Here is a 57671-nt window from a genome sequence, read left to right as displayed (position 1 = left end):
ATTCTGCAATTACGGAAAACCTGGCACGAAGTTTGAACAATTGGCGGATCATCGCTTGATGAATCACGACCTTTATCCTGAAAAAATCGATAACCGATAAAAAAGAGCTGCGACAAGGATCGCAGCTCTTTTTCTTCTTATTTTTTATCATCTTTATACTGCATATAAACGACTTGAGTGACAAGGAAATCTTCCATTCCGTGTTTTCCGTCCGCTCCACCAAGTCCTGACTTCCTCATTCCCGCATGGTAGCCTTGGACAGCTTCGAAGTTTTCACGATTGACGAATGTTTCACCGAACTTCAGTTCATTCACGACACGCATGGCTTCATTCATGTCTTCGGTATAAACAGAAGAAGATAATCCGTATTCTGTATCATTTCCCTTTTCAATCGCCTCATCCAATGTCTTGAATGTCGCCACAGGGATGACAGGACCGAAGATCTCTTCCTGTATAATCTGCATTTCATGGTTTACATTGGTAAGAATTGTCGGCTTATAAAAATAGCCTTTGTCTATGTCTCCACGCTCTCCTCCAATTTCAACCTTCGCCCCTGCATTGACCGCTTCTTTTACCATGTTTTCCACTTCTTCAAGACGATCTTTACTTACAAGAGGACCGACATCCGCTTCCTTATTTTCACGAGGATCGCCCATGGTCACTGATTCAAATTTATGACGTAACTTAGCGATAAGCTCCTCCGCGACACTTTCATGGACGTAGACACGCTCAGCGTTTGTGCACGCCTGTCCATTATTAGCGAGACGGGATGTCGTAATGCTCTCAGCTGCAACATCCAGGTCCGCATTAGCCGTGACAATGGCAGGTGCTTTCCCTCCAAGCTCCAGATTCACTTTCGTAATATTTTGTGCCGCTGCTTCCATTACTTTCGTTCCTGCTGTCACACTCCCGGTCATGGATATCATGTGTACATTCGGATGAGAGGCAAGGGTGTTCCCGATTTCTGAACCAGTACCTGTCACCACGTTATAAACCCCTTCTGGAATTTCGTCCATCGAGTCAACGATTTTTGTGAATTCCATCGCGGTGTTTGGTGTCTGCTGACTTGGTTTTAATACTATTGTGTTTCCTGTTACAAGTGACGTTGCTACTTTACGAGCCAAAATGAACATAGGGAAATTCCAAGGGACGATTCCAGCTACTACTCCGATCGGCTTTTTATAAATGAAGATGTTCTCATTCTTACGATCACTTGGTACGATTTCTCCTTCAATTCTACGTGCCCACTCGGACATGTAACGGAAATAATCAATGGCAAGGTCTACTTCTCCACTGGCAAGCTCATAATCTTTCCCTTGCTCTTCTTGTAGTAAATCAATAAAAGTCGCACGGTTTTCTTCAATACGATCTCCGAGTTTCCTGACGATTTTTCCGCGTTCAATATTCGGTGTTAGTTCCCACCCTTTTTGGGCTTCAAACGCTGCTTTCACCGCTCGATTGACATCGCCTTCGGTTCCTTTAGGTATTTGAGAGATGACCTCTTCAGTCGCCGGATTTAGGATATCAATCCATTCTGATCCGTTTGATTCTGTATATTCTCCGTTAATGTATAGTTTATGTTGCTGCATGAAAATGACCTCCTGTTGGGATTTACCATCTTCATTCCCCTTGTGGTTCAGAATAAACAAACCAGTGTTCAACAATATGGCAGGATTGTGTAAGACTCTGTTTCAAAATGTTTCGGGGTTTGTTTGTCATGTTGAGTGTCAGGGGTGGCTGGGAAATGAGAAACGAACTCCCGTACCAATTTGGAAAGCCTTCCACTTTCCAAGCGTTAGAGGTTTAAAGCACTCTGGATCAAGCGTTTACGTACTGAATCCTATATTCTATTTCCCTAATCATCCGATCTGACCTTTTAGTAGTGGTTTCGTGAATCTTCCATGACAAAGGGGCGGGGGAAAACGGTGATACTCCTATGGGAAGTGTGGGACAGGTCAGATCCCGGAAGGCGTAGTATGAGGACTCACTGCCCGCCCCATGGAAAGCGAACCTTTTCCCGCAGCCCTTAAACTCACAAAAACGTCTCGAAACTGAGTCTTCCACAATCGGGAGCATATCTGCAAATGCTGAGTGTTATGTTAGGCATAAAAAAAAGCCCTGTAGGAACAGGACTTACCATTCGAGGATGAAACCTTTAATTTTCTTACCATCATCGGACTCTGATTGCTGCTCAGCCTCGAAATAAGGATTCTCTTCCTTAAAATGGTAAGAGATCGTTTCCGGCTTGAGATAAAGCTTGTACTCTAAATCCGTGACCTTTGGCAGGGAAATGTCGGCAACTGTCGTTTGGTCACCCTCCTCATCAATAAGAAGAATATCAATGTGGTCATATCCATGTGCAACTAAGTGTTCTTTTAAATCCATAAACGACGCCTCCGTCCAATTATTCTAGTCCCCTGATACCCTTTTCCAAACTTCGAGAAACGTTTGATTTTATGTAACAGCGGGAAAAGTTTCCCGCTTTGTTTATTTATTAGTATCCATAACCGTATCCACGGCCACCCATATAAGATGCACCGATGATGATCAAAAGGATGAACAAAACAACCAATAGCGCGAAACCGCCACCGTATCCTCCGCTCATTCCATTCCCCCCTCTCTTCTTACTTTACTACCTTATTCAGAAGGGAATAAGAAGGCAGGGCATGAGCGGAATTTAATCTTTTTTCTTCTTTTCATTCACAACGTCAGAAAGGGAAGACACGCTTTATAGAAAGCAGGGCAAAGTATAAGGCCTGGACAAAAAAAGCCACTCCCCAAAAAGGGGCGGGGATAAATTTTGTCGCTCTTGCCAAGTTTGCGGCATCACCGGCTTGGTTTGGTGACACAAAGCTGATCCACATCACCTCAAAGGCACTGGTCACTGACTCGACAAGGACGAGTGAAGATAGAAACAATAAGACATACTGGACCACCTGTTCATGACCGGTTCTCAACAGCCATATAAACCCAGCTCCAAATGTAAGGATCCAGAAGAGGCCATATACATTCCTCACCCAGAAAAGGAGATTGATAGCTAGGAACGCTATTAATAGATAAACCATCCACCTATACTGCCCACGACTAATGAGGAAAAAGAAGACGAAAGCGAAGAAAGAGGCAAATACATAGCCGGCTAAGCTTGTTAATACTTGCCCGACCCATGATGTATGTCCGGTCAGAGCAAATCCGGACGTATTGGGAAGCAGAGAAATTCTCCTCACTTCTCCACCTGTAATCAACGCCATAAGGGAATGCCCACTCTCGTGGATCATTGTATTCAAGATAGCGAAATATTTCCCTATGACTGGGAGTTGTGTGAGCAATAAAGCGAGGATAAGAGTTGAAAGCACTTGTAATTTCATAAACCGCACTCCTTTCTTTATGACCTTTTAATCGCTTTCTACTTACATATAACGTATCTTAAGAATAGAACCAATGGTAACAAAGGGGAATAGACATGCGAACGTTAATATGGATATGGAGTATGATGATTTTACTAATCTTATGCAGTTGCGCTTCTCCATCAGATTCTAATGAAACGAACATAAGAATAGCAGCTGCTGCAAGTCTAAAAGACGTAATGGAAGAGCTAACTCCTCGTTTTGAGGAACAATATCATATAGAAATAGAAACCATATATGGAGGATCAGGTAAACTGGCTAGACAGATTGAACAAGGAGCTCCTGTAGACGTGTTCTTGTCTGCCGATCTTCGTTGGATTGAACTGCTAAAGGAGCAGGATCTTGTCGACAAGGATACATACATAGAATTTGCCACAAACCAGATTGTGCTTATTGGTGATGAATCTAAGAATCGTTTAGACACGATTCAGGAACTGGAACTTACAGAAAGTGAACAGCTGGCCGTCGGTAATCCGGAGAGTGTGCCTGCTGGTACTTATACGAAACAGACGCTCGAAAGGATTCAACTTTGGGGAAAGCTAGAGGATCAGATGGTATTCGGAAGTGATGTAAGACAAGTTCTTGCCTATGTCGAATCCGGTCAGGTGGACTATGGTTTTGTTTATGCCAGTGATGCCATGATTTCCGATCAGGTGGCCACTCTTACACAAGTAGATCCTACCCTCCACGATTCGATCATATATCCGGGAATCGTTCTTTCAAAAAGCCGGACTAAGGATCAAGGGAAGAAATTTCTTACCTTTTTAACCAGTGACCATGCAACAGAAATTTACAAAGCTTATGGATTCAATCCTATGAGAGGTGGAAAGATAGAAAAATGAATGTCGAGCCTCTTCTATTGTCCCTGAAAGTGGCAGGAATTGCTACTTTCATGGTATTTATAATTGGAGTGATCAGCGCACGAATCATTTCCAGAAAATTATTTCCCGGGAAAAGTATATTAGAATCCATACTTTTGCTGCCTCTTGTTCTTCCCCCAACAGTAATTGGATTTGGTTTGCTTTACTTGTTTGGCAAAAACGGGTGGATTGGACAATGGCTCATGGACTGGTTTGGTTTTCAGGTGATTTTTTCGTGGACCGGGGCAGTTATTGCGTCTGCTGTCGTTTCATTTCCTCTTATGTATCAGAGTGCATCAGCAGCTTTTCAAAATTATGATCAAAACCTGGAGAATGCAGCTTTGACGATGGGGGCTTCGAAATTAAAGGTATTCTTCACCATATCGCTTCCGTTAGCTTGGCCTGGATTACTTGCCGGGTTAGTCATGGCTTTCGCTCGATCCCTTGGTGAGTTCGGGGCTACATTAATGATCGCCGGCTACATCCCTGGTGAAACAGACACCATTCCACTCGCCATCTATTTCGCTGTCGAATCAGGTCGAATGGAAGAAGCCCTCCTGTGGGTGGTTGTCATTCTTTGTCTTGGGTTTAGTGCAGTATTATGGCTCAACACGTGGAGTCGGAGGAAGATTAATTTTGTAAGGAATCATAAAAAAAGCTGAAGCTTCGATAAGCTTCAGCCAGCGCCCCCGGCAGGATTCGAACCTGCGGCACACGGTTTAGGAAACCGATGCTCTATCCCCTGAGCTACGGGGGCGTATGAACGTACGAGTAATATTATACAAAACAAACCAAAGATTGAAAAGCAAATACACCTTAAAATTATCGCTCAAATGTTACTTCCAACGTATGTATGTGATAAAATGTTATTTGTCTGTCTAAAAGTATCGTATTTTGTATGTGAGTGAGGAACACTCACGTTTTTTTGAAATGAGTTTGAAGGAGGAAAAGAGATGGGAGATTTACCTTTCATATCCGTTGAAGGGCCCATTGGGGTTGGGAAAACGTCTCTGTCTAAAAAGCTCGCCTCCCAGTTTGATTTTCATTTGCTGAAGGAAATCGTTGAGGAGAACCCGTTTTTAGGCAAGTTTTACGACAATATTGAAGAATGGAGCTTCCAAACGGAGATGTTCTTCTTGTGCAATCGTTTCAAGCAGCTCGAAGACATCGATCGCAAATATTTGCAGTCGGGGAAGCCGGTGGTTGCCGACTACCATATATCCAAGAATATGATTTTCGCACGGCGCACGTTGAGAGAAGATCAATTTGACAAGTATGCGCAGATTTTTGATATATTAACACACGATATGCCTAAACCGAATATGGTCGTCTATTTACATGCGAGTTTAGATACACTGCTCGAACGCATCCGCATGCGTAACCGTGATGTAGAGGCAAATATTCAACCTTCTTATCTTGAACAACTCTCTCAAGACTACGAAGACTTCATGAGACATTTCGAAGCCACTCACCCAGAGATTCCTGTAATCCGTTTGAACGGGGATCATTTAGACTTCGTAAAACATCAAGACGATTTAAATTATATTGTTGATCAAGTAGAGCAGCATTTAAATAAAGGAGAAGTTATCAAATGAATGCACGTGAACGCTATGGAATTCCACATGACAGCGTCATAACGATTGCAGGTACGGTCGGGGTCGGCAAGTCAACGATGACCAATGCTCTCGCTGATGCCCTCAACTTTCGTACCTCTTTTGAAAAAGTCGACACCAATCCTTATCTCGACAAATTCTATCAGGATTTTGAACGCTGGAGCTTCCATTTACAGATTTACTTCTTAGCGGAACGCTTCAAAGAACAAAAGAAAATCTTTGAATATGGCGGCGGGTTCATCCAGGACCGTTCCATTTATGAAGATACCGGAATTTTTGCACGGATGCACTATGAAAAAGGGACAATGTCCGCAACCGATTATGAAACCTATCGGAACCTTTTTGATGCGATGGTGATGACACCATATTTCCCTCACCCCGATCTTCTGATTTATTTGGAAGGTTCGTTTGATGATATTCTTTCCCGCATCAAAGAACGTGGACGTCCGATGGAACAAGAAACGCCGATTGAATATTGGGAAGAAATGTTCACGCGTTATGACAATTGGATTGATAATTTCAATTCCTGCCCTGTCCTGCGTCTCAATATTGCCGACTACGACGTATTGAATGACAAAACAAGCATTGAACCCGTCCTTGAAAAAATCGGTCACTTCATCCAACAATCACGTAAATGGCGCTCCAGTCATTTATTGACGTAACTATAAAGAAGAAACTCCTGATCGTTCATCCAAGATCAGGAGTTTTTTTGTTTATAATCTTCAATCATCATCCGGTGGCTGCCAATCATCTTCTCAGGTAAATCATGAGTCTCAAAGAACCTCACCTGTACGGTTTCTTCCGGATCGAAAGCATAGTCTCCACTAAAATGGTGAGTGAAATAAGCCGTTGTCACAACATAAAACTCATCTCCATTAGGTGCCCGACTGAACTGATCCTCCCCAGAGTACACATTCAATAATTGCAGGCCATCGACTTTTAACCCCGTCTCTTCGAAAGCTTCACGTTTCGCGACTTGTTCGGTGCTTTCTCCAAGCTCCATCAAACCCCCCGGCAGACCCCATACACCCTGTGGGGACGTTCGTTCCTGCAACAATATCCGCCCCTTTTCATCGATGATGATCACAACAGATCCAACTAATATTATGGGCCGGTGACCAATAATGGCACGTAAATCCTCAACATAACCCATACCATCCCTCCTCTCTCCACTATTAGTATAACAAGAGAAAAGGACCCCTTTGAATAAAGGGGTCCTTTTCATAGATTATCGTTCCATCGTATTCAGAATCTTTGTCAAGATGACAGCGCCAGCCACCATCACTGCACCAATCCATGGTGTATGAACAAGACCAATCGTATCAACGATGACACCACCAACCGAGGAGCCAATAGCGATTCCTACATTGAACGCGGCAATATTTAAAGCGGAAGCTACATTGACCGCAGATGGAACATATTTCTCCGCTAATTGAACGACCAAGATCTGCAAAGCAGGCACGTTCATGAAAGCAAACAATCCCATGAAAAACAATACGACCAAACTGAACACTTTAAATGGAATGACGAAGGCCATAAGGAGCAATACGATCGCCTGCAACACAAACATCCAAAACAATGCTTTGATTGGTCTCTTATTCGAAACTTTACCACCAATCGTATTACCGATCGCCACCGCAACTCCATAAATGAGCAGGATCACACTGACAAATTTCGGATCAAAACCTGTCACTTCTTCTAGTAAAGGAGCAAGATAGGTGAACGCCACAAACGTGCCGCCATACCCTAATCCTGTAATAGCGAAGGATAGCAAGATTCTTTTTTCTGTTAATATTTTTAATTGGTCACGAAAACTTGCTGGAGGTGCTTCTTCCAGGTTTTTCGGGACAAGCAAAGCACTTGCGATAATGCCGATCACGCCGAGCAAGGCTACACCGGCAAATGTTGCCCTCCAACCAAAGGTTTGTCCAATAAATGTTCCTAGAGGCACACCGGTCACTGTCGCGACAGTTAATCCAGTAAACATAAAGGCGATGGCACTTGCCCTTTTATGCTCAGGAACTAAACTTGCAGCAATGGTCGAACCGATAGAAAAGAATATTCCGTGAGAAAAAGCAGTGATGATCCTCGCCATTAACAGCAAGGTAAAACTTGTCGAAATCGAAGCTACTAAATTACCAAAAATGAAAACAACCATGAGAGCAAGCAATAAACTTTTCCGGCTCATTTTATTTGTAAGAGCTGTTAAAACAGGAGCTCCTACAGCAACACCGACAGCATATCCAGATATCAATAGACCTGCAAGTGTGATCGATATAGAAAGATCATCAGCCATCGTTGATAACAAACCTACGGGTACGAATTCTGTTGTTCCTATCCCAAACGCACTAATGGCTAGAGCTAATAAAGCAAATGGAAAACGTTTCGATTTATGATCGAGAGAATTTTCTTGAATACTCTCTGCGTGTGAACTCATCATGTTCCTCCTTGCAAATATATATAAGAATTAAAACAGAATGGAATGCATCCAGGGCGCCTCTGGATGACAAATCTTATTATGAGGGCTGATCGAACACTTGAGAAGTACGTACTTCTATGTGCTATAGGCACCTGGAAGTAACAATTGTACAAAATAAGGGATCGTGAGATGGTTCATGCAAAATCTTTTTAACTTGTGTTCCTATCGTGTATAGTGAATCAACGGATATACATGCTAAAAAGAAACATAGGGTCTCTAAAGGAGGTAAATCTTATGCCTAAATATAATATACCGGTCGAAGCTGCTCTTGAAGTGATCGGAGGAAAGTGGAAAGTTGTCATTCTGTGTCACTTGATCGAAAATAAACGGCGGACAAGTGAACTGAAACGCTTAATGCCTGGGATTACACAGAAAATGTTGACCCAGCAGCTAAGAGAATTAGAAAGAGATGGGGTCATTAAGCGCATCGTTTATAACCAGGTACCGCCAAAAGTGGAGTATGAACTGACGGAATACGGATGGACATTAAAAGGGGCATTAGACATGCTCTGTGCCTGGGGAGAGCAGCATATTGAAAAGACCTATCCCAATAAAGAAGAGGTTTTATTAGATTCCTGAAAAATATAAAAAAAGCCCTCACCGATCCGTCCCCGGTGAGGGCTTTTCTCTTTTTCCATTCACATTTTTAATCAAATGAAACAAAATAAAAAATCGTTACTCGAAGTAACGATTTCTGTTCTATAAATCTCCAATATTTATGCGCTATTGTTGATAATAATATGGCGGAGGAGGAGGGATTCGAACCCCCGCGGGGCGTAAACCCCCTGGCGGTTTTCAAGACCGCTCCCTTCAGCCGGACTTGGGTACTCCTCCGTGTGACCGACAATAATTATAATATCATGGTTGTCCGAATCCGTCAACAAAATCCTTTAATTTTTTTAAACAAGTTGTTGTCGAACAATCACGAAAAAAATGTCACCTCGTTATTATACAAATTCCCTTCCACAGAATCAAGGACGATTAGCAATGACTGTATCCAAAAACAAAACCAAAAAAAGCGCCTGAAACCATTCATAGGATTCAGGCGCTTTTCCTTTTTTATGTGTTACTTGATGATATCTTTTCCACCCATGTATGGACGTAGGACTTCTGGTACGATGACCGTTCCATCTTCCTGCTGGTAGTTTTCAAGGATGGCTGCAACGGTACGTCCGATAGCTAGACCAGACCCATTCAACGTGTGAACGAATTCAGGCTTACCTTTTTCTTCTCTTCGGAAGCGAATGCCTGCGCGCCGTGCCTGAAAATCTTCGAAGTTAGAGCAAGAGCTGATCTCACGATAAGTCTCCTGGCTCGGGATCCATACTTCAATGTCGTATTTCTTGGCTGCTGTGAACCCTAGATCTCCCGTGCACATGCTCATCACCCGGTAAGGGAGTTTTAACAACTGAAGGACTTTTTCTGCATGACCTGTGAGTTCCTCTAAAACATCATAGGACTCTTCAGGCTTTGCCAGTTGCACAAGCTCCACTTTATTGAATTGATGCTGACGGATCAACCCTCTTGTATCTCGGCCGGCAGATCCTGCTTCAGAACGGAAATTCGTGCTGAAGGCTACGAACTTCTGCGGAAGGTCTTCCACAGATAGTATTTCTTCTCTATGGAAGTTCGTTACCGGTACCTCAGCTGTTGGGACAAGGAAGTAATCCCAGTCTTCAATTTTAAAGGCATCTTCTTCAAATTTCGGCAACTGACCTGTACCTGTCATCGCTGTACGGTTGACCATTTGTGGTGGAAGCATTTCCTGATAGCCGTGTTCATCCGCATGCAGGTCCATCATGAAGTTGAGCAACGCACGCTCTAACCGGGCTCCCATGCCTTTGTAGAATACAAAACGGCTTCCTGTGACTTTTGATGCTCTTTCAAAGTCAAGAATACCTAAATCTGTAGCCACATCCCAGTGCGGTTTTGCTTCGTAACCGAAAGCTGGAATCTCCCCTACTTTTCTCGCTTCAATATTGTCTTCCTCATCTCCTCCAACAGGTACACTTTCGTGAGGAATATTCGGGATAGATAAGAGAAGCGTCTCAAGTTTCTCTTCCACTTCTTTCAGCTCTGTATCAAGGGTCTTGATGCGGTCACCGACTTCGCGCATTTCTTTGATCTTATCGTCGGCGTCTTCCTTCGCTTTTTTCAACTGGGAAATTTCCTTGGATACTTCATTGCGCTTTGCTTTCAATTCTTCGGTTTCCTGGATCAACTCACGGCGCTTGCTATCCAAATCACCGAAGGCATCCAAGTCAGAGAGGTCTTCTCCACGGTTTTGCAGTTTTCCTTTAACTTCTTCAAAGTTCTGGCGTAAGTATTTCATGTCCAACATGTTTACTTCCTCCTTTATATGATCAGTTCAAATGGATTGGAAGCTAAACAAAAAGCTCCCGTCCCTAATAAGGGACGAGAGCTTTGGTTTATGCTTCCCGCGATACCACCCAAGTTGAAGGTCTATGTGACCTTCCGGCTTCACTCATAACGGTGAGTACCGGTCTGACCTACTTCTTTCAGTCAGACACTCAAGGATGGATTCACATGGCTTCTCCGTCAGTTCACACCAGCCACTGACTCTCTTTGAGAAGAAGGGACATGTTACTATTTCCTGTCATCGCGTTCATTTATGGTTTGTGTTACATAAGATTAGCGGATTCAGAATTATAATGCAAGTGTTTTTTTAGCTTCTTCTACCATTTCAACAAAATGTTCCGTTAAACGATGGTCGTCCGTCAATTCCGGATGGAAAGAACAAGCTAAATAGTGACCTTCCTGTGCGGCAACAATATGACCGTCGTAACGGGCTAACACTTTCGTATTTTCTCCAACCCCTTCAATGTAAGGAGCACGGATGAATACGGCATTGAATCCTTCTGCTACACCTTCAATATCGAGATCTGCTTCAAAACTTTCACGCTGTCGTCCGAAAGCGTTACGACGGACTTTGATATCCATGACTCCTAGATGCACGTCATAAGAACCATCAATTTCTGAAGCGAGTAGGATGAGTCCTGCGCATGTACCGAAAATCGGGTTACCGCTTTTTCCGAAGTCACGGATCGGCTCCAGGAACTCGTACTTGTCGATCAGTCTACGGATGGTCGTACTTTCACCACCAGGGATAATCAAGCCATCGATCTCTTTCAGCTGTTCTATTCTTTTGACAACAAGAGCCTTGGCTCCTGTCGCTTCAACAGAACGTACATGCTCACGAAAAGCGCCTTGAAGGCCTAATACACCGATTGTAGTCATGCTGCATTCTCCTTTACTTACTGGCTGCGATCTTGCATACGCTGTTCAGGAGTAAGGGTGGACATTTCCATCCCTTTCATGGCTGTTCCAAGACCTTTGGACAATTCACCAATCAACTTGTAATCGTCATAATGAGTCGTTGCTTCAACGATTGCACGGGCAAATTTTTCAGGATTGTTGGATTTGAAGATTCCGGAACCAACGAATACGCCGTCTGCTCCAAGCTGCATCATCAAGGATGCATCCGCAGGAGTTGCAATACCACCAGCAGCGAAGTTGACGACAGGTAGACGTCCTTCTTCACGGATTTCCATCAGTAGATCGAATGGAGCACCGTTTTCTTTTGCATAGACCATCACTTCATCTTCAGAAAGGCCACGCAAATGACGGATCTGAGACTGAACCTGACGCATATGGCTGACAGCTTCTACAATGTTTCCTGTTCCTGGCTCACCCTTCGTGCGAAGCATGGATGCACCCTCACGGATTCGGCGGGTCGCTTCGCCAAGGTTACGGCAGCCACATACGAATGGGACCGTGTAATCATCCTTTTTGATGTGATAAATTTCATCAGCCGGAGTAAGAACTTCACTCTCATCGATGTAATCTACGCCCATGGCTTCAAGGACGCGTGCTTCTGTAATATGTCCAATACGAGCTTTTGCCATAACTGGAATGGATACAGCATTCATCACTTCTTCAACGATCGTAGGGTCGGCCATACGAGCGACTCCACCTGCTGCGCGGATGTCTGCTGGAACTCGTTCAAGAGCCATTACGGCTACTGCGCCTGCTTCTTCTGCGATTTTTGCTTGTTCTGCGTTTACGACGTCCATGATGACGCCACCTTTTTGCATTTCTGCCATGCCGCGTTTTACGCGATCCGTACCTGTTTGTGCCATGTTGATTCCTCCCTAACAGCTCTATAGTTTAAGCATTTTATTTTGAATCATAGATTCTTATCCTCTATTGTAACGCAATCCTATATTAAATCCTACTGGTTATATAGGGATTTTTTCACCTAAAACCAGCCTTTGACCATATCGACGGCACCTGTGAAGACATCACTGAAAAATTCACCGATTGCACCTAGGGTAAGCATGAACCAGTTGGCTTTTTCCACACTGGACGAAGCGACGATTTCGACGGTTTGTCCACCTTCAGAAAGAATATTTCCGTAGTCCTCTTCTCCATTGTAAACAAGCTTCGCTGTACCTACTTTTTGTCCTTTTTCTACAGGAGCAACAAGATTGCCTTCGTCATCCAACTGATCTTCAGAAATGTTGAATTGAATTTCATATTGTTCTTCTTCTCCACTTTTAACAAGTGTGCTCAAGGCTGCACTCGTTTCAATCGCTACTCCATCTTCTTTTCCTTTGGCGACAGGAAACGTAGAATTTTCTTCAGGAGTTGCTCCTGCTGCAAAGAGTTCCTGACGGGAAAATTGGTTGAACCCATAGTCCAACAGCTGTTTCGTTTGATTGAAACGGGAGGCTCTGGATTCAGATTTCATAACGACGGAGATATAACGTTGGCCGTCTCGCTCTGCCGTTCCTGTAAACGTGTTCTGAGCTAGTTCTGTGTAACCTGTTTTTAATCCGTCCATACCTTCGTACTCGAACTGCTTCAAGTTCTGTCCAGGCATACCTGGAAGCATCCAGTTCCAGTTCGTCACGGTTTGTCCGGCAAAATCAAGCGTCGGTTTGCTTGAGATTTCAAGCGCTTCCGGATAATCATTCGTTAAGTGGTAAGCAAGCAGCGCTGCAGACTTGGCTGACAGCATGTTCGTCGCTTCAGGGTCTGTCCCTTCAGGATAATTGTCTCCCAAGTGAGAGTTATTCAGTCCTGTTGCGTTAACGAAATCATAATCAGGCAGTCCCATTTCTGCTGCTTTCTCATTCATCATCTGAACAAATTCACCTTCACTGCCAGCAATCAATTCAGTAAGAGCGATGGTTGTCGCATTATCAGAGTTGATCGCCATGGCTTCGTAAAGTTCACGTACGGTGTATTGTTCGTCCAGCTTCAGACCAACACCTGAAAATTCAGGGTTCGCCGATATATCAAAAGCGTATTGACTAATTTGTGTTGTCGTATCCCAGCTGATCTGACCTTCCTCGATCGCTTCCATGACAAGATATTCGGTCATCATCTTCGTCATGCTGGCAGGAGGTAATGTCAAATCTGCCTCTTTTTCAAATAAAATCTTCCCTGTTTCCGCGTCCACGAGTATTGCCGATTCTGCGCCAACATCTACGCTTGCGTATGTATGTCCAGGATTTATGGACACAGCAAAGAACCCCATAAGCAATGCCAACATCAAGGCCATAGATGTTTTTATTCTTTGTGTCAACTTTCTCAACCTCCACCCTTAAAATATGCATCTTTGTTATTTTATCACATGAGTATATAAAAGAATAGACAGGGAAAAGTCCCTGTCTATCACTTTTTATACGGGTCAAACGGAGTAGTTTGGCGCTTCTTTTGTAATTTGTACATCATGAGGGTGACTTTCTCTTAAACCAGCCCCTGTAATTCTTGTGAATTGCGCGTCTGTCCGCAAAGCACTGATGGTTGGTGTTCCACAATACCCCATACCTGAGCGGATCCCGCCGAGGAGTTGGTGAATAGAGTCTGCCAATGGTCCTTTATACGGCATGCGCCCTTCGATCCCTTCCGGCACAAGTTTCTTCGCTTCCTGATCATTTTGGAAGTAACGATCTTTAGACCCGGATTCCATGGCACCGACAGATCCCATCCCCCGGTACACTTTAAAACGGCGGCCCTGGAAGATTTCCGTTTCGCCAGGGCTTTCAGAAACACCGGCAAGCAAGCTTCCGAGCATGACAGCATGTCCACCTGCGGCAATGGCCTTCACGATATCGCCTGAGTATTTGATTCCTCCATCGGCAATGACCGGCTTGTTGTATTTTTCTGCTTCTTTCGCACAGTCATAGACGGCAGTGATTTGAGGAACACCGACACCAGCAACGACACGGGTCGTACAAATCGAACCAGGTCCGATTCCGACTTTAACAACGTCTGCTCCTGCTTCAATCAATTCACGCGTTGCTTCTGCTGTCCCTACATTACCTGCGATGATATTCACTCTTGGATGACGCTCACGGATCCGCTTCACCTGATTGATTACACCTTCAGAATGACCGTGGGCTGTATCAACGACAAGTGCATCCACACCTGCTTCTACTAATTTATCAATACGCGTCATCGCATCGGCTGTCACACCGACAGCTGCAGCACAGAGCAGACGGCCTTGGTCATCTTTCGCTGATAAAGGAAATTCGATCACTTTCTCTATATCTTTAATGGTAATTAATCCTTTTAGAATCCCATTGTTGTCTACCATCGGAAGCTTTTCAATCTTATATTGCTGCAAGATTTTTTCTGCTTCATCCAGTGTCGTTCCTACAGGCGCTGTGACAAGGTTCTCACGCGTCATAACGTCACTGATTTGTATCGAATAGTCTTCAATGAAACGGAGGTCGCGGTTGGTGATGATTCCGACAAGTTTCTGTTCTTCTACACTATTGACAATCGGCACACCGGAAATACGGAATTTCCCCATTAAATGTTCAGCATCAAAAACCTGGTGCTCCGGAGTCAAAAAGAACGGGTTCGTAATGACGCCGCTTTCGGACCGTTTCACTCGATCGACGTGCTCCGCTTGCTCTTCAATCGACATATTCTTATGAATGACACCAAGTCCTCCCTGACGCGCCATACCGATCGCCATTTTGGCTTCCGTCACCGTATCCATTCCGGCACTGATAATCGGCATATTCAAACGTAACGTCGGGGACAATTCTGTTGCCAGCGAAACATCACGTGGCAAAACATCGGACTTAGCAGGCAAAAGTAGTACATCGTCGAACGTTAAACCTTCTTTTGTAAACTTGTCTTCACGCATGCTTGACCTCTCCTTTTCTTCTTAAAATATTTTGGGTGGAAGTGGGTAAAATAAGTGGTATATTCTCATGACACCAATTCTTATTGTTATTTACAATACGACAATGGTCGGGCTTTTTCAACCATAAAAAAATGGGGGAGAATTCCTTTTATGTTAGAAAGGAGGAACTTTCTTTGCACTTCACGGATCCTATTCTTACTTACCTTCAGGTGACCGCACATACAAGACCCTTCTTGTTTTCCTGTTATGAAAAGATCAACCACTCAAGAGCCGAGCATCATGCGTACAACAATGCCGAACGGTTTATTCACGGTCTGAGCCTCGGACAAGATTATTGGACGACCGCTTTACATACACCCCTGAGTGTAAAGCCGCTTCTTTTTTATTATGGAATGAATCATTTCATCAAAAGCTGCCTGCTGACGGTTGATCCTGGCTACCCAGCAACAGCAAAAGTACTGGCTCATGGACTATCGACACGCAAAAGAAAAAAGCAGCATTACCGATTTTTAGAGGACGATATCCGGATCCAGCCGCATGGGTTATTTCCACATGCCGCTGCTCATTTGTTTCAATTTTCCTCAGAAAAAACAAAGATCTCCATGGATGAACTGCTTCGGCCACTTCCGGGGATGGAAGAGATCTTTCGACTGAAGAATCCAGGTCCGATCACCATTGAAGAAGAGTGGCCTGAACTGTTGGCCTATTTTGCTGTCCTATATAACTTAAGTATGCTCGTCCGTTATGAGGGGGAATGGTGGGGAGAGATGGAACAGATGAAAGATCGGGAGGATTATGTATTCATCGTCCATTTTTTACATTCAGCCTCAGATCGCATTCCGCAGATATTCGCTTCTTGGTTAAAAGACCAGTTTGCATCCATCTCATGACGCAAACTGGTCTTTTGTTATTTATAGACTTCTTCAATATGAAGGTCCAGTTGTTCTTTTAAAGGGAGGAACTGTCCGTCTTCAATGATTTGCACAAGTGGTCTTGTCGGGTTGGTCTTTTCAACGAAAATGACTTCTGCTTCCCGATGATCAGACAACCGGATCCTGGTCCCCGTAGAATAACTGGTCATTTCTTTAACTAAAGCGCTGATCACTTTATGATCATAGCGGCCGAATTGCTCCTGCAGGATTTCTTCGAGCACTTTATAAGGAGACTGTTTCCTTCGGTACATCCTCTCAGAAGTCATGGCGTGGTACATATCACAAACAGCGATAATCTGGCTGAACGGATGAATTTTATCCTGACTGACTCCTAAAGGGTATCCAGTCCCATCCAATCGTTCATGGTGCTGCAAAATAGCCACCTTGGCGTGGTTGCTCAAGGAAGAGATCTTTTCTACGTTACGATAACTGTAAGTCGGATGGCTTTTCACCATTTCATACTCTGTTTCTGTTAAAGGGGCCTCTTTCCACGTAATTCGTTCACTGATTTTAGCCATTCCACTATCTGCAAGGAGCCCGGCTAAGCCGACTTGAATCCATTCACCGTAATTGTATCCCATTTTTGATGCCACATAACTAGATAATAGCCCCATCGCTACACTGTGATGATAGATGTAATCTTTACTGGAGGTATAATGATGGAGCGAGAAAACTTCGTGTCCTGCAGAATCGACGGCTCTCTCAAGGAGGGGGACCATCATTTTTCGAATCGTGCTGATATTTAAAGGTGATCCCCCCTGCCAGGAAGTGAACCACTTTTTGTACTCCTGCACAGCAGCTAAGTAGGATTCGAAAAAAGGAAGAGCCTGTTCCTCTGAACGCAGATCCTGATCCGGTTCTTCTCTGTCTGTTTTTTCGGAAACAATGAAAAGCGAACCGTCCGAACGACGATTGGAGACTTCCACGGTATCAATGCAAAACTTTTTCAGTACATCAATATGGAGGGGTTGAAGGGTCGTATTTTTAGAAACGATCGGTCGGTTTGTCTGGCCCATGACATCTTTCGTCAAGAGACAACCTGGTTCCAATTGTGATGTAGCTACCCTCATGGCAACTTACCACCTTTCACTAGTTTCTTTATGTAAAAGCATGTTGAACCTCAACGATAAATCTAGTTCTATATTACCACGTAAAATTCATTAAAATAGCAAATATTTAAAAAATAGTGGGTAGTTATGAATCTGGTCCTCCCCCATATATAAAAAATCGCCTGTCGAAATAGATCGACAGGCGACGGTCAAGGAAGTTTGTTTTACTTATGATTCATCTGATTCTTCTTCTGTTGGTTCGTCTGATGTTTCAGCATTTTCTTCAGAAACCTCACCTTGAGATTCCGCTTCTTTTTCTAATGCTTCTTCCACCAGTTCATCCTCTTCTTTTTCTGACTCGACACGAGCGACGGTCGCAACTTCTTCCCCTTCTCCAAGACGAATCAAGCGAACTCCCTGTGTGTTCCGTCCGGTTTCAGATATGCTTTCCATCGGCATACGGATCAAGACACCACTCGCGGTGATGATCATAATATCCTCTTCGCCATTGACGGCTTTCGTAGCGACGACCTGACCATTTTTATCTGTCAGATTACACGTAATGATTCCTTTACCACCACGGTTGGTAATCCGGTACTCGTCAGCTGGCGTGCGCTTTCCATAGCCTTTGCTTGTGACGGTGAGCACTTGCAGGGAATCATCAAGGATTTCCATGGATACGACTTTGTCGTCTTCACGGAGGGAGATCCCTTTGACACCTGCCGCTGTACGGCCCATCGCACGGATTTGATCTTCATTGAAACGAATCAAGTATCCGTTCTGCGTGCCAATCATGATGTCTTTCGTGCCATCCGTCAGTCGGACAGAAATCAGCTCATCATCTTCACGCAGTCCAAGGGCGATCAGCCCACCTTTTCGGATATTCGCAAATTGGGAGAGCGTCGTCCGCTTCGTGATTCCGTTCTTCGTTGTAAAGACGAGGTACCAGTCATCAACAAAGTCTTCAACGGATATGACAGCATTGATCCACTCATCACGTTCCACGTTCAACATGTTGATGATCGGAATCCCTTTAGCCGTTCGGCTGAATTCCGGTACTTCATAACCTTTCGCTTTATATACTTTCCCTTTGTTTGAGAAGAAAAGCAGGGTATTGTGTGTCGAAGTAGACAATAGGTGTTCGACAAAGTCTTCTTCATGCGTACCCATGCCCTGGACGCCTCGTCCGCCTCTTCGCTGTGAACGGTACGTGGATGCAGGAAGACGTTTGACATAGCCCTGGTGAGTGACCGTGACGATGACCGTCTCTTCAGGGATCAAATCCTCATCCTCGATGAAGTCTGTTCCGCCAAGGACGATTTCTGTACGGCGCTCATCATTGTAGCGCTCCTTCACGTCAAGCAGTTCTTCACGAATGATTTCAAGAACCTTCTCATCGTCAGCAAGGATCGCTTTCAATTCTTGAATCAATTTCATGACTTCTTGATATTCATCTTCGATTTTTTCACGCTCTAAACCTGTGAGGCGTTGCAGACGCATATCAAGAATCGCCTGGGCCTGCTTTTCAGAAAGACCAAAACGCTCCATCAAGCCGGTCCGTGCGATTTCAGTGGTTTGCGATTCGCGAATCAGTGAAATCACTTCATCCAAGTGGTCAAGGGCAATACGCAGACCAGCGAGGATGTGAGCGCGCGCTTCTGCTTTTCTAAGTTCGTATTCCGTACGGCGACGAATGACGACTTTCTGGTGTTCCAAATAATGCTCCAGGCACTGTTTCAAGTTAAGCACTTTCGGGTGCCCGTTAACAAGTGCAAGCATATTGATGCCGAACGTTGATTGTAAGGCCGTCATTTTGTAAAGGTTATTGAGAAGGACGTTCGGGTTCACATCCCGGCGCAATTCAATAACAATACGCATACCGTTACGGTCCGACTCATCGCGAAGATCTGTAATGCCGTCGATTTTCTTATCACGGGCAAGGTCGGCAATTTTTTCAACGAGACGGGCTTTGTTCACCTGATAAGGAAGCTCTGTCACAATTAAACGCGCTTTCCCGTTGGCTTGTTCTTCAATTTCCACATCCGCACGGACCGTGATGGATCCTTTCCCTGTTTCATAGGCTTTGCGAATGCCACTTAAGCCGAGAATTTTACCAGCCGTCGGGAAATCCGGACCATAGATATGGTTTTCCATCAGTTCCTGGATGGTAATCTCCGGGTCCTTACTAAGAGCGAGCACTGCATCAATCACCTCACCAAGCTGATGCGGAGGGATGTTTGTCGCCATTCCTACCGCAATTCCTGAACCGCCATTGACGAGCAAGTTCGGAAATTTGGCTGGAAGCACTGCAGGCTCCCGTTCTGTTCCATCGTAGTTATCGTTATAATCGATGGTATCTTTGTTGATGTCGCGCAGAATCTCCATGGAAATTTTGGACATGCGTGCTTCCGTATAACGCATGGCAGCTGCGGCATCTCCGTCCACCGACCCAAAGTTTCCGTGTCCATCAACCAGCATGTATCGATAGTTGAAATCCTGGGCCATACGCACCATCGTGTCATAGACAGCTGAGTCACCGTGAGGGTGGTACTTACCGATCACTTCCCCTACGATACGTGCAGATTTTTTGTAAGCTTTATCTGCATGCATACCGAGGTCATGCATCGCATATAATATCCTTCTGTGTACAGGTTTCAGACCGTCTCTGACATCAGGAAGGGCACGAGCCACGATGACACTCATCGCATAATCCAGGAATGAGGTGCGCATTTCGTGACTGATGTTTACTTCCTGTACGCGCGGCCGTTCGGGTTGATCCACCATTCTTTTACCTCCTAGTTACCTAAAAGGGGAAAGGATATGTTTGCCTCCCTTTCCCACTCTTTCAAGACATTCGTTTTATATTAAACATCAAGGTTTTGTACATATTGGGCGTTCTCTTGAATGAAGTTACGACGCGGTTCGACTTTATCTCCCATAAGAATATCGAAGGTTTCATCCGCCCCCATCGCATCCTCTAAGCTGACCTGAAGCATCGTTCTCGTTTCAGGGTCCATTGTCGTTTCCCAAAGCTGTTCCGGGTTCATCTCTCCAAGACCCTTGTAGCGCTGAACACCTGGCTTCGGTGAGTTGGACAGCTCGGCAAGCTTTGCATCCAGCTGCTTATCACTGTACGTGTAGTAGATCGCTTTTCCTTGCTGGATCTTATAAAGCGGCGGCTGAGCGATATAGATATAGCCATGTTCGATCAATGGACGCATATAACGATAGAAGAACGTCAATAGTAAAGTACGGATGTGTGCACCATCGACGTCGGCATCGGTCATGATGACAATCTTATGATATCGTGCCTTTGAAATATCGAATTCTTCACCGATTCCTGTACCAAGAGCGGTAATAATGGCACGTACTTCATTGTTGGAAAGGATTTTATCCAGGCGTGCTTTTTCAACATTGATGATTTTACCGCGCAATGGCAGAATCGCTTGAAAATGACGATCTCGTCCCTGCTTGGCAGATCCACCGGCAGAATCACCCTCAACGATGTAAAGTTCAGAGATATTCGCATCTTTGGACGAACAGTCCGCCAATTTACCTGGCAGGTTGGATACCTCAAGCGCATTTTTACGGCGCGTCAATTCACGAGCTTTCTTCGCGGCCATTCTTGCTCTTGAAGCCATCAATCCTTTTTCAACAATCGTTTTCGCCATATTTGGATTTTCGAAAAGGAACTTTGTGAAGCTTTCTGAGAACAGAGAGTCCGTAACGGTACGGGCTTCACTATTGCCGAGCTTCGTCTTTGTTTGACCTTCGAACTGCGGGTCCGGATGTTTGATCGAGATGATCGCTGTCAAACCTTCCCTGACATCGTCGCCGGTCAAATTCGGATCCGTCTCCTTGAACATATTGTTTTTACGTGCATAGTCGTTGATCACACGTGTCAAACCGGTCTTGAACCCGGATTCGTGTGTCCCGCCTTCATACGTATGAATGTTGTTGGCATAGGAATAAATGTTGCTTGCGAATCCATCGTTGTACTGCATGGCGATTTCTATGGAAATCTCGTCCTGCTCATCCTCGATGAAGAAGGCTTCATGCAGGGTTTCACGCGTACGGTTCATGTGTTCGACATAGGAAAGGATTCCGCCTTCGAAATAGTAATTGACAGGGTCTTCATCCGTACGTTTATCTTCAATCGAAATGGTAAGACCTTTATTAAGAAAAGCTAGCTCCCGCAAACGATTGGCAAGAATCTCAAACTTGTACTCTTGGGTCTCTGAGAAAATTTCAGGGTCCGGTTTGAATTGGATGCGTGTTCCTGTCTGATCAGTCTCTCCGATCACCTTCAAGTCTTCTTCTGGGACACCACGGTGATAAGCCTGGTAATGGATGTTTCCATCACGGTGGACGAACACTTCCAGTTTCGTAGATAAGGCGTTTACGACGGACGCCCCTACCCCATGGAGTCCTCCGGATACTTTATAACCGCCCCCGCCGAACTTACCTCCGGCGTGAAGCACGGTCAAAATGACTTCAACAGCTGGACGTCCCGTTTTCTCCTGAATCCCGACAGGAATACCACGGCCGTTATCGGTAACGGTAATGCTGTTGTCTTTTTCAATCGCGACTTGAATATGATCGCAAAAACCGGCCATCGCTTCATCAATACTGTTATCGACAATTTCCCATACGAGGTGGTGCAAGCCTTTTTCGTTCGTAGAACCAATATACATTCCCGGACGCTTTCTTACCGCTTCTAACCCTTCCAGTACCTGTATTTGACTCTCATCATATGCCTGCTGCTCTTCGATAATATCTTCCTTCATGGTACTCACCTACATTTCTCAAGTGGTTTATCTCTAATCCCTTACGTCTCGTCTATCGGTATATTAAAAATCGGACTCTTCCGAGAAGTCTTCCAGTTTGTTCAGTGTGGTCATCATGTTCGCCCGCTTCTTCAAGGTATAGACAGATAGTGGGCTGAAATAGATGACATCATTCGTGATTACAATCGATTTCGCCTGGTAATCTTCCGTTTCGATGACCTGCTTTTCCTTACGTTGGTTATGAATCATTTCTTCAATGATGGAAGAAGATGAAATCAAGCTATTATCAATAATTGCCACGACATCCTTCGACTGGATGACGTGATCATCCCCAATATGAATGAACAATTCGCCACCTCATTTCTCTACGTCTATCGTTCCTTCTTTGACCCGGAAAATCTCCGCTTGTTTCAGTGCTTCATGTTCAATTCCATCAATACTCGTTGTAGAAACGAACGTCTGCACTTTCCCTTGAATCGTATGAAGCAGATGCGATTGTCTGAAGTCATCCAGTTCACTAAGTACGTCATCAAGAAGCAAAATCGGATATTCCCCTACTTCACTATGAATCAGTTCAATTTCAGCGAGTTTCAAAGACAAAGCCGTCGTCCGCTGCTGACCCTGCGATCCATACGTTTGGACATCTTTTCCGTTCACATAAAAAACCAGATCATCCCTGTGTGGTCCTGCCAACGTGGTCCCGCGTTCCACTTCTTTTGATTCAATTTCTGCAAACTTTTCAGAGAATGTATCTTTTATTGTTTCCAAATTCATATCCTCTGATACTCGTACACTTGCATCATAAGCAATTTCCAGCTTCTCCAGCTGGCGACTGATTCCTTCGTGGATCGGTGTCGCCCATGACCTTAGAAGCTGCAGGAATTTGAACCGTCGTTCGACAATCGTCGTAGCATGCTCGATCAGCTGCTCTGTCAAAACACCAAGCATTGTCCGGTCCGCTCCCGGCTTCCGCTGCAAATCTTTCAACAGATGGTTTCGTTGCCTGAGAATCTTCTGATATTGACCTAAGTGATAAATATATGTGGGTTGTATTTGGCCGATTTCCATGTCAATAAACCGACGACGCACCTGAGGACTCCCTTTTACAAGATTGAGATCCTCAGGTGCAAACATCACCACGTTCAAAGCGCCGATGTAGTCGCTCAGACGCTTTTGCTCAATATGATTCAACTTCGCTTTTTTCCCCTTTTTAGAGACAATGATCTCCAGGGGAAAGCGACGATTCCGTTTAAAGATACTCCCTTTTATTTTACCATACTCTTCATCCCACTGTATGAGTTCTTTATCTCTAGGTGTACGATGGGATCTTGTAAAAGCGAGGACATAGATCGCTTCCATCAAATTGGTTTTTCCCTGGGCATTTTCACCAATGATGACATTGATCTTATGGTCGAACGTCAATGAGAGCTCATCATAGTTCCTGAACGAACGTAATGATAACTCATGGATATACATTAAAAGCCGCCTGACCTAAACTTCTTTGACGACAGTGAAGCTGCCGAATTCTTCAACTTCTACTGTATCGCCCACATACAGTTTGCGGCCACGACGATTGTCAGGTTCTCCATTTACGAGAACTTCAAATTCCGACAAGAAAATTTTCACCATTCCACCAGATTCGACAATATTGGCTAATTTTAAAAACTTGCCTAATGGAATGTATTCTGTGTTGATACCGATCTCTTCGTTCATATCATTTCACCCTATTTCATGAATTCACCTATCTTTCATTTTACTAAAGATAGATGTGTAAAGAAAGTGTGAGGCAACGAAACAGGTCTGTGTGCCTTATCCAACTTTTGTTCGTTGACATCTTAACCTTTCCCTTCCCTCATTCTCCCATCATGCGCTCCCTTTCGAGTTTCCCCTTTTCACATTAAAAACTTAGGTACCTAAATATGCAATGCTGCGAAAACGAACAGTTATTAACATACTCAAACGTTCCTTCGAGTCTCTACCAGCTAGGAAATACACCTCTGACCAATAAGAAAAGGTGCTCTATGAAGAACATAAAGCACCTTTTTACCTTTGCCTGTTTCTGAAATTTAATAAGTTCTGACTGGAAGAATCAACTGTAAAATTTGGTCGTCATCGACAGGGCGAATTAAGAATGGACGCATCGCTCCCGTAAACTCGACTTTCACTTGATCATAATCGACCGCTTTTAGTGCATCCATCATGTATTTTGCACTGAAAGAAATCTTTAAATCTTCTCCATCGACATCATTCGCCATCACTTCTTCGACAACATTCCCTACTTCCGGGGAATTCCCTGTAATTTCAAGATGATTGTCTTCTTTTGTAATTAAACGCACGACATTGTTGCGATTCTCTTTCGCTAGAAGAGACGCGCGGTCCACCGACTGCAGAAGTTCCTTCGTATCAATCTTCACAATGGTTTTGCTTTGTTCAGGAATTAAACGGGAAGTTTCCGGATAATTTCCATCAAGTAAGCGGGAAAGGAAGTACAGGTGTTTCGTGCGGAATAAGACCTGATTTTCTGTCACACTCACTTCAATCGTGTCTTCAGAATCATCAAGAATTTTGTTTAATTCCGTCAAACTCTTACCAGGAATGACCACGGCAGGTAAAGACTTTCCTTCCGGTTGTTCCAAAGGGATTTTACGTGAAGCCAATCGATGGCTGTCGGTCGCGATAAATTCAAGGTTTCCGTCCTCAAGTTTCACATGAACACCTGTAAGAATTGGTCTTGTTTCAGAAGTTGATACTGCAAAAACGGTCTGGCGAATTAAATTTTTCAAAAGATCGATAGGCAGTTCAAAGCTGTCTTCTGTGTGAAGCTGCGGAAGTTGAGGGTACTCTTCTGGATCTTGTCCGTTTAAGTGGAATTCTGCATTCCCAGAACGGATGGTGACATTCCGAGTATGGTCACTTTCTATTTCAACTGTATTTTGAGGAAGTTTACGCACAATATCAGGGAAATATTTAGCTTGAAGAACAATGCTCCCAGGTTCGATATTTTCTACATAAACAATTCCATCTTCTTCACTAGGAATAAAAGATTCAATTGAGATATCTGAATCACTACCTGTTAATTTAATTCCTTCTTCACTTGCTTCGAGTTTCATTCCTGTAAGAATTGGAATTGTCGTTCTGGAAGAGATGGCTTTCATTACGTTTTGAACACTATTGATCAGTTGATCCCTTTGGATAACGAATTTCATTTTGAATACACTCCTCCTACTTGAGCATATATTAATTATTTTTATATAAAATGTAGTAATAGTACTAGTATGGGCTGTGGAAATGTGGATAACAAGGGTAAACGTTTATCTCGCAAGGTTATCCACATGTGGATAGGGTGTTGATGAACATGCATCCCTATTCACACTATCCACTAGTGAGATTTTAACTGTTCTCGGATTTCATCCAATTCTTTTTGCAGCTGTTGATCATCGGCAACCATTTTTGAGATCTTTTCGTGAGCATGAATGACGGTTGTATGATCGCGCCCTCCAAACTCTTCTCCGATTTTCGGTAATGAGAAATCTGTAAGCTCTCTCGATAGATACATGGCAATTTGCCTCGGAAAGGCTACCGATTTTGTCCGTTTCTTCGCTGGGAAATCTTCCAGTCTCACATTATATTTTTCACCGACCATTTCCTGAATGGCTTCAATCGTAATGACCTTAGGTTTCGAGCTAGGAATGATGTCTTTCAAAGCTTCTGCCGCAAGTGATGCGTTAATATCACTATTGATTAATGAAGAATAGGCAACGACACGGATCAGTGCACCTTCAAGTTCGCGGATGTTTGTATCGATTTGATTGGCGATGTAAAGCATCACTTCGTTCGGGATATCCAAACCTTCCGCTTTTGCTTTTTTACGAAGAATCGCAATCCTCGTTTCTAAATCAGGCGGAGTGATGTCTGTGATCAGTCCCCATTCAAAGCGTGATCGCAAGCGGTCTTCCAGTGTAGGGATTTCTTTTGGCGGACGGTCACTGGAAATGACAATCTGCTTGCTCTCTTCATGAAGTGTATTGAACGTATGGAAGAACTCTTCCTGTGTTTGTTCTTTTCCTGCAAGGAACTGTATATCATCTATTAAAAGCACGTCGACACTTCGATATTTATTTCGGAAGTTGACGGCCTTGTTATCTCTGATCGAATTAATGAATTCGTTCGTGAACTTTTCAGATGATAGATAAACCACTTTGGCATTTGGATTATGATCGAGCACATAGTGTCCGATCGCATGCATCAAGTGCGTTTTACCAAGACCTACACCACCATAAATAAATAATGGGTTATAAGCTTTTGCTGGTGCCTCTGCAACAGCCAGGGACGCAGCATGAGCGAATCGGTTGCCTGAACCGATGACAAACGTGTCGAATGTATATTTGGAATTCAGCATGCTTTGTGGTGATTCTTCGTTTCCGTTGTTTTTTACATTTGGTACTTTTTTGGATGATAGTTTTACATCTTCCAGTGAGTCGTCCTTAGATTCCGGAATAATGAACTTTGTATCAAGTTCCGCCCCTGTCACTTCATATAAAGTTTCCGTAATCAAACGTTCATATTGATTTTCAAGCCAATCTCTGGCGAATTCATTCGGAGCAACAATCGTCAGCGTATTTTCATTTAAAGAATCAGCTTTGGTTGCTTTCAACCATGTTTCGAAGCTCGGTTTGCTGATTTTTTCTTTAATCTGCTCGAGCGTATTGTTCCATAATTCGTTGATGTTCTCCAAATTGTTTCACCCCTCTCTGTTTCAGTGGAAAACAAAAAAACCTTTCGTTCTCTTTTTCGAACGTAGCAAAAGGATCGAAAGGTATTCGTATAAGGTTTGTATAATAGATTTCGTTAAAAAACCTCTGATCGGATGTGGATGTCCGAAAGTTGATTTTACTAGAGTTCTAGAAAGTTATTTTCAATATCCACATTCTTGTGCATAACTACATAAACAGGCGTGTTAATAACTGTCCACACGTTATCCACAATCTGTGGAAAAGATTTTAAGTCTTCAGAAGTCATTCACGGTTAAACACAAATATAATACCAGATAAAAACGGCAGTTGCAATGGTTCACGGTAACTTATCCACAATTTCAATGCCTTGTAGACAAAACTCATCCACAACACTATATTTTGTGATTTTCTTGTCGATATTTGTTGTGGACAGTAGAAAACGCAGGTTTAAATTATACACAGATCCTGTGAATGTTCGCCAGGGGGAGATTTTGTTCGCTTATTTTAGAAGGGTGACCCGCTTGTTATAGTACAGGCCTGTTATATAACGGAGAAGATCTTTAAGAGGACACTCTTAAAATAAAAGTTGACAAAAAGCAAGGGGATTTATTATACTAATCGGGACTGCCTTTTAGATGTATTATTGGAATTTTCCTCAGGAGGTGTATATATAATGAGTAAACGCACGTTTCAACCAAATAATCGTAAGCGTAAAAAAGTACACGGCTTCCGTGCACGTATGAGCACTAAGAACGGTCGTCACGTTCTAGCACGTCGTCGTCGTAAAGGAAGAAAAGTTCTATCAGCATAGGCCACTGAAAACAATCAGTGGTCTTTTTTTCAGTATAATGGTCAAAAGAGGGGGCGGATCTTCGTCCCTCTTTTGTTTTTTTAGAGAAAAGTAAAACGTAGAATTTTAAATCAAACTTTGATCGCCAAGAAAGACGAGAGAAGGATAAAAAGAGATGTTTTCCTACATAATGGTAAAAGATCTCGCTGGGAGAATAGTGGAAGGCAAAACGGTCTGCCCAAGCCATCTTGTTTGTGATTTTGGAGGGTGTTCGATGAAAAAAGCTTATCGTATTAAAAAAAATGAAGACTTTCAAAAGGTTTTTCGTCGCGGGCAATCGTTCGCCAATCGCCAGTTGGTCCTTTATTATATGAAAAAGGAAGAACAATCCCATTTTAGAATCGGTTTATCCGTCAGCAAGAAAATTGGTCACGCGGTCATGCGGAACCAGATCAAGCGATACCTAAGGCAAGCCTTTCATGAACTGGAGGCAGAGATCCACCCGGATTATGACCTTGTCATCATTGCCCGGAAACCGACGAACCAAATGGAATTTCATGAGATAAAGAAAAGCCTGACCCATGTGTTATCACGGTCAAAGCTATTAAATAAAAAAATTCGCACGTAATCATATAGAATTATGGTATCAACTAATGCTAAACTTATGATTGTCGTATAGTCATTCATCGGTTTGTATTTAAAAAAAGATAGAAGAGCGATTTCAGTAAGGAGGAAGGAACGTTGCGGAATAAATTACTCATCCTGGTCGCGATGACAGGTATGCTTACGTTCCTATCCGGGTGTATGGACGTCAACCAAGAGATCACCTCGGATAGTACAGGATTTTGGAATGAATATATTGTATATCCATTATCACAAACATTGTTGTTTTTCGCTGATGCTACGAATGGAAGTTACGGGTTGGCGATTATCATCGTTACCATCATCATTCGTGTCCTGCTTTTGCCATTGAACATCAAACAATTGAAAAGTTCAAAAGCGATGCAGGATATCCAGCCGGAATTGAAAGAACTGAGAGAAAAGTATTCTTCCAAAGATGCTCAGACTCAGCAGAAGCTTCAACAAGAAACGATGCAGCTTTTCCAGAAAAACGGTGTCAATCCACTCGCGGGTTGTTTACCAATCATCGTTCAAATGCCGATTTTAATTGGTTTTTATCATGCAATTATGAGAACAGAAGCTGTTCAAACCCATAACTTCTTATGGCTGGAGCTTGGACAAGCCGATCCGTTCTTAGCGATTCTGACAGCAGCAACAACTTTCCTGCAACAAAAGTTAATGATGGCAGGAGGAGCGGCTGCACAGAACCCGCAAATGCAAATGATGCTATATATCATGCCGTTGATGATCGGTACATTCGCATTCTTCTTCCCATCTGCCCTTGCGTTGTACTGGATTGTCGGTAACATTGTCATGATTCTTCAAACCATTTTCATTCGTAAACCAATGATGAAAGATGAGACAGGAGGAGCAAACTAGTGAAGCAATGGACTGCTACGGGAACTACAGTTGATGAGGCGATCCAAACAGCACTAGAGCAATTACACACATCAAGAGATCAAGTCGATGTCGAGATCATTGATGAAGGTAAAAAAGGATTTCTCGGTTTTGGTACGAAACCAGCGATTGTAAAAGCAACGATCAAGAAAAATCCAGTGCAGGACGTCGAAACATTCATCTATGAAGTAGCAGAACAAATGGGCGCTCCTGTCCAGGTGAAAACAGAGCTCCGTCAACGAGACATTTATATGGATCTCGAAGGTGAAAAGATTGCGATGCTGATCGGCAAGCGCGGCCAAACGTTGAATTCCCTTCAATATTTGGCTCAACTCGTCGTGAATCGTGAGTCTGATGTCTTTTATACCGTCATGTTAGACGCAGAAGGCTATCGTGGTCGAAGAAAAGAAACTTTAGAAAATCTCGCACATCGATTGGCGGAAAAAGCGGTACGGACCAATCAGGAAGTGAAGCTTGAGCCAATGCCGTCTTATGAAAGAAAAATCATTCACAGTGCGCTGCAAAACCATAAAAAAGTCGAGACGGATTCTGACGGGAATGACCCCCGCAGACACGTCGTCATTCGACCTCAATAAAGTTTTTTATCATGCTTCTGTTCATCCCTCATGAACAGAAGCATTTTTTATGGATCCCTTAAATCAACAAACGCTGTCTTGTTGAGGACTCAGTTTCGAGACTTTTGTTGAGCGGGCGGGCGGGGGCTGCGGGTAATAGCTCGCTTTCCGCGGGGCCCCGCACGAGGTGGGGTCTCACCATGCACTTTGTTCCCCCAGGAGTCTCGCCATTCCCCTTCGCCCCTTTGCCATATAAGTATCTCGAAACTCAATTTGGAATAAGCTGCTTGGCATAGTAATTGGAGGGGAGCCAACACCAAAGGACGCTGTTATCGTGGAAGGCACCCTCCCACAGGAAAGCAAGAGGATTCCCAACCATACCTGACGCTCAACACAGCAACGAACCCCGAAAAACCTTGAATGCGAATCACCCACAATCCTGCCAAATTGTTCATTAAATAACTGGTGGTCGTATTGTTCCCTGATATGGTGGGGAAAATGGTAGGGAGAGTTATGCACATGTGGATAACTAAAAGGGACGGAAACAGGGAATATACGTGTTGATATCTTTTCAAAACACGTGGCGGTGTGGTAAGGTAATATGTTAGTGACATTAAAATTATTCGTATTGTGGATAAATATAAATCAAACAATTTTCAGGAGGTGAGTGCGTGTGGAAACAGATACAATAACCGCAATTTCGACCCCGATGGGAGAAGGGGCAATTGCTATTGTCCGTTTAAGTGGACCTGAGGCCGTGGCCATTGCTGCGAACCTTTTCAAAGGGAAAGATTTGAATGAGGTCGATTCCCACACGATGCATTACGGTAAGATTATTGACCCTGAAACGGGCGAAATGGCGGAGGAAGTAATGGTATCTGTCATGCGTGCCCCAAAAACTTTTACAAGAGAAGATATCGTTGAAATTAACTGCCATGGTGGCCTCGTTTCTGTAAATCGCTTGTTGGAGATTGTGTTAGCGAGCGGTGCCAGATTAGCAGAACCCGGTGAATTCACGAAACGTGCCTTCCTCAATGGTCGGATCGATCTTTCTCAAGCGGAAGCGGTCATGGACTTGATCCGCGCCAAAACGGACCGGGCAATGGATGTCGCTTTGAAGCAGATGGATGGCCGGCTATCGAACCTGATTCAGGATTTAAGACAAAAACTTCTTGAGACGCTTGCTCATGTCGAAGTGAACATTGACTATCCGGAATATGATGACGTCGAAGAGATGTCCCATGAAATGATGGAAGAGAAGACGAAAGAAGTGCACGAAGAAGTCACTCGTATTCTCGAAACCGCGAAACAAGGGAAGATTTTAAGAGAGGGACTGGGAACGGCAATCATCGGCCGCCCGAATGTTGGTAAATCCTCCTTAATGAATGCCCTTGTTCACGAAAATAAAGCGATTGTGACAGAGGTTCCAGGTACGACTCGTGATGTGATTGAAGAATACGTCAACGTCCGTGGCGTTCCACTACGTCTTGTTGATACGGCAGGAATCAGGGAAACGGAAGACATCGTAGAAAAGATTGGTGTCGAACGTTCAAGGCAAGTACTGAAAGAAGCTGACCTGATTCTGTTTGTGTTAAACTATGGGGATGAGCTGAGCGAAGAGGATCAGAAACTTTTTGAAGCCATCCGTGATATGAATATCATCGTCATCGTTAACAAAATGGACTTAGATCAACGTTTAGACCTTGATCAAGTGAAGGAGTTGGCTGGAGACCATCCTGTAATTACAACATCCTTGATCCGCGAAGAGGGCATCGACCAGTTAGAACAAGCGATTGGCGATACATTCTTTGAAGGGGATCTAGATGCTGGTGATATGACATATGTTTCAAATGTCCGTCACGTTCAGTTATTAAAACAAGCGAAGCAGGCCCTTGAAGATGCCCAAAACGGGATGGAGATGGGGGTCCCGCTTGATGTCGTCCAGATCGATGTTACGAGAACGTGGGAAATCCTCGGGGAAATCGTCGGGGATACGGTTCACGAAAGTTTGATCGATCAGTTATTCTCACAATTCTGCTTAGGAAAATAAACGTTCGATTTGAACGATATTCAATATGATAAAAAAGGAGAGTCATCCGAATGACATATGATGCAGGGCATTATGATGTAATTGTTATTGGTGCGGGTCATGCCGGAGTAGAAGCAGGTCTTGCAGCCGCTCGCCGTGGGGCGAAAACGTTGATGCTGACCTTGAACCTCGACCTCGTTGCCTTCATGCCATGTAACCCGTCCATTGGTGGTCCCGCAAAAGGAATTGTCGTCCGTGAAGTGGATGCTTTAGGTGGGGCTATGGGGCGCGTCATTGATAAAACGCACATCCAAATGCGTCTTCTAAATACAAGAAAAGGACCTGCGGTACGGGCATTGCGCGCACAAGCTGACAAACCGCTTTATATCAAAGAAATGAAGCGGGTGCTAGAAAACCAGGAGAACTTGACACTTCGTCAGGCGATGGTTGAAAAAGTATTGGTGGAAGATAACCAGGTCAAAGGTGTCGTCACCGAAACGAAAGCGGCCTACTACGCCCCGACGGTTATTGTTACGACCGGCACATTTATGCGCGGACGTGTGATCATCGGCGATTTGTCGTATGAAAGTGGCCCGAATAACCAGCGTTCAACCGTTTCTCTTTCTGAGCAGCTGGAGGAAATGGGCATTGAGATGGTCCGATTCAAGACAGGAACTCCGATGCGTGTCAACAGTCACACCATCGACTATTCCAAGACTGAAATTCAGCCAGGAGAAGAGGAGCCGCGTTCCTTTTCTTATGAAACCACAGAGTTCATCACCGATCAGATCCCGTGCTGGCTGACGTACACGAACGAAGATACGCACAAAATCATTAACGATAATTTAGGACTATCTGCGATGTATTCAGGAGCGATTAAAGGTACAGGACCGCGTTACTGTCCGTCCATTGAAGATAAAATCGTCCGTTTCAATGACAAACCGCGTCACCAGATATTCCTTGAGCCGGAAGGAAGAGATACGGAAGAGGTCTATGTTCAAGGTCTCTCCACTTCCCTTCCAGAGTACGTGCAGAATGAAATGATGCGCACAGTCCCAGGTCTTGAAAAAGCGGAAATTATGCGTGCCGGCTATGCTATTGAGTATGATTCTGTTGTGCCGACCCAGTTGTGGCCGACACTTGAAACGAAGCAGATCGAAGGACTATTTACAGCTGGGCAGCTGAACGGAACCTCCGGATACGAAGAAGCTGCTGGACAAGGTTTAATGGCAGGGATCAACGCAGCTGCAAAAGCGCTTGATCTCGAACCGTTAATTCTTGACCGTTCTCAAGGTTACATTGGTGTCATGATTGATGACCTTGTGACCAAAGGGACAGGCGAACCGTACCGCCTGCTTACGTCACGTGCAGAATTCCGTTTGATGCTTCGTCATGATAATGCGGATCTTCGACTGACAGAAATCGGTTATCAGCTCGGTTTGATTCCTGAAGACCGTTATGAGCGCTTCCAAGAGAAGAAACGGTTAATTGAAGAAGAGAAAAAACGTCTCGATAAAGTCATTTTGAAAGAGACCGACGAGGTTCAATCTGTCATCGAAGAAGCGGGTGGATCGAAGTTGAAAGATGCCATCCGTGCGACTGACCTACTGAAGCGTCCAGAAATGAATTACAGTCACTTGGAACGTTTGACTCCAAGCGAGGTATCCCTGCCTGATGATGTCAAAGAACAGGTAGAGATCCAGGTGAAGTACAGTGGCTATATTAAAAAAGCGCTGGAACAAATCGATCGCATGAAGAAGATGGAGACGAAGAAAATTCCTGAGGACATTGATTATGATGCCATTCACGGACTTGCGACAGAAGCTCGTGATCGTCTGAAATCCGTCCGACCTCTATCTGTCGGCCAAGCTTCCCGTGTATCAGGGGTGAACCCGGCGGACGTCTCCATTCTGCTTGTATATATCGAACAAGGGAAAATCGCCCGCGTATCTGGGGAATAATTTGAAAGGATGGACTTATGGATATCAACACCTTTCTTAAAGCATTACAGGAACATGGCATAGAACTCGACGATTACCAGCAGCGTCAGTTCGAGAAGTATTTTGACATTCTTGTCGAGTGGAATGAAAAAATGAATCTCACGGCAATTACTGATCAAGAAGGCGTCTATTTGAAACACTTCTACGATTCATTAACGGCCGCCTTCTACTATGATTTCAATCAACCGCTCCGTATTTGTGATGTTGGAGCGGGGGCCGGTTTTCCGAGCTTACCTTTGAAAATCGTCTTTCCACAGTTGAAAGTCACGATTGTCGATTCTTTGAAAAAACGAATCACATTTTTGAATCACTTAGCCCATGAATTGGAGCTGGATGATGTCGCTTTTTATCATGATCGTGCGGAAAACTTCGGGAAAAATGCGAACTTCCGTGAGAGTTACGACCTTGTGATGGCCCGCGCTGTTGCGCGAATGTCCGTCCTTAGTGAGCTGTGCTTACCGCTGGCTGCGAAAGGCGGCAGATTCATGGCAATGAAAGGTCCGAATTTGAAGGATGAAATGGAAGACGCAAAAATCGCGATCCAAACCGTCGGTGGTGAAGTGCTTGATGTTCACACGTTTGAATTGCCGGAAGAGGGCAGCGAGCGAAACATTGCCCTCATTGAGAAAAGAAGAAAAACACCGAAAAAATACCCAAGAAAAGCGGGAACACCGAATAAAACACCGATTCAATAACATCGTTTGCCTCTCTGCCTTTGGTAGAGAGGTTATTTTTTTTAGAATAGGAGAACGTGGATATTGAATTAGAATAATAGAACATTGAAGGAGGAACAGGAGTGGAAATCATTGTGCTGTCAGATACGCATATGCCAAAAAAAGCGAAACAGCTTCCGGAGCGTTTTTTAAAAGAATTGAAGAACGTGGATGCCATTATTCATGCTGGAGATTGGCAGACTTTAGAGCTTTATGAAACGTTGAAAGCTTATGCTCCTGTGTACGGGGTGTATGGCAATGTGGACGGAAAAGAGATCCGAGACAAATTTCCACCCAAACAATTGCTGGAATGGGAAGGGTATCGTGTTGGAATTGTCCATGGGCACGGAGAGAAAAAAACGACAGAAAAACGTTCGATGGAAGCTTTTGAGGATGAAGAAGTGGATGTGTTGATTTACGGGCACTCTCATATCCCAGTCCTTCGTTATTTTAAGAAAACCCTTTTGTTCAACCCGGGATCTCTTACTGATAAAAGGCGTGTGCCTATGTATTCATTTGGAAAACTTTCTTTATCGGAAGGAGGAATTCATGCGGAACATATCCTTTTTGAAGTCCTGTGAAAAAAATTTCATTAATTATATTTAAACTATGAAAGGAATTTCCCTTCCTGCTATCGAAAGGTGTATAGGAGAATGAAAACGCTATCGTAGTGTGAAAGGGGATTGAAATGTCAGTGGAATTATTTAGGTTAAACGGAAAAGTAGCAGCTGTCACTGGTGGAACAAGAGGAATCGGACGTGCGGTGGCTGTCGGTCTTGCTGAAGCGGGAGCCGATATTGCATTGTTACAGAGAAATACTTCACAAGTCGATATAAAAAAAGAAATTGAAGGTCATGGTCGTACCTGCCACATCATTCCGTGTGATTTGAATGACAAAGAGCAAGTGAAAGCAGCGATTCCATCCGTTGTGGAAGCGTTCGGTCGTGTGGATATTCTAGTGAATGCAGCAGGAATCCAAAGGCGTTCTGACGCTGTTGAATTTTCAGAAGAGGACTGGGATGATGTTCTTAATATTAATCTGAAAACGACGTGGATTCTCTGTCAGCAGGCGGGGCGCTATATGGTGCCGAACAAAAGCGGAAAAATCATAAATTTCGCTTCCTTGCTGTCCTACCAGGGAGGAATTCGTGTACCTGCTTATGCGGCTTCCAAGGGGGGTGTTTCCCAGTTGACAAAGGCCTTATCCAATGAATGGGCGAAAGAAGGGGTGAATGTCAATAGTATAGTGCCTGGCTATATCGCAACTGATATGAATACAGCGCTTATCCAGGATGAAGAGAGGAATAAACAAATCCTGGATCGAATTCCAGCTGGAGACTGGGGGAAACCGGAAGATTTCATTGGTGCCGCCGTCTATCTGGCGTCGGATGCCTCACGTTATGTCCACGGACATCAATTGGCCATTGATGGTGGCTGGTTAGGTAGATAAAAAAAACCCGCTCCTTTTATAAGGGAGCGGGTTTTTTTTGACAGGTCGGACAGTAGTAACAGCGGCGGGAAGCGGCACGAAACTTGATAATTTCTGTCCCATCGATCCGGCACGGTCGACCTTCCCGGTTGAACACCCAATGTCTGTATTCATAGCGCTTTTTGCCTTGCTTTTTCAATTCTTCGGCAAGCGCTGGATCGTTTGTTATGCCTTTGTTTTCATAGGAACGCCACATCAGGTCGATGCAAGCTTTTGCTGCACGGTGAAGCTGTTTTTCTGTACAATCCATCGGTCTTGAAAAGGGAGAGATTCCAGCAACAAATAGAATTTCACTGCGCAAATAATTTCCGATTCCAGCGATGAAGGCTTGATCCAGCAATAGAGAGGTCCATTTTCTCCTTTTGAATCTCTTATCCTGGAAACGAATAAACAAATCCTCAGCCGACACTTCTTCACTTAAAAGATCAGGACCTACTTTTGAAAGAAAAGGGTGGTCTTCCTCTTCTCCCTGTTTCAGCACATCAATATCTGAAGCACTGTAAAGAAGAGCCGACTTCTTTTCATTATGAATGGCGAGCCGCAGTTGCCGGTTCGTTTTCGGATAGTTGTAGGCATTTCTAATGTACCATTTTCCGTATAGTTGGTTATGGGAATAGATAACATAATTATTGTCAAAACGGATGAGCATCGCTTTCCCTTTTGTATCAACTTTGGTGACCTTTGAACCGCTCAGGATTTCTTCATACGCTTGTAAATGTTCAAAGGCGAAACTTATATCAATGACGGTTTTATCCCTTACTGCTTTTTCTACAGAATCTGCTGCACGTCTAATTTCTGGTCCTTCTGGCATCTGTTTCGTTCCTTTCGATCAGCTGGATGTAAACATACCACCGTTAATATGGATGAACTGGCCTGTCATGTAGGTGGAATCAGCGGAGGCGAGCAACACGTAACTTCCCACGTGCTCCACCGGCTGTCCTGGTCGTCCCATTGGTGTGTTTGTCCCGAACTCTTCGACTTTATCTTCTGGAAACGTAGCTGGAATAAGAGGGGTCCAAATCGGCCCTGGGGCAATGCCGTTGACACGTATCCCTTTGTTTACCAACTGCTTGGCCATGGAGCGGGTAAAGGCAACGACGGCTCCTTTTGTCGCTGTGTAATCAACAAGTTCAGGGTTTCCTACATACGGATTGACCGACGCTGTATTGATAATAGCGCTTCCCCTTTTTAAGTGAGGGATCGCTGCTTTCGTTAAATGGAACATGGAAAAAATATTTGTCCGGAACGTGCTTTCCAATTGCTCTGTGGAAATGTTCAACAAATCATCCGTCGGGTGTTGTTCAGCCGCGTTATTGACGAGAATGTCCAATTGACCAAGCTCGGTCACTGTACGCTCCACAGCAGTTTTGCATATCTCCTCATCTCCGACGTCTCCAGGAATTAAGATGGCGCGGCGTCCTTCCTCTTCCACTTTTTTCTTCGTGTATTCGGCATCTTCATGTTCTTCTAAGTAAGAAATAGCAACATCGGCGCCTTCTTTTGCATAGCCGATGGCCACAGATCTTCCGATGCCACTGTCACCGCCTGTAATGAGGGCTACTTTTCCAACTAATTTATTACCACTCGTGTAATCTTCATCTGCCTGCAGGGGAAGGGGGTTCATTTTTTCCTCTATTCCTGGCTGTATGGATTGTTCTTGGCCAGGTTGACCTTTTTTCTGTCGCTGTTCTCGATTCATATGTGAAGTCCTCCTCTAATTATGCTTGTTTGATGTCATTCCACCATTTGGGAAAAATCAAACAAACATAACAAAAACCCCTTCATGGCGGGATCTATGAGGGGGTTTCGGAAGAGCGTAATAATAATGACCTTACGAAAAGTCCAATGATGATACCGGGCAGCAAGAATAGGATGGGAAGCCAGACCGGCCCAATCAAAATCCCGCCTACCTTAAATAGAGGAGAATAGATCAGCCCGATGGTCACGGAGTAGGCGCAAAAAGCAAAAGGCACGAAAGAATAGGGGGCACATTCCCCATCTGCCTCACGGTACGCATCCCAGACAGCGAACATATACACACAAGGGTAAAACATCAGCCATTGATAGTCCGTCACTTCAATGGCTTTTTCAATATTCCCATGAAAGCTATGGACAATGGCCATGTTAAAGGAGCTGTTCACATTGAGAATCACTTCTAAAAGGATGAAGGCGAGTCCTTTGATGAGATGTCCATTCAATAGCTGGCCGAATCCCGGAAAAGCAATGCTCCATAATAAAATTTCCAGTCGTTTTTCTTTCATATCGATTCCTCTTCCGCTAAAAATTATTGGATGAGTTTCTCTCTGTCTGGAGCTTGAGGGGGTTCTTCAAACCATCCATTGTGGATCATGATATCCAGACCATCTTTGGCATAGATTGCTGTCTCTAAAATCAATTTCTGATAAGAGAACACGATATCGTACCGCAGGCTGACAGCTGAACTGGTCGCATAATTTCCCTGCCCGGATGACGCAAGAACACTGATCAAATACATCATAATTCGATCAGAAAAGACAGGGTCCGTACGGGTGGTCAAAAAATTCGCAGACACCATAGGGGTCATGATTCCGGATTGATCCAAGAGACTTGAGAAGATTTTCCGGTGTTTGATTGACATCTTTTTCCCATGCTTCATATACTCTTTGACCGTTTTGTTTTTACTTGTCTGAGCAAAACCCTGACATAACACTTCTCCGATGGTGTTATTTTTAATATTTTCATACAAGTGAGTGATTTCCATCGCATTCAAGGATCGCTTGCTGAAAGGGTGGTAATAATTTTTTGATTCAATGTATTCCGTTTCTTTATCAATGGCGATTTGAGGAGGTCTTGTATAAATCCCTTTCTCAAGTCCGGTGTTTACACACTCGTGGAAAAGTTGGTCTTGCTTGCGAATGCGTTCACTGAAAAAGTTCCGGACATCCTCTCTGGAAGAGGCACCTAAAGAGAATCCGTCCGAAGTAAGCCCCGCCTGTCCCATATGCTCGAGAAAGGTCAACATGAATGGATCTGTAAACAGCTTGGGCGCATTCGGGTTCAGGTCATCCATGGAATAGCCGTTGGGAACGGGAAGATTTGCATCCTCAAAGAAACGACCGCAGTCATTCACTCCTTGTTCCGCAATCTCTTTTGCCAGCTTAATCAACGGTTGGATCTCTTCATCCCTGTGAGTCAATTCAAAATGTTCCAAAACAGGGATGGCCATACTGTTCTGAATATATTGTGTCCACAATAGCCCGATTTCATTGGCTGTCAGTGTTTTTTGGGACATATTGGTTTCCCTCCTGTGATGATGGTGGCGGCGCTAATTTACTCTCTTTCACTTCTTCTTTGTACAACAGATAACCGGGCAGACAAATAAAGTTCACCAGGAAAATGTAGATCAATAATTTTGCTAACCAGTCGATGACGAACACGGTTGATATAAATATGAACGCAACGATGCATAAGGGAGATAGATAAGCGTAAAGCATGGTCCGCCCTCCTTGTCTCTTTTATACTTTCCGTTCGGGTATAAATTATTACGAAAAGAAGATGATAGGAAAAAGAAGTCAGATCGACAAATAAGGAGTTCGTTATGTGGAAATGGAAGCGGAAAGAAAAACAGCAGCAGCCACAACAACAGGAAAAAAAGAAGCAGAACGGCACTCTTTCTGAATTTATTCAAGCTATGCAAGAATCCGAGGATTTCGTCCACTACAATTTAAGTGGAAGTACAAGGTGCACCATATCGTATTTGAAAACCATGTGTGATTCACAAGTTTTAAATCGAAGTGTATTAAGTACGTTAAATCAAAAGTCCTTGCCTACCTTGCGCGACATGCAGGAAAGTATTCCAGTGGAAAACGTTCGGGTTACATCTAAGCTCGATCTCATAGAAGAAAAAGTCATGTATGGGTACATTATGATTCAATTGCACGAAAAGGATGAAGAAGTGGTGCTCGTCCCTGCCATTTCCTTGGAATCGAGAAACGTCAGCATACCTGAAGTGGAATTTAGTGTGGTAGGGCCGAAAGAGGCGTTCGTTGAGACAATGAATACGAACATCAACCTTATACGGAAACGCCTCCCTTTACCTCAGTTAACGATAAAAGAAATGAACGTTGGTAAGGTGACAAAAACACGAGTCGCCGTCATCTATATTGATGGAATTGTCAATCAGGACAATGTGGATACGGTTCAACAGAGATTGAAAGGAATAGAAGTTGATCAGTTGACGGACAGTTCATTTATCACTCAAATCATAGCTGATAATTCCAATTCGCCTTTCCCTCAATTGTTGGATACAGAGAGGCCCGATCGTGTCGTTTCCAACCTGGTTGAGGGGAAAGTAGCCATTCTCATTGATGGATCTCCTCATGCTCTTACATGTCCGACAACGGTCGTTGAATTTTTTGGTGCCTCGGATGATTATTTTCTTCCCTGGCACTTAGCGACTGCGTTTCGTTTGATTCGTTTATTTGCTGTCATCTTTTCTGTTTTAAGTACACCTTTATATGTAGCTGTCCTAACGTATCATCACGAAATGATTCCGGCAGCTCTAATGGCGACCATCGTGTCTTCCCGTTCGGATATTCCGTTTCCACCGATATTGGAAGTGATTGTTCTGGAATTGACGATTGAATTGTTACGAGAAGCTGGAGCCAGACTTCCGACGAAGATCGGTCAAACGATTGGTATCGTAGGAGGTATCGTTATTGGAACAGCAGCAGTAGACGCAGGACTTACGAGTAATGTGTTGTTGATTATCGTAGCTCTAAGTGCCCTTGCTTCCTTTACGACGCCTATTTATCAAATCGGTAATACGATCCGCTTAATTCGTTTTCCTTTCCTCATTGGCGCACAGCTCTGGGGTTTAATCGGAGTTTCCATGTGCATGGTTTATTTCATCGGCCATCTCATTAAATTGCAATCCATCGGTCGTCCTTTCTTCGAACCACTATATCCGCTTAGAATCAAAGATTTGAAAGATGCCTTTATTCGTCTGCCTTTCAATAAGCAGACGGAACGACCTGTTCTCATGAGGACGGAAGATCCTCAACGAATGAATCAATCACGTGTGAACGCAAAGAGGGATATTGATGAATAAGTTGAACAATACTCAGGGCTTGAATATACCTGAAAATTACTTGGTGACACCGGCCTATGTATTCTTTTTGATCCATAGTATGCAGGTAGGGGTCGGGATCCTAGGATTTGAAAAATATTTAGTCGAAAAAGCTGGTTTTGATGCATGGATTTCCGTGTTGATTGCTGGTGGGATTCTGCACATCATTCTCTGGATGATGTATCGTCTTCTCCAAAACGGTGGAGGAGATATTGTCCAGATTCATAATAGTATTTTCGGGAAGTACATAGGGGGGTTATTAAGCCTCCTATTTTGTGCTTATTATACTCTGCTTGCGTTTACAGTTATTATCACGTTCATAGAGGTCATCAAGGTTTGGGTGTTTCCAGGTCTTCAAGTCTGGGTGTTTGCTTTTGTACTTATATGGCTGGTGTACTACTTGGTGAGTGGCGGGTTCCGTGTGATCACAGGAATTTGTTTAATCAGTGTCATCATTGGATTGCCTATTTTACTGCTGAAATTCTTCCCTGTAGAGGCGGGGCATACCATGAATATTTATCCTATGATCAGTCACGATTTAACGGATATCCTAGGAGCTACAAAACAAAGCATTCTAAGCTTTATAGGTTTAGAATTTCTGCTGATCTATTACCCCTTTATCAAACAACCGGAAAAGTCTAAGAAATGGGCGCATTTCGGAATATTTTATACGACCATGCTTTATTTGATTAGTGTTCTTGTTACTTTTGTCTATTATAGTGAAGAACAATTGAAACAAGTGGTATGGGGAACGATTTCAGCATGGAAAATCGTTGAGTTTCCTTTTATTGAACGGTTTGAATTTGTAGGGATCGCTATGTGGCTTTATGTTATTCTCCCGAATATCTGCCTTGGGTTATGGGGAGCGACAAGAATCCCTAAACGTGTATTCAAGATTAAGCAGAAGTATGTGGTCATCACTTTCTGCATCGCCCTTTATTTCCCGGCGGTCCTTTTAGATGGGCGACCTGTGATTGATATGGTCAATAACTTATCCGGACAACTCGGGACGTATGTTTTAATGTATATTCCTGTTTTACTGGTGTTGAAGATGATTTCAGATAAAGTGAGGAAAAGGTCATGAAAATAAAAAAAACTTTTCTTATATTATTGTCTGTGCTGCTTTTAACGGGGTGTTTGCCAAGTAAAAGTGTGGAAGAAAACGCGATCGTCCAAATTGTCGGTTACGATGTAGGAGAGGACGAACGCATCCAAGGAACGGTATCCATTCCGCAATACGGGAAAAGTGAAGATAAGCAGGCCGCCTCTGAACTTTACTTAACGGTCGATGCCGATTCGACCAAAGATGTAGAAGTAGAGATACAAAAACAATCTTCAAAACCAATTTCCATCGGGAAGCTTGCCGTAACGTTATACAGCAAAGAACTGGCTGAAACCGACTTAGGGGATATTGTTGATGTACTCAGCCGGGACCCTCGCCTAAGTAGAAATATGTTTTTAGGGATTGTCGAAGGTTCTTCCAGAGAATTAATTGAGAGTGGATTCACCCAGGATGAAACGACCTCTAAACATTTGCAGGGACTTATAGAAAATAATACAAGACATAACTTTCCCTCTACAAGCCTGCATGATTTTTTGTATGCATACTATGCAGAAGGAATGGACCCATTCTTACCCATGCTTAAAAAGCGGGAATCATTTGTCGAACTTTCTGGTGTCGCATTTTTTAAAAAAGGGATGCTAGTCGCTGAGGTACCGGATACAAAGATCTTCACATTTAAAATGCTGAAGGAGAATTTCACAAGAGGGATGCAGGACCTCCCATTTGAGGGAGGGACAATCATGATGGATAATATCGGTTCAAAAGTCGATTACAATATATCAGGGCCAATGGACAATCCAACATTTGATATTAAAATTAGTTTAAAAGCCGAAGTGAATGAAATGGCAGGCGTTGATCGTAATGCTTCCCCTCAATTAGCAAAGGAAATGGAAGATAAATTCGTCGAATACTTCAACAAAGAAACGGCCGAACTCATTTCGTTATTCAAAGAGAAAGGGATTGACCCGTTGGGGATTGGTAATTTCACAAAGACGAGAAGAAAAGATTTTGATCTTACCAAGTGGCAGGGTCATTATGCTGATTTAGAAGTGAATGTAATAGTGGATGTGCAGATTACCGAGTACGGAATTTTCTCCTAGCACGAAAAGAGCAAATCAAAGAAGAAAGGTCATCCTATTCAAGGATGACCTTTTGCATTAAAGAAAGGGATGGATTCAGCTTTTTTTTAGGACACGATAGCGTGATTGAATGAGTTCAAAATAGAGAGCGGTAAACGTCTGGGTCGTTAAGAAGACAGCAAAGGAAAATGGGATTTTATAGCCGTTTTGGAACTCCACAATTCCCAGTTTTGTAAACGCCCACTGCATACTGACGCCGACGATGACCCATAGGAGGATATAGAAAATAAACGTCTTCTTATGGATGTTGAACATGTCATAAAAGTAAATGAAAAAATAACTGAATGGTGCGAAAATCAAGTAATAGCAGAAGTCGAATAACTCATAGTTATTCGTATCATTCAGCGTGAAAAAATCAATCAGACCTCCACCAATTGTAAAGTCAAAGAAAACGCCAATCGTAAATCCGAGCATCATTAAAAGCCATGTGATCTCCCGTTTGAATTTAAAGGGGAGCACAAAAAAGAAGGCATAGGCAATAGTCATGAGAATCAAGATGGAGATTTCATTTTTATCGAAGGTTTCCCAAAGGAAGTTCACGAGTGTTTCACCTCATTGTGCGTTGATTTCCGAATTAGTCTCCACACACCGATGCTTATAAAGTGGAGGAACACATAGTAAACGACATCAAAAACCAGGCTCCAATCTTTGTACGTGGAAACTTCGAGGACCCTGGACAAGATGGTGAGCAAAAGTAAGCAAAGGACAGAAGCGGCGATGACCAACCCTTTTTTCATAGTCGACGATGAAGCACTGTATATATTCAACTGAACCATTAGCAGGGTGGGGATGATTACACTTCGAAAAAATAAAAAACCAGCATAATTCGTAGGATCTTCTGTTATTTTTACATATTTTAACTCTTCATTAATGATCCATGTCCAGTTAATACTGATGACACTTGTGGTTAAGAAAATGAATGAATTCTCTATGATGGTTAGTCGCTTAGGTATGATGGTGAAAATGCTGACAATCAACCAGGCGCATACGAAAAACACGGTAAATGCCATACGAATCCTCCTTCTCATCTCCCTCTATTGTTTGTGGTCTGCTCTGAAAATATTCCAATGGAAAAACACACTCCCAAATTAAACAATGTTATGTGTATGGCATAGATCTTGAAACAGAGTTGAGCTATTCTCGGAAATGGAAAACTCAGAGCGGGGCTCTGAGTTGTAGTTTCACGTGAAATATTCAAGGCTTGCTTCAGGGAAGTATTGATTGATGTATCCACCAAGGACACTCTTCATTTCTTCTTGTTCATCCTTTTGATAGACGTACTTACCAATCCCGTATTTCCCCCACTTGTATTTACGTTTTTCTTCATCCATTTCGAGCTTTGTCATTGGATAGTTCTTTTGTATGACACGCTTGGCGGGTTTTGTGAAGCGGTGCTGAATCAATTCAAAGGTTAAATCCTTTGTCGCATAGTCCGGCAATTTGTCCTGAAGTTTCTCAAAAAGAATACGGTACCCTTCTTTCCAATCCTCATACAAATAGATCGGTGCAATGATGAATCCAAGCGGATATCCAGCTTTTGCTACTTTAGCGGCCGCCTCAATGCGTTCGTCTAAACGTGATGTGCCTGGTTCTAAGTATTTAATCACATAATCAGCATTCATGCTGAAGCGAAACCTTGTCCGTCCATTGTGTTTAGCATCAAGCAGATGGTCGACATGGGCGAACTTTGTTACAAAACGAAGTCTACCATGCTCAGATTCTCCAAAGTATTCAATGGCCCGCTTCAACGAGTGTGTCAAGTGATCGACACCAACGATATCCGAAGTACAGGACGCTTCAAAGCGGGTCTCCTCCGGGGCACGCTCCTTCATGTATTGTTCAGCCGCATCAAAGACTTCATCGACATTCACATACGTACGGATGTATGGTTTGCTCCCCATTGTCGTTTGCAAGTAACAGTAGTGGCAATGCCCCATGCATCCTGTAGCGAGGGGAATGGCATATTCAGCCGAAGGTTTCGATGTATCAAATTTGAGCGTTTTTCTGACACCTACGACAAGTGTAGATTTTGCCATCCGGTATTTTTGAAAATCATTTTCGCCTGGTAAATTACGGACTTGGTTGTGTGAGGTGGTTTCTCGGATTTCAATTCCCAAACCTTCAAATTTTTCCTTTAATTCACGGCCCAACGGGTATTCAAGAGCTCTTGGCTCGATATAGACAAGTTCTGGCATGAAAGGTTTTACCACAGTTCACCCTCCGATTCTACTCCTCCACCAAAGGCATCATAATACGCTCGTTCCGCTTCTCCTTCGGATGCATATATGGCGATGTTTTCATCCAGCGGAAAATAAGTTTCATACAAAAATAAGGCCAATTCTCCTGGTTGTTCAGGATTGTTAACAACAGCAGCTTCTTGCACATTGGCAACATCATACGTGTGAGGATTCCTATAAATCACGTACACGATATCTCCTGCTTTGTAGTTTTGTTGTAGATCCATCCAATCACCTGCTTCTCATATTTTGGTTTCCACCTGGCAGTCCTACCTTTTATCTAATCGTGCTCATTTTTCCACAAATGTCGACTTTTATTACGATTTTGCCTGTAAAAAAGGATTATTCCGTATGGAACTAGAAATAAATTCAATATCATAGGAGGAGGGTGGATCATGGAACTACATACAGAAAGACTTTGTTTGAAACCGTACACACTTGATTTAGCCGGTCGAGTAGTCGAATTAGCAGGAGATGAAGCAGTGGCAGCGACTACTTTCGTTCCACACCCTTATACGCTTGAAATGGCCCAAAATTGGATTGCTCTTCATAAGGAATGGATAGATAAAGGGACGGCTTACCCTTTGGCGATGATCCTAAAGGAGTCCAAAGAGCTTGTCGGTACCATGACGTTAAGGGTGGATGAAAAACACTATAAAGGAGAGCTCGCTTACTGGGTTGGTAAACCCTATTGGAACCAGGGGTATGCAACGGAAGCTGCTATTCGGATCGTGGAGTACGGATTCAATGAATTGCAATTGAACCGTATATGGTCGGCGGCCATCACTTCCAATCCAGGATCGACGAAAGTTATGCAAAAAGCCGGTCTGAGCTATGAGGGCACGTTAAAACAGGACATCTATCATCGGGGAGAATATAAAGATCTTGATGTTTATGGAAGGATTAAAAATGAGGATTAGGTTTCACGTGAAACAAAGCCCGCCCGATACCATCGGACGGGCTTCTTCATTTTTGGAAAGTTATGTCGCAGCTTGTCGAATAGGAATCAATGTTCCTATCAATGCGATTCCAGCACAAACAAGGAACATAGGCATAAATCCTAGAGGCGCAATGCCACTGACCGTCGTAAAAATCACCAGGTCAAACAAAGAATCCAAGATGGAAAGCAAAGAAATGGTCGTTGCTCTCACATGCGAAGGAATAATATCATTGGCTAGCTGGGAATAAACCGGATAGCGAATCGCACTCACAAGCTTCAAAAGGATGATCGCTAAGAGTACCATCCAAAGATGCGTGTGCAAAAGCGCAGCCGCTGCAAGGGAAAGCACAGCAAGGAGACCAGTGATGAACAGAAGCTGGACTCGTTTCACACGCTTCGTCATCCAACCAATCGATCGTGCCGCTACAAAACCGATCAGAGCAGTCACTGCATAGACAATTCCGATACCGTAAACCGGCATTCCCGCATCCACCATCAATACTTGATCAAATTTTTCAAAAATAGCGACGGCTGGAATGAAAACAAGGGAAATGTTCATAAACATCCATAGCACTTCGGGTGCTTTGCGGATGGCTTGATATCCTTCCACCACTTGTTTCACCACGGGCGTCCGTACCCCACCTTGATTTTCAGGGTTCTTAATGAACAAAAGAAAGATCAATTGTATGAACATGAAGAAAACACCCAGCATGAGTAGAAGTCGGAATTGGTTTTCATTCAGATCTTTTGCTAAGAGAGCCCCTATGATCACTACGAAAATGGAGATGATAAAACGAGCCGAACCAATCTGCCCCATCGCCCTGTCCATGAGATTCTCTTCATTACTTTCTTTTAATGATTCATAAATAAGCGCTTCATCGGCACCACTGAAAAAAGTAGCGGCGAACCCCGTAAGAAAGCTGCTAGCGAAAAACACCCATGGATCGAAGGCGAAAATTAAAAGGGCGTGGGCAAGGATGCTTAGTATAGAGCCGGTTAGAAAAGCTTGCTTGGCACCAAACCGGTCCGCAATGACACCTGTAGGAATTTCACCAAAAAGTACGCCAATACTGAAAAAGGTCATGACGAGAAGAATCATCGTTTCATCAAGTCCTCTCGCAAAATAAAACAGCGTCAGGACAGGCTGGATAAAACGGAAATTCCCAAAGATTTCTGCCCAAAATAATAGTCGAATGTTATAAAAAGCTAACGTATCTCTTCTCAAAGTGTTTCCTCCTGCATTATAAAATCCGATGCAAGCAGGAGATCAAGCATAGGTGAAAATTAAGAAGCTCTCCCCCCTACTGATTGAGTGAAACGTTCTGTGGAATTTTTTTGCATATTGATATCCTCCTAAAATTTAGTCCAATCTATATATTATTCATTCCTCCCCTATATTCCTTCTTAACTTCATACGTAATAGCTCTCGATTTTAGAAGACTCAGTTCCGAGATTTTTGTGTGAGGTGGTAGGTGTGAAAGCAGGTTATTCCCCCGACCCGAATGCACTTACCAAAAAGTTTCGAAATCGAGTCTCGACAATTCTTCCATTTAGTGAAGAAGTTTTGGCATGGAGAAAATCTATCGACTTGATTTGTCAGGAAAAGTCATAAATCATAGTCGGCCAAATGGCGGAAGAACACGTTTCTTATGAGGGGAATGTGAGTTTTCGACAAAGCTGACGATCAATTCTTCAATCTTGAAGATACTTTTCATAGATTAAATGTGATAAAATGAATAAAGAAATGAAAAACGGCATACGTACGCGCAGCAGCTGAGTAGCCTGCGGCGCTTTTTATGTTTCAAAATATAGGGTATATACAATAAAACAGCGTATGCTCGATCGTATAAAGGTGGTGTCTGATCGTGTTACATCCTTTTGGTCGTTTGTTCGGGCTAGGGGACAAACCGGATTCGGATAATGAGAGCAATGAAGAAGAAGGCTACAACCCCGATGAGGTTGTACAAGTTCCAGTCGAACGCGTGCAGCCCAACCGTTACCAACCTCGAGCGATTTTCAACAACGAGAAGATTAGCGAACTCGCCCAGACGATACATACGCATGGGATGATTCAGCCGATCGTTCTCCGTCGGTTAAATGAAGAAGAGTATGAGTTGATTGCCGGTGAACGTAGATGGCGTGCCGTCCAGTCTCTGGGCTGGGAAACGGTCCCTGCGATTATCCGCGAGATGAATGATTCACAAACGGCATCTGTCGCTCTTATTGAAAACTTGCAGCGGGAAGAGTTGACCGTTATTGAAGAAGCTGTCGCCTATGCGAAGCTCTTAGAACTGCATCAGATTACGCAGGAAGCCTTGGCGCAACGGCTGGGTAAAAGTCAATCGACCATTGCGAATAAACTGCGTCTTTTGAAATTACCTGAGTCTGTCCAGCAAGCTGTGATGGACAAGAAAATTACCGAACGGCATGCACGGGCTCTTATTGCTTTGAAAGATGAGGAACAACAGGAAAAGATTTTGGCAGAAATCATTGAAAAACAGTTGAACGTGAAGCAGACGGAAGAGCGAATTGCTAAGATCAATGACCCGGCACCTAAGAAAAAGAAACCGAAGATGAAAGGCGTTAACAAGGATATGCGTATTGCGATGAATACGATTCGCCAATCCTTGACAATGGTGACGGATACAGGAATCGACTTAGAAACGGACGAAGAAGATCATGATGATTATTATCAGATCACAATTAAGATTCCAAAAGGGAAGAAGAAATAATAGCCTGAACGACCCATCTTGACGTATGTGGAGATGGGGCTTTTTTTAAGTCATTTTACCTAATGCTTTCAATAAAATGGTAGAATGATAAAAAAGACAGTGAGGCAGGTGACATCATGGGGAAAGTGATTTCAATCGCCAATCAAAAAGGCGGGGTCGGGAAAACTACGACCGCCGTCAATTTAAGTGCATGTCTTGCGCATTTGAATTATAAAGTTCTTTTGGTGGATATTGATCCTCAGGGGAATGCAACCAGTGGCATTGGTGTAGAAAAAGGAGATATGGATCGGTGTGTCTATGATGTACTCGTGGATGATGTAAAAGCGGAGGATGTTAAGACGAGTACAATTGTAAGTAACCTTGACGCCATCCCGGCAACCATTCAATTGGCTGGTGCGGAAATAGAGTTGGTTCCAATTATTTCCCGGGAAGTAAAGTTGAAAAAAGCACTGGATGAAATCAAAAGTGATTATGATTATATAATTATCGACTGCCCCCCTTCTCTCGGACTTTTAACCTTGAATGCTTTGACTGCCTCTGATTCCGTTTTAATTCCTGTCCAATGTGAATACTATGCCCTGGAAGGCTTGAGCCAGCTTCTTAATACGGTACGGCTCGTCCAGAAGCATATGAACCATGATCTAATGATCGAAGGTGTACTTATGACAATGCTTGATGCACGTACAAACCTGGGCATCCAAGTGATCGAGGAAGTGAAGAAATACTTTCGGGATCGTGTTTATCGATCAATTATCCCCCGGAATGTCCGTCTAAGCGAAGCGCCAAGTCATGGTAGACCAGCGATTCTTTATGATGCCAAATCACGTGGAGCCGAAGTATATTTAGATTTAGCAAAGGAAGTGATTGTGAATGGCGAAAGGGTTAGGTAGCAAAGGCCATGAGGCTTTAGGCGCTTTTTTCAACAACCAGACTTCGACAGAAGAAATTCAACACGTAGCGATTAAAGACTGTCGTCCAAACCCTTATCAACCCCGCAAACAGTTTGAGCAAGAAGCTTTGGAAGAGTTAAGTCAATCCATTGCAGAACATGGCATCTTGCAACCTTTGATTGTAAGGAAGAGCATTAAAGGTTATGAGATTGTTGTTGGGGAGCGTCGTTTTCGTGCAGCCCAGAAAGCCGGACTCACTCATGTACCTGCTATTGCCAGGGAAATGACGGATGAACAAATGATGGAGATTGCTTTACTGGAGAATTTACAGAGAGAAGACCTTTCCCCGATTGAAGAGGCAAAGTCCTATGAGAAACTGATTGAAGACCTCGGTGTCACCCAGGACGACCTTTCCAAACGCTTAGGAAAAAGCCGCTCTCACATTGCCAACCTTATCCGTCTCTTAGCTCTGCCCAAAGCTGTGACAGATAAAATCAATGAAGGAACACTGTCTATGGGACATGGACGTGCCTTATTAGGTGTGAAAGATCAAGATCTACAGTTGGAATTGGTGAGAAAAATTGAAGCAGAATCCCTGAATGTTCGTCAGGTGGAACGGTTGATTCACGAGATGACGAACCGTCCTTCAAAAAAGAAAGATAAAAAACCTCGGGATATTTTCCTGCAGGAACGTGAGAAGAATTTGAAAGAACGCCTGGGTACAAGCGTGAAAATCCATAAAGGAAAACGTAAAGGGAAAATTGAAATTGAGTTTTCGAATAATGAAGATTTAGAACGGATCATTGATTTATTTGCCGATAAAGATTGAAAGCTGGAGATTTATAAAATCTCTGGTTCTTTCTTTTTTTTTGAAGCAATTCCTCTTTGCTCCACGTGGAGAAATCAAGAAAAAGAAAAGGTAATGGAGAGAATGCGATGGTTTTGTTTGGAGCGTTAGTTAACGGTTTGTGTATATTCGTTGGTACATTGTTAGGGCTTTTTTTTACTAAAATTCCGGAGCGGTTCAAAGAAACGGTCATGAGCGGTGTTGGGCTTGTCGTCCTTTTGATTGGTTTGCAGATGGCGTTGGAAACGGAAAACATCGTCATTGTCCTGCTCAGTCTGCTTTCCGGTGCGATCATCGGTGAGGCGATCCACTTGGAAGACAAGCTTGAATACATCGGTCGCTGGATTGAAAGGAAATTCACAAAACCCAACCAGACTTCCAGTGTTGCTCAAGGCTTTATTACCGCTTCGCTTATTTTTGTTATCGGTGCTCTCGCTGTCATCGGAGCGTTAGACAGTGGGCTTCGTAATGACCATGAAGTCCTGATCACAAAAGCGATCATTGATGGTTTTGTTTCACTGGTGCTGACCTCCACCTTGGGCATAGGTGTCATTTTTTCCATTATTCCCGTTGTTCTGTATGAAGGATCCATTGCCCTTTTAGCGACACAAATCAATAACTGGGTCCCTCAACATATGCTCGACCTATTTATTATTGAGATGACCGCAACAGGTGGCTTGATGATTGTAGCTATCGGACTGAATTTATTGAAATTAACCAAAATCCGTGTTGCAAATTTACTCCCAGCTTTACTTACGGTAGGTGTCATTTTAACAATCGCCGAGTGGTTTTAAGCCTTACTGAATGCTTTTTTTAAAGTTTGTAGAAGTGGTCGTAAAGGAGCGGAACGGCTTCGTTTCCATATGAACCTGCTTCCTTTTCGCCTCGGTTAATTGAATGGCTGCCGCTACTTTTGCTGCCATCTGCATCACGACATGCAGTCTGGTATTCTGCAACACCACATGCTCCATAAATCCACTGACATTGACCATTCCGCTAATGTGTAGTTGACCTACAGGCGGAAGGTCTTTTTTTAATGCGGAGCCCGGGCTTAAAGAACCTTTCCCAAGCACGACAGATCCGACTGAGGACGATTTTCCAAGGCAGGCATCTATCGCAAGAATATAAGGATTTGGGTGGTTTTTTCTGATTTCAGCTAGTCGTTCCTTCAGGTTCAATGCATGCAAAGGTTTCTCAAGTGTTCCATATATATGGAACGTTTCTAGCGCATGGTCATGAAGCATCGAACCAACCAAAGGCCCGAAGGAATCTCCCGTTGATCTGTCCGTCCCGATACAGGCGATTACAATATCTTTGGAAGGTGGAAGCCATTCTTGCAAGTAAGTGCTCAGTAGATCGCTCATGGTTGGATCATCGGTGTTTACACGTTTCTCTTCTTTTGAAAACTTGTCCTTGAAATTCATAGCTTCTCCTCCAGACACATAGTAGTAACAGTATATAAGGTTGTCCGCGGTTCTATACGTGACAAATACATAGATGTGGAGGAACGGTCATGTTAAAAGCAGGGTTCAAGTGGATGTTCTTAATCATAGGTACGATGATCGGGGCCGGATATGCTTCTGGAAGAGAACTTTGGCAGTTTTTTGGACATGATAGCAGCTTGGCGATTCTTTTGTTCTCTCTCATGTTCATTATTTCTTGTAAAGTCATACTTGATATCAGCTACAAAAAACAGACCGGGCACTATTTACCTGTTCTCCGGGCAGTTGTGGGGAAACATCTGACCGGTGTCTATGATTGGATGATCATCATTTACCTTTTTACAACGACCGTAATCATGCTGGCAGGGAGCGGCGCAACATGGCAGGCATTCAACTTTTCCTATCGAATTGGTGTCCTGGCCATTGTCATTCCTCTCATTCTTTTGTTCGTTTGGGATGTGAAAGGGATTGTCATCGTGAACAGCTTTGTTCTTCCACTGCTCATATCGGGACTTCTATTCGTTTTGATTCTGTTTATCCGGGATCAGGAGCTTTCTCTCTTTGGACACGTCCATGAAATGAGCAACTGGATGTCTGCTTTTCCATTTACCGCATTGAACATCCTTCCACTGATTGCTGTTCTCGGGGCTATCGGTAACCAGGTTAGAAACAGAGGGGAAATCTGGATTGCGAGTATCGGCAGTGGGGTTATTCTTGGGGCGGTTTCTTACCTTTACAACAACAGTCTGATCCAAATTTCGGAAGACATCATTTTGTATGAAATCCCCCTTTTCGCGATTTTAAAACATTATCCGTATGAAATGATGCTCTTCATGTCCCTCATGCTTTGGATCGCGATCTTTACGACAGCTGCGTCGGGAACGCTCGGGCTTGTCACGAGATTCAGAGAATATGTGAGGCAGCCTCTTTGGATTCTGGCAATGGCTGTGATCGCTGTGATGCTTCCATTTACCTCATTCGGATTCTCGACGCTCATTGAATATTTGTATCCGTTATACGGAATTCTGAACTTGTATGTTTTAGTTTCTCTTCTTTTATACCCGATTCTTTCCCGATTCAAAATTCGCTAGAAACCTGTTAAAATAGATGTCATATTCATAGACGGAAACAGGAGGGAAAGTAGTGGCCGATGCTACAAAAGTGGTAGATGAAGCAAAAACGGTCGTTGATGAAGCAAAAACAAAATGGGACGAGGTTGTTGATTATATAACCGGTCCGGAGTTATGGTTCCAAGTAGCTCTTGGTGGAATAAGGATCTTTCTCATTTTGCTGGTCTCCTTCTTAGTCATTCGTATTGGAAGAAGACTCATCACCCAGTTTTTTGCTAACAAAAGGCGTGGGCCTTTTCGAATTACTGAACGAAGAGAAGCGACGCTCAACAAGCTTGTTTTGAACACGATGTCTTATGTTGTGTACTTTATGGCCTTCATCATGATTCTTGAAACGTTCAACTTTGAAGTCGGCGCTTTATTAGCCGGGGCTGGTGTGGCTGGTCTTGCCATTGGTTTCGGGGCGCAGAACCTAGTCCGTGACATCATTTCCGGCTTCTTCATCATTTTTGAAGATCAGTTTTCTGTCGGAGATTATATTCAAACCTCGGGTGTGGAAGGCTTTGTAGAGGAAGTCGGTCTCCGAACGACGAAAGTAAAAGCATGGACGGGTGAGGTCCATATTCTTCCTAACGGGAATGTCACGCAGGTGACCAACTTTTCCATGCATAACAGCATAGCGGTTGTCGATGTAAGTATTGCGTATGAGGAAGACATTGAAGCCGCTGAAAAAGTGATTCAGGAGTTGTTGAAAGAACTGCCGGAACGTTATGAATCAATGCTGAACGTTCCTGAACTGCTTGGCGTTCAAACACTTGGAGCATCTGATGTCGTCATGCGGATTATTTGCGAAGTAAATCCGATGGAGCACTGGGCTATGGCCAGGGTCCTCCGTAAAGAAGTGAAGAATAGACTTGATGCTGAAGGAATTGAGATTCCATTCCCTCGTATGGTGATGTATTCACGTGATGAAGAACCGAATGAACCGATGGATCACGAAGAAAAAGGAGGAGTTTCCTGATGGCTGATAAATCCTATGACTTGAACGATATCGTTCAGATGAAAAAACCTCATCCCTGCGGGGAGAACCGATGGAAAATCATCCGTATGGGTGCAGACATCCGAATAAAATGTGAGGGGTGCGGCCACAGTGTGCTCGTCCCTCGCAAGAAATTCGAAACGAAGATGAAAAAGGTTTTGGAAACAAGTGAATAATTTCATCCCCTTCTGTAACTCAGAGGGGGATTTTCTTATGCGAATTTTATGTGAATTTATGAACAGAAAGCCTGGTACATGTAACCGGCTTGCCGGTGCCAGGCACCTGATTTTCATTATTAGTACCTGGCACCCAGCCTGGATGAAAAAATATTCGCAAACACAAAGGAAAAGATCGTTCTCCTTCTCTTTCTCACTAGATATTGAATTTGTTACTGTAGAAAAAGGAGTTTTTTAGGAGAATCAACCGAAGCTTTCCCGTTTTTGCATAGGTTGTTATTTTCAAGTACAGAATCTATAATTAAATGGACTAACATGCATGTATGTAAATCCTTAAGGAGTGAAAGTCTCATATGGCACTAACAGCAGGAATCGTAGGTTTACCGAACGTAGGGAAATCTACGTTATTTAACGCAATTACACAAGCAGGTGCTTTGTCTGCCAACTATCCGTTCGCCACAATTGATCCGAACGTCGGGATCGTGGAAGTTCCGGATAGTCGTCTGGAGAAGTTGACTGAGCTTGTGAACCCTAAGAAAACTGTACCCACAGCTTTTGAATTCACGGATATTGCAGGAATCGTCAAGGGCGCGAGTAAAGGAGAAGGACTAGGAAACCAATTCTTGTCTCATATTCGCCAGGTCGATGCGATTTGTCACGTGGTACGAGCATTTGAAGATGAAAATATCACCCACGTATCCGGTCAGGTTGATCCGATTACGGATATTGAAACCATCAACTTGGAGTTGATCTTGGCGGACCTTGAAACTGTTTCGAAGCGCATGGATCGTGTCGCTAAAATGGCGCGACAAAAGGATAAAGAAGCAGTGGCCGAGTATGCCGTGCTGGAAAAACTGAAAGACGCATTGGAGGAGGAAACCCCTGCCCGTGCCGTTGAATTCAGCAGCGATCAAGAGAAGATCGTCAAAGGCCTTCATTTATTGACTTCAAAGCCCATCCTCTATGTGGCGAACGTAAGTGAAGATGAAATCGGTGAAGCAGATAACGATCGAGTAAAACAAATTCGCGAATTTGCAGCAAAGGAAAACGCAGAGGTTATTGTGGTTTGTGCTAAAATCGAATCTGAAATCGCTGAACTTGATAACGAAGAAAAAGAAGAGTTCCTTGATGATCTCGGGATTGAAGAATCCGGTCTTGACCAATTGATCAAAGCCACTTACAACTTGCTTGGGCTTGCCACGTACTTTACAGCTGGTGAGCAGGAAGTCCGTGCGTGGACATTTAAAGAAGGTATGACCGCTCCACAGGCAGCCGGTATCATTCACACAGACTTCGAACGTGGATTCATCCGTGCGGAGACGGTCTCTTACGAGGATCTTGTTGATGCAGGATCCATGGCGGTTGCCCGCGATCGTGGTCGTGTGCGTTTAGAAGGTAAAGAGTATTTAGTGAAAGATGGCGACGTTATCCATTTCCGTTTCAACGTATAAGCGAGGATCCTTCCGTTAAAAGGTTGTAAATCTTGGACAACTTTGATACAATACTAAATTGTGAGTAATTCAATGAAGATTACTCCTTGCTCCTTTGATAGAAAAGGAGCCGTCAAGTCCATAAGGAGGTGAAAACGGATGAGTAGAAAATACGAAATCATGTATATCATCCGCCCAGATATCGAGGAGGAAGCGAAAACATCTGTCAAAGATCGTTTCAGCAAAATCCTAACAGATAACGGAGCGGAGATCGAAGAAGTTAAAGAAGTTGGCAAGCGTCGTCTTGCTTACGAAATTAACGACTACCGTGATGGGATCTATGTAACAGTTGATTTCACAGGTACACGTGATGCAATCAACGAATTCGACCGTCAAGCGAAGTTCACGGATGATATTATCCGCCACATCGCTGTACGCGAAGATGACAAATAAGGAGTGCTTCTGATGTTAAATCGTGTCGTATTAGCCGGCAGATTGACGAAGGATCCTGATTTACGCTATACGCCAAACGGAGTAGCTGTCGCCAACTTTACAATTGCCGTGAACCGTCCTTTTTCCAACAACTCAGGAGATCGCGATGCCGATTTCATCAACTGTGTCGTTTGGAGAAGAGCGGCTGAGAACTTAGCTAACTTTATGAGTAAAGGTAGCCTAGTTGGAGTCGACGGACGCTTGCAGACCCGCAGCTTCGATAACCAAGAAGGTAAACGTGTATTTGTAACAGAAGTTGTTGCAGATAGTGTGCAGTTCCTAGAGTCCAAAGGTGCTTCCCAAGGAGGAGGAAACCGTGGAGGTTCAGGATACCAACCAAATCAGAATCAACAACCATCAGGAAACAACTTCGGTTCTAATAACAACAATAATAATCAACGAAATGACGACCCATTCGCAGATAATGGGGAGCCAATCGATATATCAGATGATGATCTACCATTCTAAATAGAAAGGAGTGAATGCTACATGGCACGTCGTGGACGCGGAAAACGTAAAAAGGTGTGTTTCTTCACAGCTAACGGAATTACACACATCGACTTTAAAGATGTGGATTTGCTAAAACGTTTCGTCTCTGACCGTGGAAAAATTCTTCCTCGTCGAGTAACTGGAACGTCTGCAAAATATCAGCGTAAATTGACGAAAGCGATCAAACGCGCTCGTACAATGGCCCTACTTCCTTACACTACGGAGTAAGAGTAGCGTCGCAAACCCCTTGATAGCTCTAATGAGCCATCAAGGGGTTTTTATTATTAAAGAATAGGGAGCTCATACGCAATAATAAAAAACACGGCTGTTACTTCCAACAAGGAAATACAGCCGTGTTTTTTATTTCAAGCCCATTAATTCTCTCAGCTCTTGTTTGTTCGTCAGCAGGTCTTCGAGCGTG

Annotated in this window: 61 protein-coding genes, 2 tRNA genes and 1 other annotated feature (2 of these 64 running past the window's edge); of the genes, 31 read left to right on the top strand and 32 right to left on the bottom strand. The window is 43.6% G+C overall.

Translation table 11 applies throughout. From position 1 onward, the window contains the following. Positions 1 to 100, top strand: partial view of a preQ(1) synthase gene (gene queF, locus K2225_RS11610; protein WP_220584869.1) — the final stretch only. 395 nt of this gene lie to the left of the window's left edge; 100 of the gene's 495 nt are visible here — the last part of the coding sequence; its start codon lies off the left edge, out of view; the stop codon is at positions 98 to 100. 37 nt (positions 101 to 137) lie between these two features. On the opposite strand, the gene aldA is transcribed toward queF, so the two are convergent. From aldA to K2225_RS11590, 4 genes are all read right to left on the bottom strand, one after another. Continuing rightward, on the bottom strand, positions 138 to 1589 hold the full coding sequence (gene aldA, locus K2225_RS11605) for an aldehyde dehydrogenase (protein ID WP_220584868.1): 1452 nt from the start codon (positions 1587 to 1589) through the stop codon (positions 138 to 140). Between the two features lie 544 nt (positions 1590 to 2133). Further along, entirely contained in the window at positions 2134 to 2385 is a 252-nt protein-coding gene (locus tag K2225_RS11600; protein WP_220584867.1) for a hypothetical protein, read from the bottom strand. A gap of 109 nt (positions 2386 to 2494) precedes the next feature. Next, on the bottom strand, positions 2495 to 2605 hold the full coding sequence (locus K2225_RS11595; RefSeq protein ID WP_089650761.1) for a YjcZ family sporulation protein: 111 nt from the start codon (positions 2603 to 2605) through the stop codon (positions 2495 to 2497). 103 nt (positions 2606 to 2708) lie between these two features. Next, the gene (locus K2225_RS11590) at positions 2709 to 3365 is read right to left on the bottom strand and encodes a M50 family metallopeptidase (RefSeq protein ID WP_220584866.1); all 657 of its coding nucleotides are present in this window, start codon (positions 3363 to 3365) and stop codon (positions 2709 to 2711) included. 95 nt (positions 3366 to 3460) lie between these two features. Here K2225_RS11590 and modA point away from each other — a divergent pair, with 95 nt between their 5' ends. Both modA and modB read left to right on the top strand, forming a co-directional pair. Beyond that, entirely contained in the window at positions 3461 to 4246 is a 786-nt protein-coding gene (gene modA, locus K2225_RS11585; protein ID WP_220584865.1) for a molybdate ABC transporter substrate-binding protein, read from the top strand. After that, entirely contained in the window at positions 4243 to 4926 is a 684-nt protein-coding gene (modB, locus tag K2225_RS11580) for a molybdate ABC transporter permease subunit (protein WP_220584864.1), read from the top strand. Before modA ends, modB begins: the two co-directional genes overlap by 4 nt. A gap of 22 nt (positions 4927 to 4948) precedes the next feature. Here the strand turns inward: modB and K2225_RS11575 are convergent. After that, positions 4949 to 5021 (bottom strand) — tRNA-Arg (locus K2225_RS11575). Positions 5022 to 5217: 196 nt separating this feature from the next. On the opposite strand from K2225_RS11575, the gene K2225_RS11570 reads away from it, so the two are divergent. Continuing rightward, positions 5218 to 5859: a deoxynucleoside kinase gene (locus tag K2225_RS11570; RefSeq protein ID WP_146814464.1), complete on the top strand. Its 642-nt coding sequence runs from the start codon at positions 5218 to 5220 to the stop codon at positions 5857 to 5859. Next, on the top strand, positions 5856 to 6539 hold the full coding sequence (locus K2225_RS11565; RefSeq protein ID WP_089650756.1) for a deoxynucleoside kinase: 684 nt from the start codon (positions 5856 to 5858) through the stop codon (positions 6537 to 6539). The genes K2225_RS11570 and K2225_RS11565 overlap by 4 nt, the downstream gene beginning before the upstream one ends. Positions 6540 to 6574: 35 nt before the next feature. On the opposite strand, the gene K2225_RS11560 is transcribed toward K2225_RS11565, so the two are convergent. After that, the gene (locus K2225_RS11560; RefSeq protein WP_220584863.1) at positions 6575 to 7030 is read right to left on the bottom strand and encodes an NUDIX hydrolase; all 456 of its coding nucleotides are present in this window, start codon (positions 7028 to 7030) and stop codon (positions 6575 to 6577) included. Positions 7031 to 7105: 75 nt separating this feature from the next. Next, on the bottom strand, positions 7106 to 8314 hold the full coding sequence (locus K2225_RS11555; protein WP_220584862.1) for an MFS transporter: 1209 nt from the start codon (positions 8312 to 8314) through the stop codon (positions 7106 to 7108). Positions 8315 to 8590: 276 nt separating this feature from the next. On the opposite strand from K2225_RS11555, the gene K2225_RS11550 reads away from it, so the two are divergent. Continuing rightward, positions 8591 to 8935, top strand: coding sequence for a winged helix-turn-helix transcriptional regulator (locus K2225_RS11550; protein ID WP_220584861.1), 345 nt, complete (start codon positions 8591 to 8593; stop codon positions 8933 to 8935). Positions 8936 to 9097: 162 nt separating this feature from the next. Here K2225_RS11550 and K2225_RS11545 read toward each other — a convergent pair. From K2225_RS11545 to guaB, 6 genes are all read right to left on the bottom strand, one after another. Further along, positions 9098 to 9190: transfer RNA gene (locus tag K2225_RS11545), tRNA-Ser, on the bottom strand. Between the two features lie 232 nt (positions 9191 to 9422). Then, positions 9423 to 10697, bottom strand: coding sequence for a serine--tRNA ligase (serS, locus tag K2225_RS11540; RefSeq protein WP_220584860.1), 1275 nt, complete (start codon positions 10695 to 10697; stop codon positions 9423 to 9425). Positions 10698 to 10764: 67 nt separating this feature from the next. Further along, positions 10765 to 10986 (bottom strand) — a binding site (T-box leader). A gap of 37 nt (positions 10987 to 11023) precedes the next feature. Next, a complete protein-coding gene (pdxT, locus tag K2225_RS11535; RefSeq protein WP_220584859.1) occupies positions 11024 to 11614 on the bottom strand; it encodes a pyridoxal 5'-phosphate synthase glutaminase subunit PdxT in 591 nt (196 codons plus the stop codon). A 17-nt stretch (positions 11615 to 11631) separates the two neighbouring features. Beyond that, complete coding sequence (gene pdxS, locus K2225_RS11530; RefSeq protein ID WP_146814478.1) at positions 11632 to 12516, bottom strand: pyridoxal 5'-phosphate synthase lyase subunit PdxS; 885 nt, start codon at positions 12514 to 12516, stop codon at positions 11632 to 11634. Positions 12517 to 12635: 119 nt separating this feature from the next. Continuing rightward, a complete protein-coding gene (locus K2225_RS11525) occupies positions 12636 to 13967 on the bottom strand; it encodes a serine hydrolase (protein WP_370632744.1) in 1332 nt (443 codons plus the stop codon). 105 nt (positions 13968 to 14072) lie between these two features. Beyond that, positions 14073 to 15542 carry an IMP dehydrogenase gene (gene guaB / locus K2225_RS11520; RefSeq protein WP_220584858.1) on the bottom strand — a complete coding sequence of 490 codons (1470 nt, stop codon included), beginning with the start codon at positions 15540 to 15542 and terminating at the stop codon, positions 14073 to 14075. Positions 15543 to 15715: 173 nt separating this feature from the next. On the opposite strand from guaB, the gene K2225_RS11515 reads away from it, so the two are divergent. After that, positions 15716 to 16432, top strand: coding sequence for a YaaC family protein (locus K2225_RS11515; RefSeq protein WP_220584857.1), 717 nt, complete (start codon positions 15716 to 15718; stop codon positions 16430 to 16432). A gap of 17 nt (positions 16433 to 16449) precedes the next feature. On the opposite strand, the gene K2225_RS11510 is transcribed toward K2225_RS11515, so the two are convergent. The 8 genes from K2225_RS11510 to dnaA form a co-directional block, all read right to left on the bottom strand. Continuing rightward, positions 16450 to 17544 carry an HD-GYP domain-containing protein gene (locus tag K2225_RS11510; protein ID WP_220584856.1) on the bottom strand — a complete coding sequence of 365 codons (1095 nt, stop codon included), beginning with the start codon at positions 17542 to 17544 and terminating at the stop codon, positions 16450 to 16452. A 207-nt stretch (positions 17545 to 17751) separates the two neighbouring features. Continuing rightward, positions 17752 to 20307, bottom strand: coding sequence for a DNA gyrase subunit A (gyrA, locus tag K2225_RS11505; RefSeq protein ID WP_220584855.1), 2556 nt, complete (start codon positions 20305 to 20307; stop codon positions 17752 to 17754). A gap of 80 nt (positions 20308 to 20387) precedes the next feature. Then, a complete protein-coding gene (gene gyrB, locus K2225_RS11500; RefSeq protein ID WP_255574427.1) occupies positions 20388 to 22310 on the bottom strand; it encodes a DNA topoisomerase (ATP-hydrolyzing) subunit B in 1923 nt (640 codons plus the stop codon). 63 nt (positions 22311 to 22373) lie between these two features. Continuing rightward, the gene (gene remB / locus K2225_RS11495; protein ID WP_220584854.1) at positions 22374 to 22658 is read right to left on the bottom strand and encodes an extracellular matrix regulator RemB; all 285 of its coding nucleotides are present in this window, start codon (positions 22656 to 22658) and stop codon (positions 22374 to 22376) included. Positions 22659 to 22667: 9 nt separating this feature from the next. Beyond that, on the bottom strand, positions 22668 to 23786 hold the full coding sequence (gene recF / locus K2225_RS11490) for a DNA replication/repair protein RecF (protein WP_146814491.1): 1119 nt from the start codon (positions 23784 to 23786) through the stop codon (positions 22668 to 22670). 15 nt (positions 23787 to 23801) lie between these two features. Further along, positions 23802 to 24023, bottom strand: coding sequence for a S4 domain-containing protein YaaA (yaaA, locus tag K2225_RS11485; protein WP_220584853.1), 222 nt, complete (start codon positions 24021 to 24023; stop codon positions 23802 to 23804). 353 nt (positions 24024 to 24376) lie between these two features. Further along, on the bottom strand, positions 24377 to 25516 hold the full coding sequence (gene dnaN, locus K2225_RS11480; RefSeq protein WP_220584852.1) for a DNA polymerase III subunit beta: 1140 nt from the start codon (positions 25514 to 25516) through the stop codon (positions 24377 to 24379). Between the two features lie 173 nt (positions 25517 to 25689). After that, complete coding sequence (gene dnaA, locus K2225_RS11475; protein ID WP_160916439.1) at positions 25690 to 27045, bottom strand: chromosomal replication initiator protein DnaA; 1356 nt, start codon at positions 27043 to 27045, stop codon at positions 25690 to 25692. Between the two features lie 671 nt (positions 27046 to 27716). Between dnaA and rpmH the strand changes: the two genes are divergently transcribed. From rpmH to K2225_RS11430, 9 genes are all read left to right on the top strand, one after another. Further along, positions 27717 to 27854: a 50S ribosomal protein L34 gene (rpmH, locus tag K2225_RS11470; protein ID WP_089650739.1), complete on the top strand. Its 138-nt coding sequence runs from the start codon at positions 27717 to 27719 to the stop codon at positions 27852 to 27854. Positions 27855 to 28107: 253 nt separating this feature from the next. Continuing rightward, positions 28108 to 28461: a ribonuclease P protein component gene (gene rnpA / locus K2225_RS11465; RefSeq protein WP_220584851.1), complete on the top strand. Its 354-nt coding sequence runs from the start codon at positions 28108 to 28110 to the stop codon at positions 28459 to 28461. A 113-nt stretch (positions 28462 to 28574) separates the two neighbouring features. Then, entirely contained in the window at positions 28575 to 29333 is a 759-nt protein-coding gene (gene spoIIIJ, locus K2225_RS11460) for a YidC family membrane integrase SpoIIIJ (protein WP_220584850.1), read from the top strand. Continuing rightward, on the top strand, positions 29333 to 29947 hold the full coding sequence (jag, locus tag K2225_RS11455; protein WP_220584849.1) for an RNA-binding cell elongation regulator Jag/EloR: 615 nt from the start codon (positions 29333 to 29335) through the stop codon (positions 29945 to 29947). The genes spoIIIJ and jag overlap by 1 nt, the downstream gene beginning before the upstream one ends. 652 nt (positions 29948 to 30599) lie before the next feature. Further along, on the top strand, positions 30600 to 31976 hold the full coding sequence (gene mnmE, locus K2225_RS11450; protein WP_220584848.1) for a tRNA uridine-5-carboxymethylaminomethyl(34) synthesis GTPase MnmE: 1377 nt from the start codon (positions 30600 to 30602) through the stop codon (positions 31974 to 31976). A gap of 50 nt (positions 31977 to 32026) precedes the next feature. Continuing rightward, a complete protein-coding gene (gene mnmG, locus K2225_RS11445; RefSeq protein WP_146814509.1) occupies positions 32027 to 33916 on the top strand; it encodes a tRNA uridine-5-carboxymethylaminomethyl(34) synthesis enzyme MnmG in 1890 nt (629 codons plus the stop codon). A 17-nt stretch (positions 33917 to 33933) separates the two neighbouring features. Next, complete coding sequence (gene rsmG, locus K2225_RS11440; RefSeq protein ID WP_220584847.1) at positions 33934 to 34650, top strand: 16S rRNA (guanine(527)-N(7))-methyltransferase RsmG; 717 nt, start codon at positions 33934 to 33936, stop codon at positions 34648 to 34650. Between the two features lie 101 nt (positions 34651 to 34751). Then, positions 34752 to 35249, top strand: a complete 498-nt coding sequence (locus K2225_RS11435; protein ID WP_220584846.1) for a metallophosphoesterase family protein — start codon at positions 34752 to 34754, stop codon at positions 35247 to 35249. A gap of 107 nt (positions 35250 to 35356) precedes the next feature. Further along, positions 35357 to 36118: an SDR family oxidoreductase gene (locus K2225_RS11430; protein WP_220584845.1), complete on the top strand. Its 762-nt coding sequence runs from the start codon at positions 35357 to 35359 to the stop codon at positions 36116 to 36118. Between the two features lie 16 nt (positions 36119 to 36134). On the opposite strand, the gene nei is transcribed toward K2225_RS11430, so the two are convergent. The 4 genes from nei to K2225_RS11410 form a co-directional block, all read right to left on the bottom strand. After that, entirely contained in the window at positions 36135 to 36968 is an 834-nt protein-coding gene (nei, locus tag K2225_RS11425) for an endonuclease VIII (RefSeq protein ID WP_220584844.1), read from the bottom strand. An 18-nt stretch (positions 36969 to 36986) separates the two neighbouring features. After that, entirely contained in the window at positions 36987 to 37856 is an 870-nt protein-coding gene (locus K2225_RS11420; RefSeq protein WP_220584843.1) for an SDR family oxidoreductase, read from the bottom strand. Between the two features lie 94 nt (positions 37857 to 37950). Next, the gene (locus tag K2225_RS11415) at positions 37951 to 38418 is read right to left on the bottom strand and encodes a hypothetical protein (RefSeq protein ID WP_220584842.1); all 468 of its coding nucleotides are present in this window, start codon (positions 38416 to 38418) and stop codon (positions 37951 to 37953) included. Between the two features lie 23 nt (positions 38419 to 38441). Next, complete coding sequence (locus tag K2225_RS11410) at positions 38442 to 39428, bottom strand: DUF3231 family protein (protein ID WP_220584841.1); 987 nt, start codon at positions 39426 to 39428, stop codon at positions 38442 to 38444. Positions 39429 to 39734: 306 nt separating this feature from the next. Between K2225_RS11410 and K2225_RS11405 the strand changes: the two genes are divergently transcribed. The 3 genes from K2225_RS11405 to K2225_RS11395 are packed head-to-tail and all read left to right on the top strand — an operon-like array spanning position 39735 to position 43427. Beyond that, a complete protein-coding gene (locus tag K2225_RS11405; RefSeq protein ID WP_220584840.1) occupies positions 39735 to 41246 on the top strand; it encodes a spore germination protein in 1512 nt (503 codons plus the stop codon). Next, positions 41239 to 42348 (top strand): GerAB/ArcD/ProY family transporter, encoded by a 1110-nt coding sequence (locus K2225_RS11400; protein WP_220584839.1) that lies wholly within the window; start codon positions 41239 to 41241, stop codon positions 42346 to 42348. Before K2225_RS11405 ends, K2225_RS11400 begins: the two co-directional genes overlap by 8 nt. After that, positions 42345 to 43427, top strand: coding sequence for a Ger(x)C family spore germination protein (locus K2225_RS11395; RefSeq protein WP_220584838.1), 1083 nt, complete (start codon positions 42345 to 42347; stop codon positions 43425 to 43427). Before K2225_RS11400 ends, K2225_RS11395 begins: the two co-directional genes overlap by 4 nt. Before the next feature lie 75 nt (positions 43428 to 43502). Here the strand turns inward: K2225_RS11395 and K2225_RS11390 are convergent, their stop codons facing one another. The 4 genes from K2225_RS11390 to K2225_RS11375 all read right to left on the bottom strand — a co-directional run bounded on the left by K2225_RS11390 (position 43503) and on the right by K2225_RS11375 (position 45930). Then, positions 43503 to 44006, bottom strand: a complete 504-nt coding sequence (locus K2225_RS11390) for a hypothetical protein (RefSeq protein ID WP_370632743.1) — start codon at positions 44004 to 44006, stop codon at positions 43503 to 43505. Beyond that, a complete protein-coding gene (locus K2225_RS11385) occupies positions 44003 to 44476 on the bottom strand; it encodes a hypothetical protein (protein WP_220584837.1) in 474 nt (157 codons plus the stop codon). Before K2225_RS11385 ends, K2225_RS11390 begins: the two co-directional genes overlap by 4 nt. A 171-nt stretch (positions 44477 to 44647) precedes the next feature. Beyond that, positions 44648 to 45676 carry a spore photoproduct lyase gene (gene splB / locus K2225_RS11380; RefSeq protein WP_220584836.1) on the bottom strand — a complete coding sequence of 343 codons (1029 nt, stop codon included), beginning with the start codon at positions 45674 to 45676 and terminating at the stop codon, positions 44648 to 44650. Further along, positions 45670 to 45930: a transcriptional regulator SplA domain-containing protein gene (locus K2225_RS11375; RefSeq protein WP_146814537.1), complete on the bottom strand. Its 261-nt coding sequence runs from the start codon at positions 45928 to 45930 to the stop codon at positions 45670 to 45672. The genes splB and K2225_RS11375 overlap by 7 nt, the downstream gene beginning before the upstream one ends. 168 nt (positions 45931 to 46098) lie before the next feature. On the opposite strand from K2225_RS11375, the gene K2225_RS11370 reads away from it, so the two are divergent. After that, positions 46099 to 46623, top strand: a complete 525-nt coding sequence (locus tag K2225_RS11370; RefSeq protein ID WP_220584835.1) for a GNAT family N-acetyltransferase — start codon at positions 46099 to 46101, stop codon at positions 46621 to 46623. A 60-nt stretch (positions 46624 to 46683) separates the two neighbouring features. Here the strand turns inward: K2225_RS11370 and K2225_RS11365 are convergent, their stop codons facing one another. Then, entirely contained in the window at positions 46684 to 47868 is a 1185-nt protein-coding gene (locus K2225_RS11365) for an MFS transporter (protein WP_220584834.1), read from the bottom strand. A 640-nt stretch (positions 47869 to 48508) separates the two neighbouring features. Here K2225_RS11365 and noc point away from each other — a divergent pair. From noc to K2225_RS11345, 4 genes are all read left to right on the top strand, one after another. Then, entirely contained in the window at positions 48509 to 49375 is an 867-nt protein-coding gene (gene noc / locus K2225_RS11360; protein WP_220584833.1) for a nucleoid occlusion protein, read from the top strand. Between the two features lie 116 nt (positions 49376 to 49491). Next, entirely contained in the window at positions 49492 to 50265 is a 774-nt protein-coding gene (locus tag K2225_RS11355) for a ParA family protein (protein WP_220584832.1), read from the top strand. Beyond that, complete coding sequence (locus K2225_RS11350; protein WP_220584831.1) at positions 50246 to 51094, top strand: ParB/RepB/Spo0J family partition protein; 849 nt, start codon at positions 50246 to 50248, stop codon at positions 51092 to 51094. Before K2225_RS11355 ends, K2225_RS11350 begins: the two co-directional genes overlap by 20 nt. A gap of 107 nt (positions 51095 to 51201) precedes the next feature. Then, positions 51202 to 51906 carry a DUF554 domain-containing protein gene (locus tag K2225_RS11345; RefSeq protein ID WP_220584830.1) on the top strand — a complete coding sequence of 235 codons (705 nt, stop codon included), beginning with the start codon at positions 51202 to 51204 and terminating at the stop codon, positions 51904 to 51906. 3 nt (positions 51907 to 51909) lie between these two features. Here K2225_RS11345 and yyaC read toward each other — a convergent pair whose 3' ends face one another. Beyond that, positions 51910 to 52536 carry a spore protease YyaC gene (gene yyaC, locus K2225_RS11340; protein WP_220584829.1) on the bottom strand — a complete coding sequence of 209 codons (627 nt, stop codon included), beginning with the start codon at positions 52534 to 52536 and terminating at the stop codon, positions 51910 to 51912. Between the two features lie 89 nt (positions 52537 to 52625). Here yyaC and K2225_RS11335 point away from each other — a divergent pair, with 89 nt between their 5' ends. From K2225_RS11335 to rpsR, 7 genes are all read left to right on the top strand, one after another. Continuing rightward, positions 52626 to 53645 carry a YkvI family membrane protein gene (locus K2225_RS11335; RefSeq protein ID WP_146814555.1) on the top strand — a complete coding sequence of 340 codons (1020 nt, stop codon included), beginning with the start codon at positions 52626 to 52628 and terminating at the stop codon, positions 53643 to 53645. Positions 53646 to 53697: 52 nt separating this feature from the next. Further along, positions 53698 to 54645 carry a mechanosensitive ion channel family protein gene (locus tag K2225_RS11330; protein WP_370632742.1) on the top strand — a complete coding sequence of 316 codons (948 nt, stop codon included), beginning with the start codon at positions 53698 to 53700 and terminating at the stop codon, positions 54643 to 54645. Next, positions 54645 to 54839, top strand: coding sequence for a DUF951 domain-containing protein (locus tag K2225_RS11325; protein WP_146814557.1), 195 nt, complete (start codon positions 54645 to 54647; stop codon positions 54837 to 54839). Before K2225_RS11330 ends, K2225_RS11325 begins: the two co-directional genes overlap by 1 nt. A gap of 353 nt (positions 54840 to 55192) precedes the next feature. After that, complete coding sequence (ychF, locus tag K2225_RS11320) at positions 55193 to 56290, top strand: redox-regulated ATPase YchF (RefSeq protein WP_220584828.1); 1098 nt, start codon at positions 55193 to 55195, stop codon at positions 56288 to 56290. A gap of 138 nt (positions 56291 to 56428) precedes the next feature. Further along, positions 56429 to 56722 (top strand): 30S ribosomal protein S6, encoded by a 294-nt coding sequence (rpsF, locus tag K2225_RS11315; protein ID WP_089650708.1) that lies wholly within the window; start codon positions 56429 to 56431, stop codon positions 56720 to 56722. 12 nt (positions 56723 to 56734) lie between these two features. Beyond that, positions 56735 to 57229, top strand: a complete 495-nt coding sequence (gene ssb, locus K2225_RS11310) for a single-stranded DNA-binding protein (RefSeq protein WP_220584827.1) — start codon at positions 56735 to 56737, stop codon at positions 57227 to 57229. A gap of 21 nt (positions 57230 to 57250) precedes the next feature. Further along, a complete protein-coding gene (rpsR, locus tag K2225_RS11305) occupies positions 57251 to 57478 on the top strand; it encodes a 30S ribosomal protein S18 (RefSeq protein WP_115822996.1) in 228 nt (75 codons plus the stop codon). A gap of 132 nt (positions 57479 to 57610) precedes the next feature. On the opposite strand, the gene K2225_RS11300 is transcribed toward rpsR, so the two are convergent. Beyond that, positions 57611 to 57671, bottom strand: partial view of an Rrf2 family transcriptional regulator gene (locus tag K2225_RS11300; protein WP_220584826.1) — the final stretch only. The gene runs 377 nt beyond the window's last position; the window shows 61 of its 438 coding nt (coding positions 378–438); the start codon falls outside the window, past its right edge; it ends in the stop codon at positions 57611 to 57613.

It is taken from the genome of Halobacillus sp. Nhm2S1 (assembly GCF_019599545.1).
In the GTDB taxonomy this organism is placed as follows: domain Bacteria; phylum Bacillota; class Bacilli; order Bacillales; family Halobacillaceae; genus Halobacillus.
This window is presented reverse-complemented; position numbering and strand designations above follow the sequence as displayed.

Coding starts and splice junctions, on each gene's coding strand:
- pdxS (WP_146814478.1), bottom strand. CDS start 12,516: ATGGCACAAACAGGTACGGATCGCGTAAAACGCGGCATGGCAGAAATG.
- K2225_RS11570 (WP_146814464.1), top strand. CDS start 5,218: ATGGGAGATTTACCTTTCATATCCGTTGAAGGGCCCATTGGGGTTGGG.
- K2225_RS11410 (WP_220584841.1), bottom strand. CDS start 39,428: ATGTCCCAAAAAACACTGACAGCCAATGAAATCGGGCTATTGTGGACA.
- modA (WP_220584865.1), top strand. CDS start 3,461: ATGCGAACGTTAATATGGATATGGAGTATGATGATTTTACTAATCTTA.
- K2225_RS11555 (WP_220584862.1), bottom strand. CDS start 8,314: ATGAGTTCACACGCAGAGAGTATTCAAGAAAATTCTCTCGATCATAAA.
- K2225_RS11565 (WP_089650756.1), top strand. CDS start 5,856: ATGAATGCACGTGAACGCTATGGAATTCCACATGACAGCGTCATAACG.
- K2225_RS11600 (WP_220584867.1), bottom strand. CDS start 2,385: ATGGATTTAAAAGAACACTTAGTTGCACATGGATATGACCACATTGAT.
- rpsR (WP_115822996.1), top strand. CDS start 57,251: ATGGCACGTCGTGGACGCGGAAAACGTAAAAAGGTGTGTTTCTTCACA.
- K2225_RS11370 (WP_220584835.1), top strand. CDS start 46,099: ATGGAACTACATACAGAAAGACTTTGTTTGAAACCGTACACACTTGAT.
- K2225_RS11350 (WP_220584831.1), top strand. CDS start 50,246: ATGGCGAAAGGGTTAGGTAGCAAAGGCCATGAGGCTTTAGGCGCTTTT.
- K2225_RS11415 (WP_220584842.1), bottom strand. CDS start 38,418: ATGAAAGAAAAACGACTGGAAATTTTATTATGGAGCATTGCTTTTCCG.
- gyrB (WP_255574427.1), bottom strand. CDS start 22,310: ATGAAGGAAGATATTATCGAAGAGCAGCAGGCATATGATGAGAGTCAA.
- K2225_RS11345 (WP_220584830.1), top strand. CDS start 51,202: ATGGTTTTGTTTGGAGCGTTAGTTAACGGTTTGTGTATATTCGTTGGT.
- rpmH (WP_089650739.1), top strand. CDS start 27,717: ATGAGTAAACGCACGTTTCAACCAAATAATCGTAAGCGTAAAAAAGTA.
- K2225_RS11335 (WP_146814555.1), top strand. CDS start 52,626: ATGTTAAAAGCAGGGTTCAAGTGGATGTTCTTAATCATAGGTACGATG.
- K2225_RS11385 (WP_220584837.1), bottom strand. CDS start 44,476: ATGGCATTTACCGTGTTTTTCGTATGCGCCTGGTTGATTGTCAGCATT.
- K2225_RS11595 (WP_089650761.1), bottom strand. CDS start 2,605: ATGAGCGGAGGATACGGTGGCGGTTTCGCGCTATTGGTTGTTTTGTTC.
- K2225_RS11560 (WP_220584863.1), bottom strand. CDS start 7,030: ATGGGTTATGTTGAGGATTTACGTGCCATTATTGGTCACCGGCCCATA.
- K2225_RS11405 (WP_220584840.1), top strand. CDS start 39,735: ATGTGGAAATGGAAGCGGAAAGAAAAACAGCAGCAGCCACAACAACAG.
- pdxT (WP_220584859.1), bottom strand. CDS start 11,614: ATGACTACAATCGGTGTATTAGGCCTTCAAGGCGCTTTTCGTGAGCAT.
- ychF (WP_220584828.1), top strand. CDS start 55,193: ATGGCACTAACAGCAGGAATCGTAGGTTTACCGAACGTAGGGAAATCT.
- mnmG (WP_146814509.1), top strand. CDS start 32,027: ATGACATATGATGCAGGGCATTATGATGTAATTGTTATTGGTGCGGGT.
- K2225_RS11420 (WP_220584843.1), bottom strand. CDS start 37,856: ATGAATCGAGAACAGCGACAGAAAAAAGGTCAACCTGGCCAAGAACAA.
- modB (WP_220584864.1), top strand. CDS start 4,243: ATGAATGTCGAGCCTCTTCTATTGTCCCTGAAAGTGGCAGGAATTGCT.
- dnaN (WP_220584852.1), bottom strand. CDS start 25,516: ATGAAATTCGTTATCCAAAGGGATCAACTGATCAATAGTGTTCAAAAC.
- aldA (WP_220584868.1), bottom strand. CDS start 1,589: ATGCAGCAACATAAACTATACATTAACGGAGAATATACAGAATCAAAC.
- K2225_RS11325 (WP_146814557.1), top strand. CDS start 54,645: ATGGCTGATAAATCCTATGACTTGAACGATATCGTTCAGATGAAAAAA.
- recF (WP_146814491.1), bottom strand. CDS start 23,786: ATGTATATCCATGAGTTATCATTACGTTCGTTCAGGAACTATGATGAG.
- guaB (WP_220584858.1), bottom strand. CDS start 15,542: ATGCGTGAAGACAAGTTTACAAAAGAAGGTTTAACGTTCGACGATGTA.
- ssb (WP_220584827.1), top strand. CDS start 56,735: ATGTTAAATCGTGTCGTATTAGCCGGCAGATTGACGAAGGATCCTGAT.
- yyaC (WP_220584829.1), bottom strand. CDS start 52,536: ATGAATTTCAAGGACAAGTTTTCAAAAGAAGAGAAACGTGTAAACACC.
- K2225_RS11550 (WP_220584861.1), top strand. CDS start 8,591: ATGCCTAAATATAATATACCGGTCGAAGCTGCTCTTGAAGTGATCGGA.
- rpsF (WP_089650708.1), top strand. CDS start 56,429: ATGAGTAGAAAATACGAAATCATGTATATCATCCGCCCAGATATCGAG.
- serS (WP_220584860.1), bottom strand. CDS start 10,697: ATGTTGGACATGAAATACTTACGCCAGAACTTTGAAGAAGTTAAAGGA.
- nei (WP_220584844.1), bottom strand. CDS start 36,968: ATGCCAGAAGGACCAGAAATTAGACGTGCAGCAGATTCTGTAGAAAAA.
- gyrA (WP_220584855.1), bottom strand. CDS start 20,307: ATGGTGGATCAACCCGAACGGCCGCGCGTACAGGAAGTAAACATCAGT.
- yaaA (WP_220584853.1), bottom strand. CDS start 24,023: ATGAACGAAGAGATCGGTATCAACACAGAATACATTCCATTAGGCAAG.
- K2225_RS11430 (WP_220584845.1), top strand. CDS start 35,357: ATGTCAGTGGAATTATTTAGGTTAAACGGAAAAGTAGCAGCTGTCACT.
- K2225_RS11395 (WP_220584838.1), top strand. CDS start 42,345: ATGAAAATAAAAAAAACTTTTCTTATATTATTGTCTGTGCTGCTTTTA.
- rnpA (WP_220584851.1), top strand. CDS start 28,108: ATGAAAAAAGCTTATCGTATTAAAAAAAATGAAGACTTTCAAAAGGTT.
- K2225_RS11355 (WP_220584832.1), top strand. CDS start 49,492: ATGGGGAAAGTGATTTCAATCGCCAATCAAAAAGGCGGGGTCGGGAAA.
- rsmG (WP_220584847.1), top strand. CDS start 33,934: ATGGATATCAACACCTTTCTTAAAGCATTACAGGAACATGGCATAGAA.
- K2225_RS11375 (WP_146814537.1), bottom strand. CDS start 45,930: ATGGATCTACAACAAAACTACAAAGCAGGAGATATCGTGTACGTGATT.
- K2225_RS11400 (WP_220584839.1), top strand. CDS start 41,239: ATGAATAAGTTGAACAATACTCAGGGCTTGAATATACCTGAAAATTAC.
- K2225_RS11590 (WP_220584866.1), bottom strand. CDS start 3,365: ATGAAATTACAAGTGCTTTCAACTCTTATCCTCGCTTTATTGCTCACA.
- K2225_RS11510 (WP_220584856.1), bottom strand. CDS start 17,544: ATGAGGGTAGCTACATCACAATTGGAACCAGGTTGTCTCTTGACGAAA.